Raw genomic sequence first — 55413 nt, forward strand, 5'->3', positions numbered from 1 at the left:
ACCGCGCGCCGGCACGGTCACGGGCGCGGTGAGGGTCGACGTCGAGGCGTCCCGGGCCCCGGACCACCAGGCGGTGTCGCCCTGGCTCGGGCGGACGCCCATCGCCAGGGCGAGGCCGCGCGCCCACTCGCGCCGGGCGGCGTTGTTGCTGCCCCAGCTGCGTGACGGGTGCACCCGGTTGGTCAGCAGGATCGCGAAGGAGTGCGAGGCGAAGTCGATGACCATCGAGGTGCCGGTGTAGCCGGTGTGGCCCGCCGTCCGCGGCCCGGAGAGGGCGTCCATGTACCAGCGCTGGTCGAGCTCGAAGCCGAGCCCGTGGCTGTCGCCCGGGAAGGCCTCGTTGAAGTTGGTGATGAGCAGCGAGACGCTCTTGCGGCTCAGGATGCGCTCACCGCGGTAGGTGCCGCCGTTGAGCAGCGCCTGGCAGAGCACCGCGAGGTCGTCCGCCGTGGAGAACACCCCGGCGTGCCCGGCGACGCCGCCGAGCGACCACGCGTTCTCGTCGTGCACCTCGCCCCAGACCATGCCGCGGGGCGGCGTGGACTGGTACTCCGTGGCGGCAGTCCGGGTGCGGTCGGCCGGGTTGTAGCCCGTGTCCTTCATGCCCAGCGGCGCGGTGATCCGCTCGCGCACGACCTCGTCGAGGCCCTTGCCGGTGAGCCGCTCCACGAGCACCCCCAGGGTGATGAGGTTGAGGTCGCTGTAGAGGTAGGTCGACCCCGGCGGGTTGGCCAGCGGGGCGTCCATGACCGCCTTGATGCGGGAGGCCTTGTCCGGGTACCGGCTGTAGAGCGGCAGCCAGGAGGTGAACCCGGAGGTGTGCGTCAGCAGCTGCCGCACCGTCACCTCCTCCTTGCCGTTGACGCCGAACTCGGGCAGGTATGCCGCCACCGGCGCCTCGAGGTCGACCTTCCCCTCCTCGATGAGCTGCACCGCCGCGATGGAGGTGAAGAGCTTCGAGACCGAGGCGAGGTCGAAGATGGTGTCGTCACGCATGGGCACCCACTGGTCGCGCGGGAGCTCGGTGGTGGCGTTCTCGTAGCGCAGCGCCCAGCCGCTCGCGTCCCGGGCCACGACGGCACCGTCGTGGCCCATGAGCGCCACGGCGCCGGCATACATGGGGTGGCCGCCCGCGGGCGCCTCCTCGTGCCCGCGCACCTGCGCCACCGCCTCCCCGATCGGCGCCGGGTCGAGGCCGACGGCCTCCGGGGTGGCGTCGCGCAGCACGGTGTTGGCGGGCGCGTAACCCTGGAACGGCTTGCTGAAGTCGTCGGCCGTCGCCGCGGTGGTGGTCGTCATGGTGGTCAGGACGCTACCGACCGCCACGGCGGCGGCCAGGGCTCGCACCCGCATCTGCCTCTCCCCTGCTCTCGTGCCGGTCAGGCGGCCGGGCCGCGGTAGATGAGGTACTGCTGGCGGCGCCGGTCGAACTCGGCGAGCTCGTCGCGCCACGCACCCACGACCTCGTCGGCCGAGGCCCCCGCCGAGATCTGGTCGCGCAGCCGCGTCGAGCCGGTCAGCTTGTCGATCCAGTAGGGGCGCTTGGGGTCGTAGCTGTCGTAGCGCCACGCGAAGTCGCTGTAGATCGCCTTCGCGGCGACGAGCATCTCGACACCGACGCGCATGGGGTCGAAGGTCCGGGGGTCGGTGATGTGCACCTGCACGCCGCCGCACACCTTGCCCTGGTGCTTGCTGAAGGTCGGGTTGAAGTAGGCCTCCCGGAAGCCCACGCCCGGCAGCTCGCGGCCGGCCAGCCGCTCGGCCCAGCGGTAGTCGACGTACGGGGCACCGACGAGCTCGAAGGGCCGGGTGGTGCCGCGCCCCTCCGAGAGGTTGGTGCCCTCGAACATGCCGGTGCCGGGGTAGACCAGGGCGGTGTCGGGCGTAGGCATGTTCGGGCTCGGCATGACCCACGGGAGCCCGGTGGCGGCATACGGCATGTCGCGGCGCCAGCCGCTCACCTCCACCACCTGCAGCTCGGTGAGCCGGGCGCCGACCTCGGCCTCGAGGAACTCGCCGTCGAAGAAGCGGGCCAGCTCGCCGACGGTCATCCCGTGCGCCTGCACGATCTCCTTGGCGCCGACGCCCGAGGTCCAGGGCGTGGTCATCATCGGGCCGCGGGCAGTTCCCCCGATCGGGTTGGGCCGGTCGAGCACGACGAAGCGGGCACCGGTCTGCACCGCGGCCTTCATGGCCGTGTACATCGTCCAGATGTAGGTGTAGAAGCGGGCGCCGGCGTCCTGGATGTCGAAGACGACGGTGTCGACTCCTGCGGCGCGGAACATCGAGGCCATCTTGTCGGTGCCGGCGCCGTAGGCGTCGTAGACCGTGATGCCGGTGCGCGGGTCGGTGTGCGTGCCCTCGGAGTCACCCGCCTGCGCGGTGCCGCGGAAGCCGTGCTCCGGACCGAACACCCCTCTGATGTCGACGGATCCCGCCTCGTGCATCTCGTCGACGATGGTGCGCAGGTTGGTGAGGATGCCGGTCGGGTTGGTGATGACGCCGACCTTGCGCCCCGCCAGCACCGCCCACCCCGACGCGGCGGCCCGGTCGGCGCCCGGGGTCACCGGGCGCGACGGGTAGGTGACGTTGCCGGTCGTCGCTGCCGACCGGGTGCCGGCCTGGGCCGTGGCCGCCGCCAAGGGCACGGCCGCAGCGCCGAGGGCCCCGGCGGTGAGCAGCTGGCGGCGGTTGAGGTTCGCCATGTCGATGAGCTCCTTCTGTTCGAGTGCGCGCCGGTTCGAGGGCTTCAGAAGCCGAGGCCGTGGCCGAAGGGGTAGAGGACCGTGTCAGGGTCGCCGGCCACCGGGATGTCGACCGGCAGCTTGCCGCTGGGGCTGACGTCCCCGGTGATGACGCGGGCAGCCGACTCGATGGCGACGGGGCTGTAGGAGTAGGTCGCCAGGTAGGTCGGGGCGCGGTCGACGTAGGCGATGTCGTACGGGTCGCGGGTGGCGACCACGACGACCGGCTTGCCGGTGTCGAGGAGGGCGTTGACGAGCTTCTGCTGGCCCGCGCGCTTGTCGGTGACCGTGGTGTCCCAGGCCTTCATCGTCGTGACGACGACCGCGTCGCTCGCCTTGGCCGCGGCGACCGCGGCGGCGACCTGTGCGTCGGTCGGCGAGGTGCCCGTCTGCTGCACCGTCGTCGTCGCGCCCTTGGCGGCCAGCACGTCGGCGAGGATCTGGGTGGTCGTGACGCCGTAGCCGGTGACCAGAACCTTCTTGCCGTCGACGGCCATGGGCAGCGTCTTGTCGTCGTTCTTGACGAGGGTCGTCGTGCGGTCGGTGACGGCGTCGGCGGTGGCGAGGTGCTCGGGGGTCCCCACGACCGACGAGACGGCTGCGGGGTCGGCGAACGGCTGGGCGACCATGCCGCGCTTGTACTTCAGCTCGAGGACCCGGCGCACCTTGGCGTCGAGGTCGGCCATCGGGATGCGGCCGCTCTGGACGGCGCCGATGACCGCGGCATAGGCCTGGTCCATCGCCGGCGTCATGAGCAGCTGGTCGGCGCCCGCCGAGAGGGCGCGCACAGCGACCTCGGCGTCGCCGTACCGCTGGCGCACGCCGTCCATGGCGAGCGAGTCGGTGACGATGACGCCCTTGTAGCCGAGCTCGTTCCGCAGCAGGCCGGTCAGGATCGGCTTGCTGACGGTGGCGGGGTCGCCGGAGTCGTCGAGGGCCGGGAAGTTCAGGTGGGCGGTCATGATCATGTCGATGCCCTGGGCGATGGCCGCCTTGAACGGCGGGGCGTCGATCTGCTCCCACTGCTCGCGGGTGTGGGTGATGATCGGGAAGGCGACGTGGCTGTCGGTGGCGGTGTCGCCGTGGCCGGGGAAGTGCTTGGCCGACGCCGAGACGCCGCCCTCGCGCTGGTAGCCGTCGACCTGGGCGGACACCATGTCGGCGACGAGGTCCGGGTGCGACGAGAAGGACCGGGTGCCGATGACCGGGTTCAGCGGGTTGACGTTGACGTCGGCGTCCGGGGCGAAGTTCGTGTTGACGCCCATGGCCTTGAGCTCCTGGCCCGTGATGGCCGCGGCCGTGCGGGCGTCGTCGGCGCTGCGGCCGGCGCCGAGGGCCATCGAGCCGGGGAACTGCGTGGCCGGCGGGCCGATGCGGGTCACGACCCCCTGCTCCTGGTCGGTGGCGATCTGCAGCGGCACCTGAACCTTTGAGTTCTGGGAGAGCGCCGCCTTCTGGAGACCGTTCGACAGGCCCGTGATCTGGTCGGGGTTCTTCACGCTGTCGGTCCAGGCGAAGTAGATGACGCCTCCGAGGTGGTACTTCTGCACGACCTCGGCCGGGGTGGCGACCCCGTAGAGCGGGACGTTCCGCTGGTCGGGGGTGTTGGCGTCGGAGCCGTAGACGTTCTGGATGAACAGCTGGCCGACCTTCTCCTGCAGCGTCATCCGCGCGAGCGTGGAGGTGACCCACCCGTTCACGGCGGCGGGCGGGTTCTCAGGGCCGGTGCCACCGGCCTCGGCTGATGCGGCGGGGACGGCGCAGGCGAGTGCGCCTGCCGCCGCCACACCCGCGATGAGGGCGCGACGGGTCGGTGCGAACCGGGACATGGAACCTCCACAACGCTGTGAACAATTCACGGATCTGTCGATCCGCTTGCAACTTAGACACAGCGCAGGGGCGCGGACAATGCCCTGCCGGTTCAGGGTTTGGTCAAGAAACGACCCGGCCCACCGGCCAGGAACGGGTCAGGAACGGTTCAGGCGGTCCAGCCGAGCCAGGCGTCGCCGGCGCTGAGGACGACCCACCACCAGCCGAAGGCGACGAACGGCAGGGCCGGCACCCAGTAGGGCCGGGTGCGCCGCCAGCGCCAGCCGACCCAGACGAACAGCGCCCAGCAGACCAGCAGCGCGACCACGGCCCAGCCGGGCGCCACCAGGCCTGAGGCGGCGTAGAACGGCAGGACCGCGACCATCGCCGCCAGGCCCACCCAGGGCAGCACCACGCGCCAGTCAGGTCCCATGCGGCAGATCGTGGCACACGGCCGCGCAACCGGAACGCTCCCGCACCGACCGCCCGGCGACCGACCGCCCGGCGACCGAGCGCCCGGCGACCGAGCGCTACGCGGACCGCTGCCCGACCGACCGCCCATCGACCGTTCGTCGACCGCTCGCGCGCACCGGTCGCATGGGACGTCCGACCCATGGCGCTGGCGCGGGCCTGCCGCGCAGGATGGGGCCATGACCCAGCCCAGGACCGAGGGTCCCTACGCCGCTGCCTACGCCGAGAGCCTCAACGACCCCGACGCCTTCTGGGCTCGAGCGGCCGAGGCCATCGACTGGATCACCCCGCCGACGCGGGTCCTCGACGACGACCGGCCGCCGTTCTACCGGTGGTTCACGGGCGCGACGCTCAACACCTGCCACAACGCGGTCGACCGCCACGTCGAGGCCGGCCAGGGTGACCGCGCCGCGGTCATCTACGACAGCCCGGTCACCGGGGCGAAGCGGACCCTGACCTACGCCGAGCTGCTCGACGAGGTCTCCCGGTTCGGCGGCGCGCTCGAGTCGCTCGGCGTCGAGAAGGGGGACCGGGTCCTCATCTACATGCCGATGGTGCCGGAGGCGGTCGTCGCGATGCTGGCCTGCGCGCGGATCGGTGCGGTGCACTCGGTGGTGTTCGGTGGCTTCGCCCCGGGCGAGCTGTCGGTGCGTATCGAGGACGCCGAGCCCAAGGTCGTGGTCAGCGCCTCCTGCGGCATCGAGCCCAAGCGGGTGGTGGAGTACAAGCCCATGCTCGACGCCGCCCTCGACCGCAGCAGCCACAAGCCCGAGTCGGTCATCGTGCTCCAGCGCGAACAGGCGCGCGCCGCCGTCGGCGAGCGCGACACCGACTGGGAGGAGATGGAGTGGGCCGAGCTCATGACCGATGCCGAGCCGACCAGCTGCGTGGAGGTCGCGGCCACCGACCCGCTCTACATCCTCTACACCTCCGGGACGACCGGGCGCCCCAAGGGCATCGTGCGCGACAACGGCGGACACGCGGTGGCGCTGCGCTGGTCGATGGCGAACGTCTATGACGTCGGACCCGGCGACGTGTGGTTCACCGCCAGCGACGTCGGCTGGGTCGTCGGGCACTCCTACATCGTCTACGCGCCACTGCTCACCGGTGCCACCACCGTTCTCTACGAGGGGAAGCCCGTCGGCACCCCCGACGCCAGCGCCTTCTGGCGGGTGATCGCCGACTACGGCGTGAAGGCCATGTTCACCGCCCCCACGGCATACCGGGCCATCCGGCGGGAGGACCCGGATGGTGAGCTCATGAGGGCCCACGACCTCTCCTCGCTGCGCACCGTCTTCCTGGCGGGCGAGCGCCTCGACCCCGACACCTACGAGTGGGCCACCAAGGTGCTCGGCGTGCCCGTCATCGACAACTGGTGGCAGACCGAGACCGGCTGGCCCATCGCCGCGAACCTCCGTGGGCTGGAACCGATGCCGGTCAAGGCCGGGTCACCGTCGGTGCCCGTGCCGGGGTATGCCGTGGAGGTCCTCGACGAGCACGGCTCGCCGGTGCCGGCGGGCACCGAGGGCGCCATCTGCATCAAGCTGCCGATGCCGCCGGGCACCCTGCCGACGCTGTGGCAGGACGACGAGCGCTACGTCGCCGGCTACCTCAGCGCCTTCGAGGGCTACTACCTCACCGGTGACGGCGGAATGGTCGACGAGGACGGTTACCTGTTCGTGATGGGCCGCACGGACGACGTGCTCAACGTCGCGGGCCACCGCCTGTCGACCGGCTCGATGGAGGCCGCGCTGGCCGGCCACGAGGCGGTTGCCGAGTGCGCGGTCATCGGCGTGCACGACGACTTCAAGGGCCAGCTGCCACGGGCGCTGGTGGTGCTCAAGGCCGGGGTCGACGCGGAGGGCGACGGCGACCGCATCCGCGCCGAGCTCGTCAAGCGGGTGCGCGACGAGGTCGGCCCGGTCGCGGCACTGCACCAGGTCGACATCGTGGCCGCGCTGCCGAAGACGCGGTCGGGGAAGATCCTGCGCAAGACGATGCGCGAGATCGCCGACGGCAAGCAGGCCACGGTGCCCGGCACCATCGAGGACGCCTCGGTGCTCGACACGCTGCGACCGGTGCTGCGCCCCCAGCCCTGACAACCGAGGCCTCAGCCATGGGCGGCCAGGTCTCAGGCCTGAGCCGGCCCGTCCATGTGCATGACCTCCCAGACGTGGCCGTCGAGGTCCTGGAAGCTGCCGCCGTACATCGGCCCGTCGGAGAACGTGTCCTTCCACGGCTTGCCGCCCGCCTCGACGGCCTTGCGCACGAGGTCGTCGACCTCCTGACGGCTGTCGGCGCTGAGGCAGTTCAGCACCTCGGTCGCCCGCGTCGCGTCGACCACGTCGCCGTTGAGGAACGTCTTGAAGAACGGCTCGCGGAGCAGCATCACGAAGATGTTGTCGGCGAGGGCGACGCAGGCCGCCTTGTCGTCGGAGAACTGGTCGTTGATGGCGAACCCGAGGGCCTGGAAGAAGCCGCGCGACGCGGCGAGGTCCTTCACGGGCAGGTTGACGAAGATCATGCGCGACACGGGGGCCTCCTGGGCTCGGGCGGCAGGTCGGCCGCCGCTGGTGGGTATGCCGTGTCGACCGGTGACCTGACCGGAACTCATCGGGCCGCCCGTCCTGCCTCGGCCGTTCGGATGGTTTGGCCCTTTGTGGTGATTCGGCTGCTCGCGATGATTCCCGGGTCGGCGAGCCGTCAGTACAGTCATGACCGTGACCCAGACGCAGGCGGACGAGGACTTCCTGGCCCAGGCCGAGGGCTTCAGGCGCGAGCTGTACGCGCACTGCTACCGGATGATGGGGTCGGCGCACGACGCCGAGGACCTGGTGCAGGAGACCTACCTCCGCGCCTGGCGGGCCTACCACGGGTTCGAGGGCCGCTCGTCGATGCGCACCTGGCTGCACCGCATCGCCACGAACGCGTGCCTGTCGGCGCTGGAGGGCCGCAGCCGTCGCCCGCTCCCCACCGGGCTCGGCGCCCCTTCCCTGGCGGGCGACGCGCCGCTGGTCGAGCAGGCCGAGGTGCCGTGGCTCGAGCCGGTGCCCACCTCGCTGGTCACGGACCCGCACGACCCGGCCAGCATCGTCGACGACCGAGCCGGTGTGCGGCTGGCCCTGATCGCCGCCCTGCAGCACCTGCCCCCCCGCCAACGGGCCGTGCTGATCCTGCGCGAGGTCCTGCGCTGGTCGGCCGCCGAGACCGCCGAGGCCCTCGAGACCACGACGGCGTCGGTCAACAGCGCCCTGCAGCGCGCCCGGGCGACCCTCGACGCCGCCGGGTTGACCGAGGCCGACGTCGTCGAGCCCACCGACCCGGCCCAGCGCGAACTCCTCGACCGCTACGCCCGCGCCATGGAGCTCAAGGACATCGCCGCCATCGTGAGCCTGTGCGCCCAGGAGGCGATCTGGGAGATGCCGCCGTTCGTCGGCTGGTACCAGGGCGCGGAAACCATCGGCCTGCTCGTCGACGTCAACTGCCCCGCCGGCCCGGGCGAGCTGCGCATGGTGCCGACCGACGCCAACGGGCAGCCGGCGTTCGGCATGTACTACCTCACCGACGACGGCACCTACCGGCCGTTCCAGCTGCACGTGCTCGAGCTGCGCGGTGGCGAGGTCGCCCACGTCTCGGCGTTCTTCGACCACTCGCTGTTCCCGCTCTTCGGCCTGCCGGACTTCCTCGACGCCGAGACCCCGCTGTACGCGGCCGCGTCATGACCCTGCAGCCGGGAGCCACGCCCGTGGTTGCCGGCACGGAGCTGCTGGAGCGGGCCCTCGGCTTCACGCGCGGCGCGCTCAGCCTGGTGCGCCCCGACCGGATGGACGCCCCGACGCCCTGCGCCGCGTGGCGGCTGCGAGACCTGCTCGAGCACATGGACGACTCGCTGGCGGCCCTGCACGACGCCGCCGCCGAGGGGTGGGTTGCCCTCGAGCCCTGCCCGCGGCGCGAGTCCGACGACGAGCCGGCAGTCGTCACGTCCCTGCGTCACCACGGCTGCATCCTGCTCGGCGCGTGGAGCCGTCTGCACCACGACCAGCCCGTCGTGGTGGGTGGTCGGCCGCTGCCGGCGAGCACCGTCGCGCTCGTGGGAGCCCTCGAGGTCGCGGTGCACGGCTGGGACGTCGCCCGCGCCTGCGGCGACCCCCGGCCCCTGCCCGACGAGTTGGCGCACGACCTGCTCGGCCATGCCCAGCTGCTCGTCACCGACGACGACCGAGGTGTGCGCTTCGGTCCCCCGCTTCCGGTGGAGTTCGACCGTCCACCCAGTGACCGGCTGCTCGCCCTCACCGGCCGGTCGCCAGACTGGGGTCCGTGACCGGGGTCTTCGAGGGGTTCGCGACCATCGGCGCCGTCATCGCGCTGGGCGCGCTGCTGGCCCACCTCAAGGTCGTCGACCTCACCGCGCAGGTGCTGCTGTCGCGGCTCGCGTTCTTCGTCGCCAGCCCGGCCCTGATGGTGGTGACGCTGGGCGCCGCCGACGTCTCGGCGGTGCTCTCGCGCAACCTCGTCGCGTCAGTCGCCGCCGTGCTCGTCGCCGGAGGGACGTATGCCGCGCTCGCCCGGTTCGTGTGGCGACGGCCCTTGGGGCACAGCACGATCGGCACCCTGTCGGCGAGCTACGTCAACGCCGGCAACCTGGGCATCCCGATCGCCGCCTACGTGCTGGGCAACGCGGCATACGTCGCCCCCACGCTGCTCCTGCAGCTCCTGGTCCTGCAGCCGGTGGCGCTGGCCGTGCTCGACGCCGACGCCCGCGGCGGACGGCCGCCGTTGCGCACCATGCTGGCCCGGCCGTTCACCAACCCGCTGACCGTCGGGTCGCTGGTGGGAGTCGGGCTGGCGCTCACGGGGTGGACGCTGCCCCGCGCGGTGCAGGACCCGCTCGAGCTGGTCGCGCACATGGCGGTGCCGGCCATGCTCATCGCCTACGGCATCGCGCTGCGGCTCGGTCCCGGCCTGGGTGCGGGCGGGTCAGCCGTGGAGGTCGGCACCACGTCGGCCCTGAAGCTCGTGGCCCAGCCGCTCGCCGCCTTCGTGGTCGCCCGCTACCTCCTCGGGGTGGAGGGGCACGCGCTGCTGGCGATCGTGGTCACCTCGGCCCTGCCGACCGCGCAGAACATCTTCGTGCACGCGACCCGCTACGACCGCGGCACCGTGCTGGCCCGCGACACGATCCTCATCACCACCATCGGGTCGGTGCCGGTGATCCTGCTGGTGGCCGCCCTCCTCGGCTGACGCCCGAAGCAAGGTTGGCCGAACCTTTCGGACACGGCCGAACCTTCGGCCAGAAAGGACAGGTTGGGCGAACCTCTGCGCGGCGGCGGGGTCAGCGGCGGGTGCGGCGGGCAGTGCCGAAGATCGAGCGGGTGATCTCACGGCCGATGACGGTGCCGGCCGAGCGCATCATCGAGCGGAAGGCGCTCGACTGCACCACCTGCTCCACCACGCCCGGCTCCTCCTTGGGCTGGCGGCGGGAGGGCGCGGGAGCCGGGGCAGGGGCGGGTGCCGGGGCAGGGGCGGGTGCCGGGGCAGGGGCCGTCGGCGCCGGCTCCTGGGCGGGGGTCGGAGCCGCCTGCAACCGGGCCTGCAGCTTCTCGTAGGCCGACTCGCGGTCGGCGACCTCGGCGTACTTCTGCGCGAGGGCCGACCCGGAGATGGCGGCGGATACGGTCGCCGGGTCCGAGGGCGCCATGAGCGACTGCGGCGCGATCATCCGGGTCCAGGCCACCGGGGTGGGGGCACCCTTCTCGGAGAGCACGGTCACGACCGCCTCGCCGGTGCCGAGCGACGTCAGCAGCGACGACAGGTCGTAGTCGGTGTGGGGGTAGGTCGACACCGCCGCCTTGAGCGCCTTGGCGTCATCGGGGGTGTAGGCCCGCAGCGCGTGCTGCACCCGGTTGCCGAGCTGGGCGAGCACGTCGCCGGGCACGTCCTTGGGGCTCTGCGTCACGAAGAAGACGCCGACGCCCTTGGACCGGATCAGCCGCACGGTCTGCTCGATCGCGCGCTGGAACGCCTTGCTCGCGTCGTTGAAGAGCAGGTGGGCCTCGTCGAAGAAGAACACCAGCTTGGGCTTGTCGAGGTCGCCCACCTCGGGCAGGTCGTGGAAGAGGTCGGCGAGCAGCCACATGAGGAACGTCGAGAACAGCTGTGGCCGGTCCTGCACCGCCGGCAGCTCCAGGCAGGTCACCACGCCGCGGCCGTCGGGGGCGGTCCGCAGCAGGTCGGCGGTGTCGAACTCCGGCTCGCCGAAGAACACGTCGGCGCCCTGGTCGGAGAAGGTGATGAGCTCGCGCAGGATCACGCCGGCCGTCGCCGACGAGAGGCCGCCGAGCTCCTTCAGCTCGGCCTTGCCCTCGTCGGAGACCAGGTGGCTGATGACGGCGCGCAGGTCCTTCAGGTCGAGCAGCGCCAGACCGTTCTTGTCGGCGTAGTGGAACACCAGGCCGAGGCTGGACTCCTGGGTCTCGTTGAGGCCCAACACCTTCGCGAGCAGGGTCGGCCCGAACGACGTGATCGTCGCCCGCACCGGGATGCCGGTGCCCTGGCCGCCGAGGGAGAGGAACTCGGTGGGGTATGCCGTGGGCTGCCAGTCCTGCCCGACGTCCTGGGCGCGCGCGGCGAGCTTCTCGTTCGCCTTGCCTGCGGTCGCCATGCCGGAGAGGTCGCCCTTGATGTCCGCGAGGAAGACCGGGACGCCCTGGCCGGACAGCTGCTCGGCCATCAGCTGCAGGGTCTTGGTCTTGCCGGTGCCGGTCGCGCCGGCCACCAGGCCGTGGCGGTTCAGCGACGACAGCGGCAGGCGCACCGGGGCATCGGGGTGGGCCTGCCCGTCGACGACCGCGGCGCCGAGGTTCAGCGCGCCGCCCTCGACGGCGTACCCGGCCCGGATCGTCTCCAGCAGCGCGTCGGCGCCGGCGGTCTCTGCGGAGTGGTCGTTCCCCTGGTCCGTCACGCTCGGCACTCTAGTGCCGGCCCCGGGCGCCCGCGCCCGGTCGCGCCGGTCGATGGGAGCCGCCTCGGCGGAGCCGCGAAGGCGAGGCCGCGGCATACCGCCTATCGTGTCGGCGTGATCTTCAAGGCTGTCGGCGACTCGCGCCCGTACCCCGACCACGGCAAGGACTCCGTGCGGGACTGGGCTGACGTGCCCCCGCGCATGGTCCGCCTCGAGGAGCTCATCACGACGAAGCGGACCCTCGACCTCGGCCAGCTGCTGGCGGAGGACTCGACCTTCTACGGCGACCTGTTCGCCCACGTCGTCGAGTGGCAGGGCAACCTCTACCTCGAGGACGGGCTGCACCGCGCGTTGCGAGCGGCGCTGCAGCAGCGACCTACGCTGCACGCGCGCGTTCTCGTGCTTGACTAGGCGCTGACCGCGCCGAGGGGTGCGCCACAAGGAGGTGGCGGGTGAGCTACATCGTCGAGTCGGGGGCCTCACGCTCCCGCCGCAGCCGACGTCGTCGTGCCCTCGTCACCCTCCTGGTCGTCGCGCTGATGCTGTTCTTCGCGTTCTGGTACGCCTACTCGTACTACCGCAGCTCGGGCCAGGCGGCGGCCGCGCCGGCACCGACCTGCACCACGGCGGCGCCCGCGAAGGCCACCAAGGCCACCCAGGCCACGGCTCCCAAGCCGGCTGACATCACGGTCAACGTCTACAACGCCACCGACCGCGACGGGCTGGCCGGCAAGACGGCGTCCGCCGTCCGGGAGCGCGGCTTCAAGGTCGCCACGGTGACCAACGACCCCCTCCAGCGCACGGTCACCGGGCCCGCCGAGGTCCGGTACGGCAAGTCCGGCGCCGCGAAGGCCACGGTGGTGCTCGCCCTGGTCAAGGGCGCCAAGCCGGTGCGCGACGCCCGCACCGACGCCTCGGTCGACCTCGTGCTCGGCAGGAAGTTCACCGCCCTGGCCGCCCCAGCGAACCAGGCGCCCGCGCAGGCCGGAGCCACGGCCTCCGCCTGCCGATGACGCTGCGGGCGGTGTTCTACGAGCGCGACGACGCCTCGGCAGCCGCCGAGGCGCTGCAGGCGCAGGGGTATGCCGCGTGGCTGCGCAAGGAGCGCTTCCAGGGCGAGGACGACGAGCTGGACCACCCCTGGGCCGTCGAGACCGACGCACCCGAGGATGTCGTGGCGGCGCTGGTGACGGAGGAGACCGGCTGGCTGGAGCGGGGCTGACCCCGCCCCAGCCGGCGACGGCTGCTGCGACCGCGGCTCAGTAGCCCCGCGACGTGTCCTCCCCCTCGGCACCACCCGACACCTGGGCGATGAACTCGCGGCCGGTCATCGGCTTGGAGAACATCGGGTAGTCGTACTGGATCGCGTTGGCGTGCTCCTCCTCGCTGGTGGCCGCCACGCAGTCGCTCAGGGTGACCACCTCGTAGCCGCGCTCGTAGGCCGAGCGCATCGTCGACTCGACACAGCAGTTGGTGAGGAACCCGCCGAGGGCCACCGTCTGGATGCCCTTGCTGCGCAGGATGAAGTCGAGGTTGGTGCTGGCGAAGGTGTCGAGCCCCCGCTTGCCCTCGACGACGATGTCCTCCGGCTCGGGCTTGAGGTCGTCGACGATCTCGGCGCCCCACTCACCCTTGACGAAGGCGTTGGAGTCGACGACGCCCTTGAGGATCCCGTAGGGACTGCCGGTGATCTCCTTGTAGCCGTTCGCGAACGAGATCGGGGCGTGGATGATGGTGGCGCCGGCCTCGCGCGCCGCGGCCACGACCTCCTTGGCGTTCTCCATCATGTTGGTGGCGGACATCGAGCCGGCGACGGCGCCGTGGAGTGCGCCGCCCTCGCTCGTGAAGTCGTTCTGGAACTCGATGAGGACTACGGCGGTGCTTCGCGGATCCATCGGACCTCCCTGACGTCGTGGGTGTCGCGCGTGCGACGGGTCGAACGCTAGTGACGGCGGATGCCGTTGAACACCCCTGCGGACCGTTCGTCATCCTGGCCTGAGACGGCTCTGGACTCCCGGCCACCGCCCACGCATGCTGGCGCAATGGACCCCATGTCGACGGTGCGAGCCCAGGTCGCCGACTCGTGGGTGCGCTCGGCCGCCGCGGGCGTCGAGGCCGACCGGGTGGAGGCGCCGATCACCCTGGCGCGCGACGACCTGCGCGACCACCGTGAGGCCCACCCGCTGGCGCAGGTCTTCCCGCTCCTCGACGACGTGCTCGGCCAGGCCGCCCGCGACTGTGACGCCGTCATGGCGGTCTCCGACGCGGCGGGCCAGCTGCTCTGGGTCTGCGGCACGCCGGCGGTGCTGCGCCGGGCCGAGTCGATCGGGTTCGTGGAGGGCAGCAACTGGGACGAGCGGCTGGCCGGCACCAACGCCCCGGGCATGGCCCTGGCCCTCGACCAGCCGGCCAACATCATCGGGGCCGAACACTTCCGCCGGTCGGTGCAGCGGTGGAGCTGTGCCGCGACACCCATCCACGACCCCACGACCCAGTCGCTGCTCGGGGTCCTCGACATCACCGGTGGCGACGACATCGTGGTGCCCCAGACGATGGCCATGGTGCGCGCAGCCGCCCGGATGGCCGAGGCCGAGCTGGCCCGGGAGCTGCTCGCCCGCGGCCAGCAGCGGACCCCGACCCCCGCGCGCGGCCTGTCCGTGGCGATCGAGGCTCTCGGGCGGGCCGACTCCCTGCTCACTGTCGACGACGGCCGGGGGCACCGGCAGACCCTGCGGCTCAGCCGGCGCCACAGCGAGATCCTGATGCTCCTCGCGTCAGCACCGCGGGGGCTGTCCGGCGACGAGCTGGCCATCCTGCTGTACGAGGACGACGTCACCGGCTCGACCCTGCGGGCCGAGATGAACCGGCTGCGAAGCCTGCTCGGCGACGAGCTGCTCGCCTCACGCCCCTACCGGCTGACCGCCGACGTCACCGCCGACTGGCTCGCCGTCGAGGCACAGGTCGCCGCCGGCGCGGTCGGCCCGGCCCTGCGGCTCTACCGCGGACCGCTGCTGCCCGCCTCCACCGCCCCCGGTGTCGCGCGCCTGCGGCAGAGCATCGAGGCCACCCTGCGCCAGGCAGTGCTCAGCAGCGGCGAGGCCGACCTGATGTCGACCTGGACCCGGTCGTCGTGGGGCGCCGACGACTACGAGATGTGGGCGGCCCAGCTCGCCGCGCTCGGCCCGAGGTCGCCGCTGCGGCCGCTCGTCACGGGCCAGATCGCCCGGCTCGACCGCGAGCTCGGCACGAGCTGACCCTCCCGGCCCCACTCCTGGCCACCGGCACGGCATACCGGCCCGTTCTCCCGCCCGTATGCCGCGTGTGCGGCCAGAAGTGCGGACCCCCGGCGCGCACGTGCAACGTCGTCGCAACGTTGCGCTGCCTAACGTCGGTGCAACCCCCTCGAGGGGTCACCACCAAGGACGTTGGGAGAAACACGATGACCGTCTACGCACCCCCCGGGTCGAGCGACTCGCTGGTCTCGGTCGAGAGCCGCTACGGCCACTTCATCGGCGGAAACTGGGTCGAGCCGAAGAAGGGCGAGTACTTCGAGAACATCTCGCCGGTCAACGGCAAGGCGTTCTGTGAGGTCGGCCGCGGCACCGCCGAGGACATCGAGGCCGCCCTCGACGCCGCGCACGCCGCCGCCCCCGCCTGGGGCCGGACCTCGCTCGCCGACCGGTCGCTCATCCTCAACCGGATCGCCGACCGCCTCGAGGAGAACCTCGAGATGCTCGCCGTGGCCGAGTCGTGGGAGAACGGCAAGGCCGTACGCGAGACGCTGGCCGCCGACCTGCCGCTCGCGGTAGACCACTTCCGCTACTTCGCCGGTGTGCTGCGCGGCCAGGAGGGCAGCAGCTCCGAGATCGACGAGAACACCGTCGCCTACCACTTCCACGAGCCGCTCGGCGTGGTCGGCCAGATCATCCCCTGGAACTTCCCGATCCTCATGGCGGTCTGGAAGCTCGCTCCCGCTCTCGCCGCCGGCAACGCCGTGGTGCTGAAGCCGGCCGAGCAGACCCCGTGGTCGATCCTCAAGGTCATGGAGCTCATCGCCGACCTGCTGCCCGCCGGCGTCATCAACGTGGTGAACGGGTTCGGCGTCGAGGCCGGCAAGCCGCTGGCGTCCTCGCCCCGCATCGCCAAGATCGCCTTCACCGGCGAGACCACCACCGGCCGGCTGATCATGCAGTACGCCAGCCAGAACATCATCCCGGTCACCCTCGAGCTCGGCGGCAAGAGCCCCAACGTCTTCTTCGACGACGTCGCGGCGGGCAAGGACGCCTTCTACGACAAGGCGCTCGAGGGCTTCACGATGTTCGCGCTCAACCAGGGTGAGGTCTGCACCTGTCCGTCGCGCGCGCTCGTGCAGGAGTCGATCTACAGCGACTTCGTCGGCGACGCGATCGCCCGGGTGGAGAAGATCAAGCAGGGCAACCCGCTCGACACCGAGACCACGATGGGCGCACAGGCCAGCAACGACCAGCTCGAGAAGATCCTGTCCTACCTCGACATCGGCCGGCAGGAGGGCGCCAAGGTGCTAACCGGCGGTGAGCGCAACGTGCTCGACGGCGACCTCGCCGAGGGCTACTACGTGGCGCCCACCGTCTTCGAGGGCAAGAACTCGATGCGGATCTTCCAGGAGGAGATCTTCGGCCCCGTCGTGTCGCTGACCAGCTTCACCGACGAGGCCAACGCCCTCGAGATCGCCAACGACACCCTCTACGGCCTCGGTGCCGGCCTGTGGACCCGCGACGGCGCCCGCGCCTACCGGATGGGTCGCGGCATCAAGGCCGGGCGAGTCTGGACCAACTGCTACCACCACTACCCCGCCCACGCCGCCTTCGGTGGCTACAAGCAGTCGGGCATCGGCCGCGAGAACCACAAGATGATGCTCGACCACTACCAGCAGACCAAGAACCTGCTGGTGTCCTACTCGCCCGACGCCCTCGGCTTCTTCTAGGCCGATGACGACACCCGAGGTACCCACCGCGGCACCCGCGCCGGCCCCGGAGCCGACAACGGGACCGGCGTCCACGCGGCATACCCGGGTCGACCTGACCGGTGAGGCGGCGGACCTGCTCCGCCGCCTCACCGACCGGCACGGGCGGCTGATGTTCCACCAGTCCGGCGGCTGCTGCGACGGCAGCTCGCCCATGTGCTTCCCGCTCGGCGACTTCCTCACCGGCGACTCCGACGTGCACCTCGGCGACCTCGTCGTCGACGGCATCCCGGACGTGCCGTTCTGGATGTCGGTCAGCCAGTACGAGTACTGGAAGCACACGCACCTGACCGTCGACGTCGTGAAGGGCCGGGGCAGCGGGTTCTCGGTCGAGGCGCCCGAGGGGGTGCGGTTCCTCATCCGCTCACGGCTGATGACCGACGAGGAGCTGCGTGCGTTCGGCCTCCTGTGAGCACCGCAGCGCACCGCGGCGCCGGCCGACGTAGCGTTGGCCCATGATCTCGGTGGACCTCGCGCGGCGGCTGTCGTCCGCGGGTGTGATGTGGCAGCCGCAGCCGGGCGACCGGTTCACCATCAACGAGCCCGAGCTGCTCGGTGACCTGTACTGGATCAGCGACCTGACGATCGAGCTGCACCACTACCAGGACCAGTCGGTGCTCGGGTTCAACGGGACCACGGAGTGGGCGCTCGACTCGGTGCCCCTCGACGTCGCCCTGTGGCTGCCCCGCGAGGACCAGCTGCGGACGCTGCTCGGCGAGCGGTTCGAGCACCTTCGGCAGGAGCGCTCCGACTGGGTCGTGCGGGTGCGCGACGGCGCCGGGGTGGCCGACTTCGCCCACCCCGACGCCGAGTGCGCCTACGCCCTGGCGCTGCTCAGCCTGGGCTGACCGCGCGGCCTGACCGCTAGGGCGTCGTCGTCACGTGCCGCTGGTGCGTCCTGGTGACCTGCAGGTCGAGTGCACCGACCACGAGCGTGACCGCGCCGACCACCCAGGCGGTCCACGCCATGGGCTTGGTGTCGGAGAAGCCCATGACCCACGGCGAGATGATGAACAGCAGGCCCATCAGGGCGGTGACGCCCTCCACGGACAGCATGTCGGGACGCACCAGCTCGATCACCGACAACACCACGGTCACGGCACCGAGGACGATCATGGTTGTCGTGGCCCGGCTCTCCGTCGTGGTCCAGATGGGCGACAGCAGCGCGTACGCGCCGGCGATGAGGACGATGAAGTCCTGCGGGTGGATCTTCTCCTTCACGGGAAAACCCCTTTCATGGAAACGGGGTCCGTCGATCCGAGGCGGGCCAACACCACAATTCTCCGGCGGCGTTCGCCGGCGGTCAATGCGCCTGACAACGGCGCCGTCGCCGCCTCCTCAGCCGGTCCTCAGCAGCGGCTCGGCGGCTGCTCAGTAGGGGTCCGGCAGCTGCTCAGGGGCGGCTCAGCGGCGGCTCAGCCGGTCGTCACTGAAGGCTCAGGCGGTCGTCACTGGGGGCTCAGGCGCTGCAGGGTGGCCAGGCGCTGCTCGTACTCGCGCTCGTCGATCTCCCCCGAGGCGTAGCGCTCGGCCAGCCGGGCCTCGCCGGCTCGGCGGCCGCTCTGGGCGCCCATCTGCCGCCACCGACGGCGGCCGAACCAGCCGAACAGCGCGATGGCCGAGAAGACGACCAGCAGCCACAACAGCGGGAAGATCGGCCACCACGGGCCCGGGCCGTGCCAGGTGCCGTCGTAGCCGGCGGAGGTGAGTGCCGCAGGGATGGTCGTGGCGATGCTGTTCACGGTTGGCTCCTCAGAGGTCGTCAGTTCGGATGCCTCCATCCTCGGAACCGTTGGGGCGCCGCGAATCCCCTCGTCGGAGGCTGTTCGGCTGCTCCCGCCGGAGTACTCCTCGTCAGGCGGTCGACCACCCGGGTCGCACGAGGCCGCTCTCGTAGGCCAGCACCACGAGCTGCGCGCGGTCGCGGGCGTGCAGTTTCACCATGGCGCGTGAGACGTGGGTCTTGGCCGTGGCTGGGCTCATCACCAGCCGCGTGGCGATCTCGTCGTTGCTCAGCCCCTCACCGACGAGCCCGACGACCTCGCGCTCGCGTTCGGTGAGCAGCGCCAACGCGGACGAGTCGGCGAACCCCCTCGAGCGGCTGGCGAACTCGCCGATGAGGCGGCGGGTGACCCCGGGCGAGAGCAGGGCGTCACCGGCGGCGACGGCCCGCACGCCACGCAGCAGCTCGGCCGGCTCGGTGTCCTTGACCAGGAAGCCGCTGGCGCCGGAACGCACTGCCTCGAAGACGTACTCGTCGAGGTCGAAGGTGGTGAGGACGACGACGCGCGTGCCCTCGAGGTCGGGGTCACTGACGACCTGGCGGGTCGCCTCGAGGCCATCGGTGCGCGGCATACGGATGTCCATGAGCACGACGTCGGGCCGGTGCCGGCGCACGAGCGCGAGCGCCTCCGTGCCGTCGGCGGCCTCACCGACGACCTCGATGTCGTCCTCGGCGTCGAGCAGGGCGCGGATACCTGCGCGCAGCAGCGCCTGGTCGTCGGCCAGCACCACGCGGATCACAGCCCACCGCCCAGCGGGATGAGCGCCTCGACCCGCAGGCCGCCCAGCGGTGAGCGGCCGAGCGCCAGCGTGCCGCCCAGGGCTGCGGCGCGCTCACGCATCCCGCGCAGCCCGTTGCCCGGCTGCGGGCCAGTGGGTCCGGCGCCGTTCCCGTCGTCGTCGACTCGCACGGTGAGCGCGTCGTCGCCGTAGTCGAGGAGCACGTCGGCACGGCGGGCGCCGGCGTGGCGCACGACGTTGGTCACGGACTCCTGCACCACGCGGTACGCCGCCAGGTCGACCGCGGCCGGAAGGGGACGAGCCTGTCCGGAGGTGGCCGTCCGCACCTCGAGCCCGGCCTGCGCGCTGCGGGCGACGAGCTCGTCGAGCGAGGCGAGCGTCGCGACCGGGGAGCGCGGTGCGGGTTCGCCCTCGGCCCGCAGCACCCCGACCAGGCCACGCATCTCGGTGAGGGCCTCGTGGCTGGCGCCCTTGATCGCGCGGAGGGCGGGTTCGACCTGCTCCGGGTGGCTGTCGAGGAGGTGCAGCGCCACGCTCGACTGCACGTTGATCAGCGACATGTGGTGCGCCACGACGTCGTGCAGCTCCTGCGCGATGCGCAGCCGCTCCTCGCCACGCCGTCGCCGGTCGGCCTCCCGGCGCGCCTCCCGCTGGGTGACGCCCCGCTCGCGCCGTCCGCGGGCGACCTCGGCCACCGCCAGCAGCACGGTGGTCCACGCGAGCAGGCCGAGCACCGCCGGCCACGACCACGACGCCGGCCGGAGCAGCAGCGTCGCCACCACCTCGACGGCCAGGACGGTGCCGGCCGCCGCCCACGCCAGCACCCGGCGGCCCCTGACCACGGAGAGCAGCATGACCACCGCGAGGCTGGCGAACACCGGGCCGTACGGGTACCCCAGCGCCAGGTAGGTCGCCGTCGCGGCGACCGTGCCGGCCACGAGGAGGGTCGGCCGCGACCGCAGCAGCAGCAGGCAGAGGGGGCCGAGGAGGAGGAGCCCGAACGCGAGCCCGTCGAGCGCACGCCGCCCCGGCTGGCCATGGGCCGCACCGACGCTGCCCCCCACCTGGAGGAGCGCCAGCACCACCGGACCGAGGACCCACGGCCCCCACGGTGGTGCAGCGTCTCGTCGGGCGCCGTCCCGTCCAGCGCCGTCTCGTCCCAGGCCCGGCATCCACACCTCCTCGACGCCAGCGTAGGGAGCAGTGCCGGTCCTGTCGTCCGCCCGCGGGAGCAGCGGTGGCTGCTCCACCGGAAGTAGGTCACACCGCCACGAAAGTGACGTCACCGGCCTGCCCGCGCTGGCAGGATCGAGGTATGCCGGACAGCCGACGCGGTCACCCCCGTTCACCTTCCAGCGCCATCGCCTCCCCTTCGACCGGGATCCCCGGCTCCCGCGCGACGGGGGCCCGCCGATGAGGGTCGTCGAGCTGGAGGAGGCGGTCCGGCTCGCCGAGGCCGTGCAGGCCGTCGGCTCCGAGCCCCGGGTCGTCACGAGCGGCAACTTCGCCACGCCGCTGCCGCTGCTGGAGGCCGTCGCGGCCGAGCTGCCGGCGTTCCGCCTGCACCTGCTCAACCCGCAGCGCGGCCTGCCCCTGCACGACGGGGTGGTGCCCGAGACGATGTTCGTCGGGCCCGGCTTCCGCGGGCACCCGAGGCTGGCCTACGTGCCGAGCCGGCTGTCCCTGGCACCGCGGCTCTTCGCCTCCACCCTGCCGCCCGATGTGGTGCTCATCCACACGACGCTGCCGCGCGACGGGATGGTGTCGTTGGGCACCGAGGTCAACGTGCTGCCGGCCGCCATCGAGGCCGTCCGGGCGCGCGGCGGCCTGGTGCTGGCCCAGCTCAACCCGTTGATGCCGTGGACGTTCGGCGACGCCCTCGTGCCGGTCGAGCACATCGACGCCGGTGTCGAGGTTGAGCAGAAGCTGGCCGTGCACGTGCCCTCGCCGCCCGACCACACGTCGGCCCACATCGGCGCGCAGGTCGCGGCCGCGATCGGTGACGGCGCCACCATCCAGGCGGGCATCGGCGCGGTGCCCGACGCGACGGTCACCGGGCTCATCGACCGCCGTGGGCTGCGGGTGTGGACGGAGATGTTCAGCGACGGCATCCTCGCCCTCGAGCAGGCGGGGGCCCTCGACCCGGACGCCCCGATCAACACCTCGTTCGTCTTCGGGTCGGAGGAGCTCTACGCCTGGCTCGACGGCAACGAGCGCGTGGTGCTGCGCCGCACCGAGGTCACCAACTCCCCGGCCCGCATCGCCGAGCAGCGGATGATGACCTCGGTCAACACCGCGCTCCAGATCGACCTGTTCGGGCAGGCCAACGCCTCGCGCATCCGTGCCCGGATCTACTCCGGCTTCGGAGGTCAGACCGACTTCACCGTCGGCGCGCTGCAGTCGCCGGGCGGACAGGCCTTCATGGCGCTGCGCTCGTGGCACCCGAAGGCGGACTGCTCGACGATCGTGCCGCTGGTCGACGAGCCGGTCACCTCGTTCCAGCACTCCGCCGTGGTGACCGAGCAGGGCGTGGCCCGCATCGCCGGACTCGACGAGCGGACCCAGGCCCGTAACCTCATCGAGCACGCGGCCCACCCCGACGTGCGCGACGAGCTGCGTGAGGAGGCGCGGGCGCTCGGGCTCATGTGACGGTGCTGTCAGGCCTCGGTGGAGTAGGCCTGGTCCGGTGCGTGCACCACGAGGACGGGGCTCTCCGCCAGGTGCACCAGGCCGCGGCTGACCGAGCCGAGCACGAGGCTGCGGAACCCGCCTCGGCCGCGGGAGCCGACGACCACGACGCCAGCGGTCCGCGAGCGGTCGGCCAGTGCGTCGGCGGGGCGCTCCCGCACCGCCGTGAACTCGACGTCGAGCGCGGGGTGGTTGCGCCGGACCCGGCCACGCGCCTGCGCCAGTACCGCCTTGGCGGTGCCCTCCGCGGCATCCGCGAGCTCCTCCTCGGGGTAGACGTCGAGCCACGGCGCCGTGCCGACCCAGCCGGTGACCGGCACCTGGTAGGCCGCGACGACCTGCAGCTGCGCGCCCGAGCGGTCGGCCAGCTCGCAGGCCTCGTCGACGGCGGCATCGGAGGCCGGTGAGCCGTCGACGCCGACGACGACCGGGGCGCCCGGTCCGGGCACCCGGGTGGAACCACCGCGGATGACCGCGACGGGGCACTGTGAGTGGGCGGTGACACCGAAGGCCACGGAGCCGAGCAGCGTCCCCACCAGGTCACCGTGACCGCGGTTGCCGACGACGACGAGCGCGGCACTGCGGGAGGCGGCGACGAGCGCGGCTGCAGCGGTGTCGATGACCAGGGTGGACACCACCAGCCCGGGGTCCGTCTTGCGGGCCCGGTCGACCGCGTCGTCCAGCACCTCGCGGGCGGCCGCCTCGATCCGCGCCATGGCCCACGGCGCACCGGAGTCCATGGGCATCGGAAGAGCGGCCCCGAGCTCGACGGCGAGCACGACCTTGAGCGCCAGACCCCGCCGCACCGCCTCCGCTGCGGCCCAGTCCAAGGCCGCCGTCGAGGGTGCCGAACCGTCGAACCCGACGACGACACCGGCGAAGTTGCTGCTCATCTCGTCCACCTCCACAGGCCGATGGGGTGGTCGGGCGAAAGCCCCGACCACCCCTCTCTCCTTGTTCCTGGCGCTACTTCAGCCAGCCGTTCCTCTGCACGAAGGACAGCCGCTCCCACTGGCGCCCCAGGCCCACGGTGCGGCCGGCGCCGGCCAGCGCGAGGGCCACGAGGACCATCGCGTAGACGAGGTGCTCGTCCATGAACGGGTTGTTCTGCAGCGGCAGCTCCGCGGACCACATGAGGACCAGCAGCAGCGAGCCGGCCGCGGCGGCGATCCGCATGCCGACACCGAGAACCAGCGCGAGGCCGATGCCCAGCAGGCCGGCCATGAACAGCCAGTCGGCCCAGCTCTGGCCCGACATCGAGTGGTACGTGCTCGCCAAGGGGCCGGTCGCGCCCTTCAGGAAGCCCGTCGTCGGGCTGCCGCCGTTGATCCAGGCCTTGGCGGTCGGGGTGGCGAAGCCGAAGCCCCACACCTTGTCGATGAACGCCCAAAGGAACACCCACCCGATGCTGATGCGAATGGCTGCGTTGACGTAGCGCAGCGCCTTGCCGGCTGTGGTCTCGGGTGCGATGACCTCAGGGTGGACGAAGTTCGGGTCCGGTAGTCGTGTCCCCGTCTGGCTCCGGTGCTTGGTGCTCATGGCCTTGTCCCTCCTAGGTGTTACTGCCACTTCAGCACTTTCAGGTTCCCCCTGGCTCCGGTCGCGATTCAGGGGACTAGGGCACCAGCGGGCGGGACCAACGACCCGCCGGAACGGCACCTCATGGAGGGCCGGCCGCCCTCCGGCGTGCCCGCGGCATACGGGCCCTTGGCCCCTGCCCCGTGCCGTGTGCCGCGACGACACTGGGCAGCACGGCGAACGGGTTGCCACGCCCCCGGGAGGTAGCCATGGACGAGACCCTTGCCCCGATGGAGCACCTGACCGTGTCGGAGTCGTGGTCGCTGGTGCGCTCGATGCCGGTCGGACGGCTCGCGGTGGTCTTCGAGGGCAAGCCGGAGATCTTCCCCCTCAACCACGTCGTCGACCAGGGCACCCTCGTCTTCCGCACCGCGGAGGGCACCAAGCTCGCTGCTGCGGTCGGGCACGACGTCGCCTACGAGGTCGACGGGGTCGGGAGCGAGGGTGCGGTCGCCTGGAGCGTGGTCATCAAGGGCAGGGCGCGTGAGGTGACCCGGCTGCACGAGTCGCTCGAGGCGCTCGACCTCCCCCTCCAACCGTGGCACCAGGGGCCGAAACCGCGCCTGGTGCGCATCGAGCCCGAAGAGGTGCACGGCCGCCGGTTCGCGGTGAGGCCGACGTCGGAGCACCCGGCGGCGCCGCACGCGGTCGACGAGTGACCGCCCTGCCCCAAGCGTGGGGCCGGGTGGTCATGGCGGCTGCGCCGCCCACCAGCGCCCCACCCGGCGCCCGGTCTCCTCGAGCAGCCGGGCTGCCTCGGCGACACAACGGCGGGGGTCGGGCTCGAGGTCGACCAGCGTGAACACCGCGTCGACGCCCACGGCCTTGGCGTCCTCGACCGCGACAGTGGATCGCCCTGCGACCGCCACCACCCGGGCGGAAGCTACCTTGGCGAGCCGAGCCGCCGCCACCGGACCCTTGCCACGCAGGCTCTGCTGGTCGAACGACCCCTCGCCCACGACGATGAGCGCATCCGGGCCGAGGTGGCGGTGGAACGCGGTCGCCTCCAGCAGCAGCGGCGCGCCTGGCTGCAGCCGAGCGCCGAGCAACGCTGCCAGGCCGAACCCCACGCCCCCCGCCGCACCTGCACCCGGAAGGTCGCGCAGGTCGGTGCCGGTGGCGTCGGCCACGACGTCGGCCCACCGCCGCAGACCCTGCTCGAGGAGCGCGACGTCTTCCGGGCCGGCGCCCTTCTGTGGTGCGTAGACCGCCGCCGCACCGTCAGGGCCGAGCAGCGGGTTGTCGACGTCGCAGGCCACCACGAGCCGCACGCCACGCAGCCGCGGGTCGAGTCGGCTGAGGTCGAGCCGGGCCGCCTCGAGCAGCCCGGCACCTCCCGGACCCGCCGCACGGCCGTCGGCGGTGAGCAGGCGGGCACCCAGCGCGGTGACGAGGCCGGCACCCCCATCGGTGGTGCAGCTCCCCCCGATGCCCAGCGTCACGGTCGTGGCACCGTTCTCGGCCGCGTGCAGGACCAGCTCGCCCACGCCCCGGGTGGTCGCGGTCCGAGCCGTCACCGGGCTGGGCCCGGACGGCGGAAGGCGCCCCAGTCCAGCGGCTTCGGCCAGCTCGACGACGGCCTCCCGGCCCGCGACCGCGTAGGCCCCTTGGACGGGTTGGCCCAGTGGCCCGGAGACCGTGGCCTCGACCCGACGAAGTCCCGCCCTCACGACCGCGTCCACCGTGCCCTCGCCGCCGTCGGCGATCGGGTGCTCGACCACCTCCACGTCGGGCAGCTCCGCTCGCACGCCTCGGGCGAGGGCCGCAGCGACCTCGGCCGCTGACACGGAGCCCTTGAAGGAGTCCGGCGCCAGCACGACCCGACCCGGACCCCGAGGCGGGCTCATGCCGCTCACACCTCGACTACGGCGCCGGTGAGCCGTGACCGTTCGGCCGCGAAGACGATGGAGTGGGTCATCAGGCTCGTCCTGCCGTCGGAGCTGAAGTGCGAGGCGTCGCCCTCGGCGAGCGCCTGCACGAACGCCTCGATCATGGCGGCGTCCCCGCCGGCGTGCCCCTCGCCGGCCGAGGCACCCGCCGCGGTCACGACATGCTCGGTCGTGCGCTGAGTCAGGAAGTCGTGCACCCACACGCTGTTGCCGTCGGTCGTGATCTGCCCGCGCGTGCCGAAGATCCGCGTGTGGCGGTTCTCGACCGGCGTGAAGGCCGACAGCGAGAAGCCCGCGGTCAGCCCGTCCTCGTAGTCGATCCCGACGATCTGGTGGTCGCAGACGTCGTTGTCGCCGGAGTAGACGCACCGGCCGTACGGCCCCTCGCGCAGGGCACGCTCGAGCGCCTCCGGAGTGAGCTCAGGTGCCACGACCGCGGTGAAGTAGCCCTCCCGCGCCGCAGGGTGGAGTCCCCGACGGTAGATCCGCACCGCGGAGTACGGACAGGTCGGCTCGACCGGGCAGTCGAGGCACCGGTCGGCCGCGCCCTCCGGCGCCTGGTCGGGACGGAAGTGGTGCAGCGAGCCGAACGAGACGACCCGGAGCGCGGGCCGGTCGATGATGTAGCTGAGCCAGTCGATGTCGTGGGAGGACTTCGTCAGCAGCACCGGTCCGGCGTCGCTCGAGCTGTGCCAGCTGCCGCGCACGTAGGAGTGGGCGAAGTGCCAGGAGCCCACTGGCTCAAGGTGCTGCACGTTGACGATGTCGCCGATCGCGCCCGACCTGATCTGCTCACGGATGAGCCGCGTGTAGGGGGTGTAACGAAGGACGTGGCAGACCCCGAGGAAGACGCCGGCGGACTCGCATGCCTCGACGATCTGCCAGCACTCCGCCTCCGTGGGCGCCATGGGCTTCTCGAGCAGGATGTCGTAGCCGGCTTGCGCGAACGCGGTGGCCGCCTTGAGGTGGTCGCGGTCCTGGACCGCGATGATGACGGCGTCGCAGGTGCGTGGCGCGGCGACGAGCTCCTCCCAGCAGCTGAACTGCTGCGACTGCCCGACGTCGTGCTCGGCCGCCACCGCCACCCGGGTCGACGGACGCGTCTCGGCGACCGCCCCGACGACTGCTCTGCCGCCACACTCCCGGAGGTGCCGCGCGTAGGCCGCCCCCCGAGCCCCGGCACCAGCAATCGCAACACGCAGGGGACGAGTCATGCTGGTGCCGGGGTGGTCTCGGAGGTTGACGGGAGCCTCCGGGGTCGTGCTGCCGGCCTCGGCCCTGTGGTGGGAACCCGGGTCGAGAGGTCGGGAGTCGGGGTCGGTCATGGTGAGGTGGCGATCCAGTCGAGGGCGATGGCCGCGGTCCAGGACTGCTCGTGGCTCCCGAGCGGCTCGCCCGTGAGGGGCTCGTAGTACTCGCCGAAGGCGAGGTCGCCCAGCTGGGCGAGGCCCTGGGCGCGCCACCGGTCTGCGAGCGCGTGGTCGCCGTGTCGCTCCAGCGCCCACCAGAACAGCCAGTTCATCACCGGCCACACCGGGCCGCGCCAGTAGGTGCGGGGCTGGAAGCCGGGGTCGTCGGGCGAGAGGGTGGGCGGCAGGGCGTACCGCAGCCCCGGGTGCCCGGCCCAGCGCGGTCCGGTCAGGACCGTCCGCTGCCGGGCGTAGGCGTCGGCGTCACCACCGCAGAGCAACACCGAGAACGACGCGAGCGACTCCGCGCCGGTCCAGGCGCCGACGCGCGCGTCCCAGTCGCGGCAGAGACCACTGTCGGGCGCGACACTGGCGAGGACCGCTGCCCGGGCGCGGGCAGCGATGTCCATCTGGTCGGCCACCTCCTTCTCCAGTCCGAGGTCGCGCCCGACAGCGGCGAGCTCCTCTGCGGCGACCGCCAGGATCGCCGTCATGAACACGTCCCCCACCCGGAAGTCGACGATCTCCGCCACCCGCCGGTCGTCGTACCCGACCGACCGCATCTGGGCCACGAGGTGGAGGTAGCGCTGGTACTCCGAGTCCGACGGCCGCTCGGAGACGTCGGAGACGAGAGCCGTGTCGTGGCGGCGCAGCTGCTGCTCCTGCCGGACCCTGATCGCCTCGTAGGCAGCGTCCCACCGCGGCGCGTTGTCCATCCCGGACTCCCAGCCGTGGTGGACCTGCACCAGCCCCTGCCCGTCCGGGTCACGGGCGGTGGAGAGCCAGCGGTGCCAGGCAGCCAGCCGCGGCACGGCGTCGGCGGCGAAGGCCCGCGCCTCGGCAAGGGCTTCCCCGCCCTCCTCGCCTTCCTCGCCTTGCTCGGCGGCGATGCGCAGGATGCGCGCCAGGGCGATGGCGTGCACCGGCGGCTGGCAGATTCCGCTGGTCTGGACTCCCGCCGGCTTCGCCCCCACCCCGTCCGTGCCCCACACGTCCGGGCCCGGGAAGTAGCTCGTGCCCGGGCTGAACACGATGTGGGGGATCATGCCGGTGCTCCACTGGGCGGCCAGCAGGCTGCGCAGCTCGGTGAGGGCGCGCGGCACGGACACCCGGGCGAGGCCCACAGAGATGAAGGCCGCGTCCCACGACCACTGGTGCGGGTAGAGCCGGGGGGCTGCCGCCACCATCGTGCCGAGGTCGTTCCGGGCCAGCACGCGGCGGGCCGCCCGGCCCAGGGCGTCGAGGTCCGGGTCGAGCGGGGCGGTTGTGGGGTCGCTCATCGCAGGTCCAGCCCCAGGCCCGTCTCGGCGTCATACAGGCGCATGGCCCGCGGGGTCAGCGACAGGTGCACCGTCTGCCCGTTCCGCACGTTCACGTCGGGGGGCACCTGCACCTTGACCTCCTGCTCGCCGACCCGGACGGTGAGCAGTGTGGCGGCGCCGAGCGGCTCGACCACGTCGACCATGGCCGGCACAGCGCCCTCGGTGTGCGCGTCCACCACCGAAATGGCCTCGGCGCGGATGCCGAGCCGCACCGGGCCGTCGGGGAGGCCGCCCGGAGCGGGCAGCTTCGCGTCGCCGACCGTGATGGTCCCGCCGTCGACGCCGCCGTCGACGCCGCCGTGCGCCATGGCGTCGAGGAAGTTCATGGGCGGGGAGCCGATGAACCCGCCGACAAAGGTGTCGGAGGGGTGGTCGTAGACCTCGATCGGTCGGCCGAGCTGCGCGACCTGGCCCGTGCGCATGACCGCGATCCGGTCGCCGAGCGACAGGGCCTCCACCTGGTCGTGCGTCACGTACAGCGTCGTGGTGCCGATCTGCTCGACGATCCGCTTCAGCTCGGCGCGGAAGCCCAGCCGCAGCAGGGCGTCGAGGTTGGAGAGCGGCTCGTCCATGAGGAGCACGTCGGCGTCCATGACGATCGCCCGGGCGACGGCGACGCGCTGCCGCTGGCCGCCGGAGAGCTGGGCCGGGTAGCGGTCGAGGTAGGGGCCGAGCTGCAGCAGGTCGGCCGCCCAGGCCACCTTCTTCTCGATCTCTGCCTTGGGCACCTTCGCCATCGCCAGCCCGAACCCGATGTTGTGCCGCACCCTGCGGTGCGGGAACACGGCATATGACTGGAACACCATCGAGAGGTTCCGCTTGTTGGGCGGCAGGTAGGTGACGTCGCGACCGCCGATGTGGACTGACCCCGCGTCGGGCAGCTCCAGCCCGGCCACCATGCGCAACAGCGTGGTCTTGCCGCAGCCGGAGGGGCCGAGCAGCACCATGAACTCCCCGTCGTCCACGTGCAGCGAAACGTCGTCCGTGGCCCGCTCGGTCTGACCGGGGTAGGTCTTGACCAGGTTCTGGATGGTGATCTCAGCCATGGCGGCGGCTCGCTTTCGTCCGGTCCCGATTCGGCGTGGTCATCGGATCGTCGTCCCCCACATGTTGAGGAGGTATCGGCGCATCACCGCGATGAAAACGATCGCGGGGATGATCAGGAAGAAGCCACCGGCGAACCGGAACGCCAGCGGGGAGTCGGAGAGCGACGACAACACCTGGGCGGGCAGGGTGCGCTGGTTCAGGGTCAGGATGGTGGCGCCCAGGACCTCGTTCCAGCTCATGACGAACGTGAAGATCGAGGCGGCAGCGATGCCGGGCAGAGCCAGCGGCAGCACGACCCGGGTGAACGCGCCGACCGGTGTGCACCCGAAGATGCGGGCCGCTTCCTCGGCGTCGACCGGCACGGCCAGGAAGACGGCCGACGTCAGCAGGATCGTCGTCGGCAGGGCCAGCGCGCTGTGCAGCAGCGTCACCGCCAAGGGAGTGTCGTAGACCCCCGTGCTGAGGAACAGCTGGGCCAGGGGCACCGACAGCACCACGATCGGCAGCGCCCGCGTGAACAGCAGGAAGAGCTGGTACTGGTCGTGGCCCCGGAAGGCGAATCGGGCGATCGCGTAGCCCGCCGGCACGCCGATGAGGAACGACACCACCAGGGTCAGCAGGCCAACCATGATCGAGTTGATGAGACCCGCCAGCACCCCGGTGGAGCTGAGGAACGTGCTCATCGTCTCGGTGGAGAACGACGTCGGCAGGAACCGGAGGGGGAACTCGTTGAGCGCCGAGCGGGAGGAGAACGCCGCCAGCGCGATGAGGTAGACGGGCACCACCATGAACGCCGTGACGACCCAGCAGGCCACCTGCAGGAGGGCACGGCGCCGGCGCAGCGCCCGCAGCGGCGCCGTGTCGACGGCCGGCTGCGGACGTGGAACAGCGGCGGGGCGCGCGGAGGTCTCGGCGGAGGTCTCGGCGGAGGTCATCACGAGGCTCCCTTCGTGCTGTCACGCAGGGTCTTGAGGTAGATGACGGCTGTGACCATGGAGACGGCCATGACGACCATGGCGATGGCCGACGCGACATGGGGGTTCTGCAGGGCGGTGTACCAGCGGTAGGTCTCCCCCACGAGCACGGGGAAGTCCTGGCCGGTCAGCGCCTGCGCGACGGCGAAGGTCTGGAACGCGAGGATGGTCCGCAGGATCAGCGCAACCTGCAGGCTCGGCTTGAGCAGGGGCAGCCAGACGTGCCGCAGCCGCTGCAGGTACGACGCGCCGAAGACGTTGGCCGCCTCGTCGTAGTCCTTGGGGATCCCCTGCATGCCGGAGATCACGATGACCAGCACCAGCGAGGTGGCGCGCCACAGCTCGGCGATGAGGATGGCGACGAACATCGAGCCGTAGTTCTCGTAGGAGAGCCAGGACACCGAGCCGAGGCCCAGGGTCTCCAGCACCGAGTTCAGGTAGCCCCGGTCGGTGAAGATCGACAGCCACACCAGGCCGGCCGCGAGGTCCGACACCGCGAGCGGGATCGCCCACAGGTAGAAGTAGAGCGCGTGCCCCTTTGGCCTCGCCTGCAGGAGGAACGCCATCACCAGGGCGAACAGGAACTGCAGCGGCAGCAGCACCACGATCAGCAGCAGGGTGTTGCGCACGGCGGACCAGAAGGCCGGGTCGCTGTTCATGCGCTGCAGGTAAGCGCCGGTCACACCGTCCGGCCCGACGAAGGCCTGCAGGATGCCGCTCACCATGGGCCACCCGAGGAGCAGCGCCATGAAGACGACCGAGGGGGCGATCAGCAGGTATGCCGGGGGGACGGCTCTCGTGCGGCGTGCCCGGGCCATGGGGGCCGACACCTCAGCCCACCGTGCAGGTCTCGCCCGCCGTCACCGGATCCGGTGCCCAGCAGGGCACCTTCACCTCGTCGAGGATCCTCTGCAGGTTCTTGGCCTGGGCGCCGAGCACCTTCGTCGGGGCCGCGCCCTCCTTGCAGATCTGGGTGAAGCAGTCCTTGAAGACCTGCGAGACCTCGCCGTCCTTGGCGCCCAGACCGACCGGCGGCAGGGAGATGAGTGCCTTGGACGCGCCCTGCGTCGCCTTCACGGCGGTGGACTCCAGCTTGACCGCGGGCGGCAGGTCGTCCGGCACGGTGGCCTCGACCACGGGGAAGAACGCGTTCTGGCGCAGCACCTCGAGCTGCGTGTCGGGCTTGCTCAGCGCCTTGATGACGGTGGCGGCCTTCTTCTTGTCCGCGCCCTTGGGGACGCCGTAACCGGCCACGACGAGCATGTAGCCCAAGCCCTTCGGGCCGATCGGCGCAGGCACCATGACCCAGTCGTCGGGCTTGTCCTTGGGCGCATCGACGAGCCGGGCCACGTGGTCCCACCCGACGAGCACCTCACCCCGCGCCATCGGCTCCTGGAGGTTGTCGTAGTTGGTGGAGGCGGGGTTCATGTTCTTCCAGAGCTCGGCCATGTAGGTCCATGCCTCGACCGCCTCCGACGAGGTGAAGGTGGTGATGAGGCCGCCGGTGAAGCTCGGGAGCAGGAAGCCCTGGAACCAGCGGTGGTACAGGCCCTTTGCGCCTGCGGGGAAGCCGAGGATCGGCTTGCCGGTCGCCTTGCGGCCGGCAATCGCCCAGTCGAGGTACTGGTCGTAGGTGAGGTTGTTGACGTCGGCACCGGAGGGGAGGTGCTCGAGGGCGGCCTTGTTGACGCCGACGACGTAGGTCGCCTGCATCCAGGGGATGTAGGCGTTCTTGGTCCCGCCGAGCTTCGTCAGGTCCCACAGCTCCTTCGGGATGCCGGCGCCCGACAGCTCCCCGGCGAGGTCGCTGACGTCCTCCAGGTTCTCGGCGAGCGGGGCCAGGTCGCCGTGGAGGCCGCCGACCATGCCGATGCCGACCTTGCCTGCGGAGACCTGAGTCTTCACCTGCGTGGTGAAGTCACCGACGGCCATGGAGTTGTAGGAGACCCTCACGTCCTTGACGTGGTCGGCGAGGATCTTCTCGAAGCGCTGCTTCTCCTCGACGGGGGTGAACTGCGTCGAGAGGAAGGTGAAGTCGCCTCCGCCGGAGGTGCTGGCCCCCGAGCAGGAGGCGAGGATGGGAGCCGCGGCGGCACCGAGCCCGATCTTCAGGGCAGTGCGGCGCGAAAAAGGTTGCGAGAAAAAGGAATCCGACATAACGGCGTCTCCTCCGACGGCTGCCTGGGGGAAGTGCATCCTGAGTGGAAGACTTTTGTACGGGTGATGAACATAATGGAGGCGATCCCTATAGTGTCAAGACCTGAGGCATAAGGGAGGTTCATGTGCATGCGTCAGTCGCACCGTCAGCCGGCACGTCGCCCGGGCACCTCTTGCGCCTCATCCGCGACGTGGACGGCGCGACCCGGGCACAGCTCCTCGAGCTCACGGGCATGTCGCGCACCACGCTGGTCGAGCGTCTCGACCAGCTAACCCGCTCCGGGCTGGTCTACGAAGCCGGCCAGCTGTCGTCGACCGGAGGGCGCCCGGCCCAGGTGCTGCGTTTCGACGACCGGACGCGGGTCCTACTCGTGCTGGACGTCGGCCAGACGCACTGCCGCCTGTCGGTCTGCTCACTGCGGGCGGAGAGCCTGGCGACGGAGGTGTTCCCCGTCGACGTGACCGAGCGTCCCGAGGTCCTGGTCCCAGCGCTCCTCGACCGCGGCGCCGCGCTCCTCGAGCGGTTCCCCGGACGTGATGTCGTCGGGGTCGGGCTCGGCGTGCCCGCACCCGTCCAGACCGGCACCGGCACCCGCTGGCCGACCACCACGATGCCGGGCTGGGAGTCGTACTCGCTCGAGGACCAGTTCCTCCAGCGCTGGACCGCCCCCCTGCTCATCGAGAACGACGCCCGCGCCATCACCCTCGGCGAGTACGTCCCGGGTGCGAACTCGGCGGGATCCGACATCCTGCTGGGTGTGAAGTACGCCTCCGGCCTCGGCGCCGGTGTGGTCGTCGACGGACATGCGCTGCGCGGCTCCTCCGGTGCCGCGGGCGACATCGGCCACATCCGGCTGACCAGCAACGGCCCGCGCTGTCGGTGCGGAAGGCGGGGGTGCCTCGCCGCCCACGTCTCCGGGCGGGCACTCCTGCGCAACCTCAGGAGCACGGGCGTGCGCAGCCTGGACGACATCGCCGAGCGGCTCGACGCCCGAGACCGCGAGGTCACGACCGCGGTCCGGGAGGCCGCCGCGGTCCTCGGCCGCACCCTCAGCGACATCGTCCAGTTCGTGAACCCCAGCCGGGTCGTGCTCGGCGGGATCCTCGGACGGCAACAGCTGGTGGCCGACCAGATCTCCCAGCAGATCCAGCGTCACGTCATCCCGCGCATCGCCAACGAGGTGACCGTCAGCGTCGGCAGCCTCGGCGAGGAAGCCGCCACGGTCGGCCTCTGCCGGCTCGTCATGTCCCACGTCTACGCACCGGAGCAGATCAATGCCGCCCTCGCCTGATGACCGTGGAACCGCCGACCAGCCCTGGCTCGCCGAGCCCGAGAGCCCGCAGCACCAGGCATGGCTGGCCTCCGAGCGCGACCGGCTCTGGCGCTTCGGCGTGGCCGCCGTGCTGCCCGAGGGCGGGTTCGGCTGGCTCGACGACGACGGCCGGGTCGACCCGAGCCGACCCGTGGAAGCCTGGGTCTCCTGCCGGATGACGCACGTCGCGGCGCTCGAGCTGCTTGCCGGGCGCGAGGACGCCGCAGCGGTGCTCGACCACGGGGTGCGCGCGCTCGAGGCCACGCTCCTCGACCGCGAGCGCGACGGCTGGTATGCCGCGGTCGGCGGGGGCGGGCCCGTCACCGACAAGCGCGCCTACGAGCACGCGTTCGTGCTGCTCGCGGCAGCCGGTGCGGTGGCGGCGGGCCACCCCAGCGGCGAGCGGCTGCTCCGGCACGCACAGGAGGTCTTCGACGCCCACTTCTGGTCCGACGGCGAGGCGATGGTGGTCGACGTCTGGGACCGCGACTGGGAGCAGCTCGAGCAGTACCGCGGCGCCAACGCCAACATGCACTCCGTGGAGGCCCTGCTCGCCGTGCACGACGTCACGGGTGACCGCCGGTGGCTCGACCGCGCCCTCTCCGTCACCGACCGGCTGGTCAACCAGCAGGCCCGGTCCCACGGCTGGCTGCTGCCCGAGCACTACACGCCGGCGTGGGAACCGATGCTGGACTACAACCGCGAGGAGCCCGCTCACCCGTTCCGTCCCTACGGCGCGACCGTCGGCCACCTCATGGAGTGGGCCCGCCTGACCCTGCACGTCCGCACGGCGCTGGGGTCAGAGGCGCCCGACTGGATGCTCGACGCCGCGCGCAACCTCTTCATGGTGGCTGTCCGCGCGGGCTGGGAGGCCGACGGTGCCGAGGGCTTCGTCTACACGACCGACTTCTCCGGTGTCCCCGTGGTCCGCGCGCGGCTGCACTGGGTGGTCGCCGAGGCGATCGCCGCGGCATACGCGCTCTGGGACGTGACCGCTGACGAGGGGTACCGCACCTGGTACACGGCTTGGTGGGACTACGCGAACCGGTTCCTCCTCGACCGCGACCGCGGGTCCTGGCGGCACGAGCTCGACGAGCAGAACCGGCCGGCGGCCACGGTGTGGCAGGGCAAGCCGGACGTCTACCACGCCTACCAGGCCGCGCTGCTGCCCTCGCTCGACACCATCACCTCGTTCGCCGGTGCCCTTGCGCCACACCGCGGCTGACGGCGCGACCCACGGCACGACCGACCGCGAGGTGACCGACTGAGGCGTCAGGTGGCCTTGCGGATCGTGCTGGTCGTCGACCACGGTGACAGGCCGACCGGGTTGACCGCCCGCACCCTCACCTGGCAGTACCGGTACCCGGTCAGCGACCGGAAGTTCGTGTAGTACGTCGACGCACCGACCCGGACCTCGCGCCAGGAGCCGTACGTGCCACCGGGCTTCGCGCACCGGACCTGCGCGCGGTACTGCGTCACCGCCGCGCCGTTCCCGTCGGCCTTCCACCACCCGTAGTGGACGTAGTCGCGGGTCGGCGCGGTCAGGAACCGCGGCGACTGTGGGGCCCGGGGCAGGCCCGCCGGGATGGCGGTCCTCGTCGCCGACCACGCCGATGCTCCCGGAGCGTTCTTGGTCGCGACCTTGAACCGGTACGTGCGGCCGTTCGACAGACCCGTCCACGTGTATGCCGCGGTCGTCCCGGCGAGGTACCGGTAGACCGGCTTGCCGTACCGGCCCAGGCTCGGCGACCACACCTCCTCGGTGAGGACCACCTGCGTCGCGCCGGTCGGCGGCTTCGTCCACGACAGGGCCACGGCGCGGTCCTTGCGCCTCGTCGACAGGACGGGCTGGGCCGGGGTGACCGTCCACGGGGTGCCGACGCACGCGGTGGTGGACACGGGCACCGACCGGGCACCCTTGACGAGGCTGTCGAAGGAGGACACCCCGAAGAGCGCGGGCATGGTCGCCCTGCCCGCCGGGAGACAGGCGGCGAGGGTCTTCGGCTCGATGCGGGTGCCGTTCACGCCTCCCTGCCGGATCTCGAAGTGGAGGTAGTTGGTGGTACACGGGTACATGTCCCCGGAGTGCCCCATCCGCCCGATCACCGTGGCCGGCGTGACGCGCTGGCCTTCCGTGGCGACGAACGAGTCCAGGTGGTGGTAACGGGTGACCCGGCCACCGCCGTGGTCGACCCAGGCCCACGTGCCGCGCTCGATGGCGTCCGCGGTGGTCACGCACCCGGGCCGGTACTCGCCGACGTGGAAGACGCCGGCGCCGGCGGCGTACACCGGGTCGCCCCGCTTTCCGGTGAAGTCGATGGCCCAGTTGCCGTGGTAGGCGTTCCCGCTGGCGGTCCTGCAGTTGGTCCGCACGCACGAGATCGCTGCGGAGGTGTGCAGGGGTGACCAGACCGGGTCGCTGTAGGGGTGCGCCGACGTCGGCGCCGAGACCGTGTCAGCCGCGGCGGCAGGCGTGGAGGTGACCGAGAGGGCCGCGACCGGTGGGCAGAGCAGGGCCGCGGTGGCGGCGGCGACCAGGTGTCGCGTCCAGCGCATGGGAACCCCCAGAAGCTCAGGAAGGACCGGCCACGGATTTCGACGGATCGCCAGCATCCCCAGGCACTGCGAACCGTCCAGCCGCAAGGCTAGGCGACCGGCGGCAGTGCTCCGGCCCTTGCCGAGGTCTCCGGAGGAACCACGCGCCAAACGGCTGACCGGGAGATCCCCCGATCAGGGTCTGGGTGACGCACTCGGGGGCGGCGCCGTCGCGGCACCACCCCCGAGCGATGAGCCGGTCAGACGGCTCGTGCGTCAGCCGGCCTGGGCGCTCGCCCGGCGACGGGCGACCAGCAGCCCAGCGCCCGCAGCGGCAGCAGCAGCACCGGTGAGGGCCAACAGCTCGAGCCCGGCCGCGCCGGTGAAGGCGAGGCTGGCCGGCAAGGCGCTGGCCTGCTGCGCCTGCGGGATGGCGGAGTGCGCCGACCCCTGCGTGACAGGGGCCACCGGCGCCTCGCGGTACGCCGCCTCGGCTCGAAGGGCCCGCGGGGCCGTCACGGCGGTGCCCTGCGGGAGCTCAGAGGTGGCAGCCACCTCGCTCGTCTCCGAGCCCGCGGGAGCTTCGGAACCGGCAGGCGTCTCGGGCTGCGAGCCCGGGACCACGCTGGGCGGCGTCTCGGTGCCCTGCTCGAGACCGCCGACCTCGGGCTGGGTGACGGGCGACTCGGTGCCACAGGGCTCGAGCCAGAGCACCTTCTGCTTCGCGCCCCCGGGGGCCTCGAGCGTGTCGACCGCCACCTTGAGGTGGTAGCCCTGCTGGGGGTGCGGCGTGACGACGTCAAGGCCGAGGTCGTCAGCGGTGTAGACGCGGGTGGCGCCGTCGAAGTCGTGGGCGGCCCCGCCGGCCGGGTCACCGCTGGTGGGGACCGCGGTCTCGTGCAGCAGCACGCCGCCACCGGTGGGCGCGACGCCGGTCACGGTGATGTCGGCGGTCTGTCCCTCGTCGAAGCCGAAGAAGGTCACCCGGAAGGCGCACGAGGTGTGCGGCTCGTTGTCGACGCGGGCGTCCCAGGCCGGGCCGTCGATCTTGATGGTGCCGTTGTTGCCGCGCGGGTCGTGGTCGCGCTGCGGAGTCGACGTGCGCGAACCGGACGACTTCTGCTGGTGGGCGCGGGCGGCCCGCTGCGACCCGGTGTTCGTCGCCTCGGCAGGCTGCCGTGACCCGGAGTCCTTCGTCGCCGCGGCCGGCCCGTGGTTCTCGGATGTCCGCGGGGTGACCGAGGACTTCTGAGACGAGGACTTCTGGGACGCGGACTTCTGGGCCGAGGACTGCTGAGCCGACGACTTCTGTGCCGAGGACTGCTGGCCGGCGGCACGGCCCTGGCCCCCACCAGCCTGTGCCGCGCTGTCGTGCCCGCCGGCGAGCGCCGCCCCGGCGGCACCCAGCGACAGGGCGCCGGCCAGGCCGCAACTGAGGGCGGCGCGCCCGAGCGGCCGGGTCGCGGCTCGGAACGAGGCGCCGGGTCGGGCGGAGAAGGAGTGGTGCGAGGCGTTGGTGCGGGTCATGGTCTGGTCTCCCCTTGGTCAGGAACTGGTCAAGTTCAGTGACCTCTTCAACGGGAGACTTGCGCAGAAGTTACGCAACGAGTTCTGGAGACGAGCAAGTTCGGGACAAACCGGACATTTGGCGGCGCGAACGCAGATCCGGGTGCCCGAGCGCAGATCGGGGGACCTTGGTCCCTGCGGTGGGCAGAGAGGCGGGCCTAGCGTGCAGAAGTGACCCGGGATCGGTGGGTGTTCCCGTTCTCGCGCGGCCAGTCGCCGCACGTGCAGAGTTGGCACGGCACCCACGTCGTCGTCACCGGCGGCTCCAGTGGCATCGGCCGCGCCTTCGTGCGGCAGGTCGTCCGCCGCGGCGCCACGGTCTCGGTGCTGGCCCTCGACGACCAGGACCTCGCCGCCACGGCTGCCGAGCTCGCCATCGCCGAGATGCCGCACCAAGTGGTGGCGACGGATGTGACCGACCCGGGCTCCGTGACCAGTGCGCTGGCTCGGGCGACCGAGGCACTCGGGCCGTGCGACGTGCTGCTCACCTCGGCGGGCATCGCCCGCCCGGGCTACTTCGAACGCCTCGACGACGAGGTCTTCCGGCGGACCATGGAGGTCGACTACTTCGGAACCCTGTATGCCGTGCGGGCAGTCGTGCCCTCGATGCTCGAGCGCGGCCGCGGGAGCGTCGTCGGGATCTCCTCGACGGCCGGGCTCATCGGAGTGTTCGGCTACACCGCCTACTCACCACCCAAGTTCGCGGTGCGCGGCCTGTTGGAGGTGCTGCGCGTCGAGCTGGCACCGCGTGGAATCCATGTCGGTTGCGTCTACCCCCCTGACACCGACACACCGCAGCTGGCGTACGAGAACCAGTACAAGCCGCGGGAGACCTTCGCCATCTCGGGGGCCATCAGACCGTTCACCCCCGATCGGGTGGCTGCGAGCATCGTCACGGGCATGGAGCACGGGCGGTTCCTCATCACCCCTGACTGGCAGGGGCAGGTCGTGGCCCGCACCGCCGGTCTGGCTCGAGAGGCCTGGTTCGCCTACTTCGACGCACGGGTCCGGGCGTCGCATCGCTCCTCACACAGCGGTCACACCACGCGGGTGCCGAAGTAGAACGCCAGGAACACGCCGAACGCCAGGCACCAGGCGATGATGACGACTTCGACCCACATCTGGCCCGAGCCTGGCAACAGCCGGAACAAGCCGTTCTGGAGGTTGAAGGTGAGGTCCATCAGACCCAGGAAGATCAGCGCGCCGGCGGCAAGCAGCGCGAAGACAGTGCCGTAGGCCGATTCGGTGAACAGGCCGAGCGCGGCGACGAGCGAGCACAGCGCCATCCACCCGTCCGCCGCGGGAAAGGCTCGCTCGAAGCGCAGGTACCAGTCCGCCGAGACCGCCTGCACCGAACCCCTGATGAAGAAGTCGAGCCAGTAGGCCACCGTGACCACGCCGGTGACGACGAGCAGGACCCCCACAACGACGTCCACCTCAACCTCGCTTCCCGGGTGCGTTCACCAGAAGTGCGTGAGCGGCGGCCATGATGCGTTCGACGTTGGGCAGCACCGCGTCCTCCAGTGCCCGCGCGTAGGGGATGGTCTCCTCCGTGGTGACCCTGGCGTAGGCGGACCGCACGCCGTGCTCGGCGAGGACTGCAGCAACTTCCCCCGACAGACCGCCGCGCGTGTAGTCCTCGTCGACGACGAGGACCCTCCCGGTGCGTCGGCCCAGCTCCACGATGGCCTGCACGTCGAGGGGCGCGACGCTGCGCAGGTCCAGCACGGCCGCCCAGACTCCCTCGTCCTCGAGCAGCTCTGCAGCTTCCAGGCAGCGGTGCACGCCCACACCGAGCGACACCAGCGCGAGATCGCCTCCCTGGCGGCGAAGAGCCGCGACCCCGAGCGGCACCGGCACCGGCGGCTCGCCCACCTCGCCACGCGCTCCTGCCGCCGGCACGTCGAACTGCACGCCCTCGCGACTGGCGCCGCCGAGATAGTCGAGCCACTGCTGGGAGAGGAGCTTGTGCTCGAGGAACACGACCGGCCCGGGACCGTCGATGGCCGCGAGGAGCAGGCCGGCGGCGTCGGCAGGTGTGGAGGGGACCACCACCGACAGTCCGGGGACACCAGCCAGCAGACCCCACAACGACTGCTGGTGCTGCCCGGCGTCCCCGTAGCCGCCGCCGCAGGCGGCACGGACCACCAGGGGCGCCTGCCACCGACCGCCGGTGAAGGCCTCGAGCTTGGCCGCGTGGTTGAGGAGCTGGTCGAGGGCCACCCCTATGAAGTCCACGAAGTAGATCTCGACCACCGGCCTCAGTCCTGCCATCGCGGCCCCCAGCGCCGTCCCCAGCAGGGCGGACTCGCTGATCGGCGCGTCCAGCACCCGGCTCGCGCCGAAGCGCACGAAGGCGCCCCGGCGTTGCAGGCGCACGTCCTCACCCAGCACCACCACGCGCGGGTCCCGGGTCATGGCCAGCGCCAGCGCCCTGTCGACCGCCTCGGAGAACGACGTTTCAGGCACGGGAAACCGCCTCCCCCAGCACGCGACCCAAGGCTGTCTCGACCTCGCGCCGCGCCACCACCGCCAGCTCGCGCGACGTGGCCTCGGGCAGCCGGCGAGCGGCCCGGCGCAGCGGGTCGCTCGTACGAGCCGGCGCGTGGACTGCCACCGCCGCGGCCTTGCCACCGATTCCCTTGACGGCCGAGAGACGTTGCGCCAGCGGGGCGCCCGGGCGAACCACCAGTTCTGCGACCAGCGGGCGGACCTCGGCGGCGAGCTCGCCGACCGCCGACGTCAGCCGAACCAAGGGGTCGCCGAGGAAGTGCCCCTCCGGCCGGGGGCAGCTGGCGAGGAGCACGGTGGGGCCCCTGCCTGCCCGGCCCCTGGCCACGGCACGCGCCGCAGCAGCCGCAACAGACTCGACGTCGCGCCCGTCGACCCGGTCCAGCGGCATACCGAAGGCCCCGAGCCGCCGGCGGAGACCGCCACCGGTGAGCTCGCTCGACCTCGTGGTGACGGCCCACCGGTTGTCCTTGCAGACGAAGACCACGGGCAGGCGCCATGCGGCAGCCAGGTTCAGGGCCTCCATCAGCATCCCCTCGTTGACTGCCCCGTCACCGAAGAAGGCCACGGCGACACCGCCCTTCCCCTTGGTGCGGGCCGCGAGCCCGAAGCCGCACGCCAGGGGACCCGGCGCACCGACGACACCCGAGGCCGCGACGAGGTGCTCCCGAGACATCAGGTGCATGTGGCCGCCACGTCCACCACAGAGGCCGCTCGGCGAACCCACCACCTCGAGCAGGATGGACGTGAGGTCGACACCCCGGGCGACCAACGCTGGAGTGGACCGGTAGTCCAGCGCCATGGCGTCCCGGTCATCGAGGTTCCCGACGACGCCGGCCACGACGGCCTCCTCACCGATGCCGAGGTGCATCTCTCCCGACGCCAGGCCCCTTCTCCACAACAGTGCCAGCGCCTGCTCGGTCCACCGGATCCGGCACATCTGGAGGTAGAGCGCCTGGAGCTGCTCAGTACCTGTGCTCGACATGGCCAGCGCCTCCCTCCCGGCGATGTCACCGTCGCGGCGAGATGGTGTGCCGCGGAAGGGCCCTTGGTCACGTGGGCGTCTCGCCCGAGCGGACGGGTTGGCGTCGGTTGTGGTTGGAGGACCGACGAGGCCGCCGGGCCTCGTCTCGCATCCCGCAGGCCTGCCACTGAGCGACAGACGCATGCTTGCGGCGGTGATCGGCGTGTCGGCGAACGGGGCCACGTGGCCGTTCATGGATTACTTGACGTCGTTGCACCACCTCATGGGTGCACGCGGTGGCTGAGTCGCTGCCTGGCACGTCGATGAGGGCAACGTCCCTGAGAGCAGAGGAGACCCGTGGCCACCCACCACCTCGACCCCACGCCGGAGACCGTCGTCCAGGTCTTCGACCGAGCGCTGCCGGCCGCCTTGACCGTCTCGCCCGGGGACACGGTCATCGCGCGGTCGCTGGACTCGAGCGGGTACCTCGAGCGCCAGACCGAGCCCGGTGAGCCGCAGCCGCGCATGTTCGAGCCCTCCCGGGGGCACTGCCTCACGGGCCCTATCGAGGTCCGCGGCGCCGTGCCCGGCGACGTCCTCGCCGTGCACTTCCGCGGTCTGCACCCCGAGCCGTGGGGGTGGACCGCCTCCGGGGGGACTGACACCTGGCTCAACCATCGGCTCGGCGTCGACGAGGACCGCTCGTGGCTGCTGTGGGACATCGACTGGGACTGCACCGCGGGCACCGGCCGCGCCCGCAACCAGCTCGGGCTGGGGGTGGCGGCGGCGCCGTTCCTGGGCGTGGTCGGCCTGCCGCGCGCCGTTGACGGCGAGGTCTCCACGGTCCCCCCGCGCCACGACGGGGGAGGCAACATCGACTGCCGGCACCTGGTCGCCGGCGCGACGCTCTACCTGCCGGTGACCGTCCCCGGGGCCATGCTGTGCGTCGGCGACGGCCACGCCGCCCAGGGTGACGGGGAGGTCGGAGGCACCGCCATCGAGTGCGGCATGACCAGTGAGCTGGTGCTCGACCTCGTGCCCGATCCCGTGCTGACGTCCGTCCACGCGCTCACACCCGCGGGACGCCTCACCCTCGGCTTCCACGAGGAGCTCAACGAGGCGACGGCCAGCGCGCTCGGTGAGATGCTCACCTGGCTCCAGCACGACCTCGGTGTCTCCCGGTCGCAGGCTCTGGCCGTCGCGAGCGCCGCGGTCGACCTCCACGTCACCCAGGTGGCCAACCGCACGTGGGGCGTCCACGCCCTGCTGCCCGACGGGGTCCTGGGCACGGAATGAGGGATTGAACGGCTGAGGAGTCGAGGCGGTTCGAGCCGGTTCGAGCCGGCGGTCGCTCGCACCTTCCTCACGCACGCCCCGTGCTCGGCGAAACGAAGAACGACCCGACGAGAAGCAGGTCGGGTCGTTCTTCGTTTGGCTGGCGGTGGCGGTGGGATTTGAACCCACGGAGGAGTTGCCCCCTCACACGCTTTCGAGGCGTGCTCCTTAGGCCGCTCGGACACGCCACCGCCGAGCAGGGTACTAGAGCACCGGACGCGCGATGAAATCGGCCCGACCGGGGCTCCGGCGGACTGCCCACCGTGGCGAGGGGAGCCGGCAGGGAGCGGGTGGTGAGCACGCGGCATACCGGATCTGGTCTTGGTCTGTCGTCCGGCGGCGACCACGAGCCCGGCCGGCGAGACGCCGGGGAATGGATCGCGGACGTCACGCCTTGTTCCCTCTTGTGACCCCAGCCCCTGCAGACGCCGTCGGACTGCGGTCTGAACGCGGCCCCATCCTCCTCGCCCTGATGGTCTCGACCGGCCTGATCGCCATCGACGCCACCATCCTGGCGACCGCCGTGCCCTCGATCGTGCGCGACCTCGGCGGCTTCTCCCAGTTCCCGTGGCTGTTCTCCGTCTACCTGCTCGCCCAGGCGGTGTCGGTGCCGGTCTACGCCAAGCTCGCCGACACCGTCGGTCGCAAGCCGCTCATCCTGCTCGGCATCGGGCTGTTCCTGCTCGGCTCCGTGCTGTGTGGCTTCGCGTGGAGCATGCCGGCGCTGATCGCCTTCCGTGCGGTGCAGGGCCTCGGCGCGGGCGCGGTGCAGCCGATGGCCATCACCATCGCCGGCGACATCTACACGGTGGCCGAGCGGGCCAAGGCCCAGGGCTACATCGCCAGCGTGTGGGCGATCTCGTCAGTGGTCGGCCCGACCCTCGGCGGGATCTTCTCCCAGCTCGGCATCTGGCGCTGGATCTTCTTCGTCAACGTGCCGCTCTGCCTGCTGGCCGGCGCCCTCATCGTGCGCAACTTCCGTGAGAGCGTGCAGCGCCGCGAGCACCAGGTCGACTACCTCGGCGCAGGGCTGCTCACCGTGGGCATGACGCTGCTGATCCTCGGCGTGCTCGAGGGCGGCCAGGCATGGGCCTGGAGCTCCCCGACCAGCCTCGCGGTCTTCGGCGTCGGCGGCCTGCTCCTGCTCCTCTTCGTGCTGGTGGAGCGGCGCGCCGCCGAGCCGGTGCTGCCGCTGTGGGTGCTGACCCGCCGGCTGCTGGCGACGACCACGTTCCTCGCGATGGGCATCGGCGTCATCCTCATCGGCCTGACCTCGTACGTCCCCACCTACCTCGAGAACTCGCTCGGCGTCAGCCCGCTCGTCGGCGGCCTCGCCCTGGCCGCCCTGACCCTGGGCTGGCCCATCGCCGCGACGCTGTCCGGCCGGCTCTTCTACCTCCGCTACGGCTTCAAGCCGACCGTGCTGATCGGGATGACGCTGGTGCTGCTCGGCTCCGGCGGCCTCGCGCTGCTCGCGCACACCCCCTCGGTCGCGGTCGTGGCCGTCACCTGCTTCGTCACCGGCCTGGGCATGGGCCTGGTCGCCACCCCCTCGCTCATCGCCGCCCAGGCCAGCGTGGCGTGGCACGAGCGTGGCGTGGCCACCGGCACCAACATGTTCGCGCGCTCCATCGGCAGTGCGGTCGGTGCGGCGGTCCTCGGAGCGGTGGCCAACGCGGTGATCGCGTCGTCCGGACGTCCCGAGACCGACCCGACCACCGCCGCGGACTCCGGTGCGGCGGTCTTCCTCGCCGTGTTCGTCGCTGCCGTGCTCACCGTGGTGGCCGGCCTGCTCATGCCCCGGGTCAGCGCCCAGGAGGTGCAGCAGAAGGGCGAGGGCCAGGAGCGGCCGGCCGAGGACGGCGTTGAGGCCGAGGTGGCGTAGGGCGCTGACCGGCGAGACCGGTTCAGCACGACCCGACCGGCAAGGCCGGTCCAGCACCGCCCGCCTGGGTCAGGCGCGGCTCTCCACGTCCTGTCCCTGTTCCTGCCGCTGCTCCTGCTCACGGGTATGCCGCTCGTGCCGGCGCTTGCGCACCTGCCACACGATGAGGCCCACGACGACGACCGCCGCCACGACCCCGGCCGCGCCGGCGCCGAGCCACTTCTCCACGCGCTGGTAGGAGACCCCGGCGACATACCCCGCCATCACGGCAGCGCCTCCCCAGGCGATCCCGCCGATCGCGTTCCACGGCAGGAAGGTGCGGTACCGCATGCCCGACAGGCCGGCGAGCGCCGGGGTGACTGCCCGGAAGAACGCGGTCCACCGGCCGAGGAAGATCGCCGGCCCGCCGCGGCGCCGCACCACGTCCTGGGCGCTCAGCAGCCGAGCCTCGTGACGGCGCAGCAGCGGGAGGGTCAGCAGGCGCGGCCCCCCGATCCGGCCGATCTCGTAGCCCACGCTGTCGCCCACGATGGCCGCCACCACGACCACGGCCAGCACCACCGACAGGTGCGTGTGCCCGATGCTGGCGGTCGCCCCACCGAGGATGGCAAGGGTCTCGCCGGGCAGCACGAAGCCGACGAACAGGGCGTCCTCGGCGAAGACGACCAGCCCGACGACCACGTAGACCAACCAGGCGGGTGAGCCCAGCAGGTGCTCGATGACCGTGTTCACACCCCCACCCTCCGCCGGTTTCCTGTGCGTTTCCTCAGGCCGTGCTGTGCCGACCTGTCTTTTGCTGCCCTGTGCTGTGGTGCTCGGTGCTGGGCTGCCCTGCGCTGTTCCGCCCTGCGCTCTGATGGCGGGGCCGACCCGGCCGGCGCCGTCACCGGTGCGCCGCGAAGAAGTCGAGCAGCACCTGCGAGCACTCCGCCTCGCGCACCCCGCCGATGACCTCCACCCGATGGGTGGCCCGCCGGTCACGCACGATGTCCCACACCGAGCCGCACGCGCCCATCTTGGGGTCCCACGCGCCGAGCACGAGGGTCGAGATCCGCGAGAGCAGCAGCGCCCCGGCGCACATCGGACACGGCTCCAAGGTGACCACCAGCGTGCAGTCCTCCAGGCGCCACTCACCCGTGTGCCGCGCGGCGGCCCGCAGGGCCACCACCTCCGCGTGGGCGGTCGGGTCGCCCTCGACCTCACGGAGGTTGGCCCCCTCCCCGATCACCTCGCCCGCAGGGGAGACGACGACCGCACCCACGGGGACGTCACCGGACCCGGCCGCGCCGGTGGCGAGCTCGAGCGCCCGCCCCATCCACGCGGCACACCTCGGGTCGACCGCGGGACGGTGCACTGGTTTCACGCGCTAAGTTTCGCCTATGCGCGTCCACGTTGCCGACCACCCGCTGATCGCCCACAAGCTGACCTACCTGCGCGACAAGCGGACCGACTCCCCGACCTTCCGCCGCCTGGCCGAGGAGCTGGTGACCCTGCTGGCCTACGAGGCCACCCGTGAGGTGCGCACGGAGCCGTTCGAGATCGAGACCCCGGTGGCCCCCACCACCGGCATCAAGCTGAGCACCCCGAAGCCGCTGGTCGTGCCGATCCTGCGCGCCGGGCTGGGCATGCTCGAGGGCATGGTGCGGCTCCTGCCGAGCGCCGAGGTCGGCTTCCTCGGCATGCAGCGCAACGAGGAGACCCTCGAGGCGATCACCTACGCCAACCGGCTGCCCGACGACCTCAAGGGCCGGCAGTGCTACGTGCTCGACCCGATGCTCGCCACCGGCGGCACCCTGGCGATGACGATCCGCTACCTCGTCGAGCGCGGCGCCGACGACATCACCGCGGTCACGCTGCTGGCGGCCCCCGAGGGCATCAAGCACCTTGAGGAGGAGATCTCCGACCTCAACGTGCCCGTGCAGCTGGTCACCGGTGCCGTCGACGAGCGCCTCAACGAGCACGGCTACATCGTCCCGGGCCTCGGCGACGCGGGCGACCGCCTCTACGGCCTCGTCTGACGGACCGACGGGTATGCCGCGGGGACAGCTCGCGGCGCGCCGGCGCCGCTCAGCGGCGGTACGGCTCCACCCAGGCCAGCACGTCGCGCAGCGGGTCGGCCGCGAGCCGGTAGACCCGGCGCCGGCCGTCCACGCTCGCGGTCACCGCACCGGACTCGCGCAGCGCCCGCAGGTGCTTCGACACCAGGGGCTGGGGCAGGTCGAGCGCCTCGACCAGGCCGCTCACGTCGACTCCTTCACCAGCGCCCTCGCCGGCCCTCTCGTCAGCGGCCTCGCCAGCGCCCTCGTCAGCGGCCCGGAGCAGGTCGAGGATGCGACGCCGGGTCGGATCGGCCAGCAGCGCGAACCCGTCCATGGCGACTCATGGTGACGACGCCTCATATGAATGTCAAGGCATATGGCTTGACGACCGGCCCCTGACCCGGCGCGCCTCTGGCCACGAGCGGGCCCCGGACGGCAGGATGGTCGCTCGTGCCCGCGGCTGCCCCCACCGCGGGCGAGCGAACGCAAGGAGCTGACATGCAGCGCGCCAAGAAGATCCTGCTCTGGGTGATCCTCGCCTTCGGCGTCTACGCGATCTTCACCTCCCCCGACCGCGCCGCGGACATGGTCCGGACCGCCGGGGCGATCGGCGTCGACGGCGCCAGGAGCATCGGCACCTTCTTCAACGCCCTGCTCAGCTAGGCGACCACGCCTGTGGCCCGCACCCCGACCAGCCCCAACCGCGAGCTCGACCGCTACCTGCTCGACGGTGAGCGGCTGGTCACCGCCGTGCACCAGCACTGGGGCAAGGTCGCCGAGCCGGTGGGCAGCGCCCTGGCCTCCGGCGCCCTGGTGTTGTGGGTCGACGCGAACATCCCGGCCCGCTTCGGCCTGGTCAGCACCATCCTGTGGTGGGCCTGGTTCGCGGTCGTGGGCCGCGCGGCATACAAGGTCGCGGAGTGGCGCCACGACTGGTTCGTGGCCACCGACAAGCGGCTGCTGCTGTTCTACGGGTTCGTCACCCGCAAGGTGTCGATGATGCCGCTGTCCAAGGTCACGGACATGTCCTACACGCGCTCCATCCCCGGCCGGCTCCTCGGCTACGGCCGGTTCGTCATGGAGAGCGCGGGTCACGACCAGGCGCTGCGCGAGGTGCACTGGGTCCCCGACCCCGACACCAGCTACCGGGCGATCTGCACCGAGATCTTCCGGCTCAGCAACCGGCGCATGCCCGGCATGGACCCGGCCGAGCTCCACGACCTGGCGGCCCACGAGGCGGCCGCGCACCTGCCCAGCCCGTATGCCGGGTGGCAGGACGAGCGCCACGCGACCGCCATCCCGGTCGACCCGAGCCGAGGGGCGCGCGAGGAGTCGATCTACCGCAGCCCGGAGGACGACCTCCGGGACGCCGACACCGGCCCCATCCGCTACCTCCCGCCCCGCGACCGCTGATCCGCCGCTGACAGAGGTTGGTCGAGCGCTGGTCGAGCGCTCGTCAACCGCTGGTCGGAGGGTGGTCGGGGGGTGGGCGGCTCGCCCACTTCCCCGCTAGCGTGTCCCTCCATCCGGGTCGCCCCGGGGGGCGGCCGAACCCAAGTGCCCGGGAGGTGGCCCGCCGTGAGCCTGATGCGCACCAAGCCCGTCGAGCAGTCGATCCGGGAGACCGACGAGCCCGAGTACCAGCTCAAGAAGCGGCTCTCCGCCCTCGACCTCACCGTCTTCGGGGTGGGCGTCGTCATCGGCGCCGGCATCTTCACGGTCACCGGCATGGCCGCGCAGAAGTACGCCGGGCCGTCGATCATCATCTCGTTCGTCGTGGGCGCGATCTGCTGCGGCCTCGCGGCACTGTGCTACGCCGAGTTCGCCTCGACGGTGCCGGTCTCCGGCTCCGCCTACACGTTCTCGTACGCCTCGCTCGGTGAGCTCGTGGCCTGGGTCATCGGGTGGGACCTGCTGCTCGAGCTCCTGCTCGGCGCGAGCGTCGTCGCACAGGGCTGGTCACAGTACGCAGACCTGTTCCTCGGCAAGCTCGGGTTCAACTGGCCCGACAACCTGGCGTCGGGGTCGCACTTCGACCTTCTCGCGTTCCTCCTCGTCGCCGCGGTCACCGCGGTGGTGTCGCTCGGCATCAAGGAGTCGATGCGGGTCAACCTGGTGCTCGTCGGCATCAAGGTCTTCATCGTGCTGTTCGTCATCATCGCCGGCCTCGGTTACGTCAAGGCCGCCAACTACAGCCCCTTCATCCCGCCGGCGAAGTCGACCGAGGCGTCCACCGGCCTCACCGCCCCCCTCATCCAGGTGCTGTTCGGCATCCAGCCGGTCACGTTCGGCATCCTCGGCATCGTCACCGGCGCGTCGATCGTCTTCTTCGCCTACATCGGCTTCGACGTGGTGGCGACCACGGCCGAGGAGGCCAAGAACCCCCAGCGCGACCTGCCCATCGGCATCATCGCCTCGCTCGTGATCTGCACGCTGCTCTACATGGGCGTCGCCGCCGTCATCACCGGCATGGTCCCCTACGACCAGATCGACCCGAAGGCGGCGCTGGCGTCGGCGTTCGAGTCGGTGGGCAAGGGCGGCTACGCCACGCTCATCGCAGCCGGTGCCGTCGCGGGTCTGACCACGGTGATCATGACGCTGCTCATCGGCGCCACCCGCGTGGTCTTCGCGATGAGCCGCGACTGGCTGCTACCCCCGGGCATCGGCCGCACCCACCCCAAGACGGGCACGCCGCTGCGCATCACCATCACCCTCGGCCTGGTCATCGCCCTGGTGGCCTCGCTGACGCCGATCGGCAAGCTCGAGGAGATGGTCAACATCGGCACCCTGGCCGCCTTCACCCTGGTCTCGATCGCCGTCATCGTGCTCCGCCGCAACCGTCCCGACCTCAAGCGGGCCTTCCGGGTGCCGTTCGTGCCGGTGCTGCCCATCATCTCGGCGCTGGTCTGCCTCTACCTGATGCTCAACCTCAGCGTGGAGACGTGGCTGCGCTTCGTGGTCTGGATGGCGCTCGGCTTCGTCATCTACTTCGCCTACTCCTACCGCAACAGCCGCCTCAGCGGCCGGGCGAAGGAGGGCGAGGTGCCGAGCATGACCAGCACCTGAGAAGTCACCGGGGTGGGCCCTTCTCCTCTGTCCCACCCGGGCCGTGAGACCTACGGTGACAGTGGTGCGAGGCGGGCCGGGTCGGCCGCCATGGCCGCTCGGCGACGTCGAGTGCGCAAGGAGATGAGCACCATGACAACCATGACCATGCACATCGATGCTCCGGTCGAGAAGGTCTTCCCCTTCTTCAAGGACCCCAAGGCCCTGGCCGACATCACCGTGATGGAGACCGAGTACTTCGACGTGAAGGAGACCAGGCAGGGCACCGGCACGTTCTTCAGCTGGCGGTCCAAGATCGCCGGCATCCCGTTCGAGGGCTTCGAGGTCTACACGGACGTCGTGCCCAACAAGCACATCACCGAGAAGTCCTCGCGGGCCATGATGGGCACGTGGGACTACGACTTCGAGCCCGAGGGCAAGGGCACCAAGGTGACCATGCGGCACCACCCACGGTCGTTCTGGCGGCTTCCGCCGGTGAACTACCTGATGGCTCTGGCGCAGTCCCGGATGATGGCCTCCTTCGCGCCCCAGGTGAAGGAACGCATCGAGACCGCCGGCACGAAGCCCGCCAAGAGCGCCTGATACGGGAGAGAGGCGGGGTATGCCGGGTGGTGACCACCCGGCATACCGCGCCTCTTGGCTTGGGTCGCGCGTGCCGACCGATCACCTGCGGCCGACCACGCCGCTCTGCCACCGTGGGGGCATGAGAGTCTCCGTCGTGCTCGACTGCCTGGACCCGAAAGCACTCGTGCCGTTCTGGTGCGCGGCGCTCGGCTACGAGCCGGCCGGGTCGATCGAGGACTTCGAGGTGCTGGTGCCCCGCGAGGGTGAGCCGCCCGGGCCGGTGTTCATCCTGCAGCAGGTGGCCGAGCCGAAGGTCGGGAAGAACCGCAGCCACCTCGACATCCACCCGCCGCTCGAGCGGGGCGTCGAGTCACTGGTCGACGAGCTCGAGTCGCGCGGCGGCCGGCGGGTCGGCCACCCGGTGCTCGACCTCTACGAGGAGCTCGGCATCTGGTGGCAGGTGATGGCCGACCCCGAGGGCAACGAGTTCGACGTCGTCGCCGACGCCGGCCACCCCCTCCCCTGACCCCGCCGAACTCCGACGGTTCAGAGGGCCTTGATGATGTCCTCGACGCGGTCCTTGGCGTCGCCGAACAGCATCGCGGCGTTCTCCTTGAAGAACAGCGGGTTCTGCACGCCGGCGTACCCGGTGGCCATGGAGCGCTTGAAGACGACGACGTTCCTGGCCTTCCACACCTCGAGCACCGGCATCCCCGCGATGGGGCTGGTCGGGTCCTCCTCGGCGGCGGGGTTGACGGTGTCGTTGGCCCCGATGACGAGCACCACGTCGGTGTCGGACAGGTCGTCGTTGATCTCGTCCATCTCGAGCACGATGTCGTAGGGCACCTTGGCCTCGGCCAGCAGCACGTTCATGTGGCCGGGCAGCCGGCCGGCAACGGGGTGTATCCCGAAGCGGACGTTGACGCCCTTCTTCCGCAGCTGGCTGGTCAGCTCGGCCACGGGGTACTGCGCCTGGGCCACGGCCATCCCGTAGCCGGGGGTGATGACCACCGAACGCGCGTCACGGAGCATCTCGGCCACCTCGTCGGCCTGCATCTCGCGGTGCTCGCCGTAGTCCTTGTCCGCGCCGATCGAGACCTCCTGGCCGAAGCCGCCGGCGATCACGGAGACGAACGACCGGTTCATCGCCCGGCACATGATGTAGCTGAGGATCGCACCGGAGGAGCCGACGAGGGCGCCGGTGACGATGAGCAGGTCGTTGCCGAGCATGAAGCCGGCGGCGGCCGCCGCCCATCCCGAGTAGCTGTTGAGCATCGACACGACGACGGGCATGTCGCCGCCGCCGATGGAGGCCACCAGGTGCCACCCGAACGCCAGCGCGATCACCGTCATCACGGCCAGGGGCACCAGCAACTGGGAGGCGACGAACCACACGAGCAGCCCGGCCGAGACGACAACGGCGGCGAGGTTGAGCCAGTGCCGGGCCGGCAGCATCAGCGGCGAGGACTTGATCCGCGCGCTCAGCTTGAGGAAGGCGACGATCGAGCCGGTGAAGGTGACCGCGCCGATGAAGACGCCGAGGTAGACCTCGACGTTGTGGATCGTGGCGAGCGAGCCCTCGAGGCCCTCCTCGCTGAGGTAGGAGTTGTAGCCCACCAGCACCGCAGCGGCACCGACGAAGCTGTGCAGCATCGCGACCAGCTCGGGCATCTGCGTCATCTCGACGACCCGTGCCCGCCACAGGCCGATCGCGGCACCGATAGCCATCGCGATCGCGATGAGCATCAGCGTCAGCGGCCCGTTCGCGGCGCGGTCGACCGCCAGCCAGATGGTCGCCACCAGGGCGATCACCATGCCGGCGACGCCGAACGCGTTGCCCTCCTTGGCCTTCTCGTGCTTGCTGAGCCCGGCGAGCGAGAGCACGAAGAGGACGGCGGCGACGATGTAGGCCGCCTGCACCAGATTGGTGGTCACGCTGCTGGTCACGGTCCCGGTCACCCCTGCCTCAGTCCTTCCGGAACATCTGGAGCATGCGGTTGGTCACCGCGAACCCACCGAAGATGTTGACGCTGGCGATCACCGTCGCCACGAAGGCGAGCGTCCGCACCACCGGGTCCTCGCTCCCGATCTGCAGCAGCGCGCCGACCAGGATGATGCCGCTGATCGCGTTGGTCTCCGACATCAGCGGCGTGTGCAGCGCGTGCGCGACGTTGCTGATGACGTAGAAGCCGACGATCACCGCGAGCGCGAAGACGGTGAAGTGGCCGAGGAAGGTGGCGGGCGAGTATGCCGCGACCAGGCCGAACAGCACTGCGGCCAGTCCCATGAGCGCGTACCTGCGTCGCGGGTCGCGCACCTTCGGCGGTGGGGGCGCCGGCTTCTCGGCGGCAGGCGCCGCGGCCACCGGCGCGGCGCTGACCGCCACCGGCGGCGGGGGCCACGTCGACTGGCCGTCGCGGCATACCGTCATGCCGCGCTGGACCACGTCGTCGAAGTCGATGACGGCCTTGCCGTCCTTGCCGGGGGTGAGCAGCTTCAGCAGGTTGACGACGTTGGTGCCGTAGAGCTGCGAGGCCTGGGTGGGCAGCCGGCCGGGCAGGTCGGTGTAGCCGATGATCCGCACCTGGTTGTCGGTGAGGACCAGCTGGTCGGCGACGGTGCCCTCGACGTTGCCGCCGTTGGACGCCGCCATGTCGACGATGACCGAGCCCGGCTTCATCGAGGCGACCATGTCGGCCGTGATCAGCCGGGGCGCCGGACGACCCGGGATGAGCGCGGTGGTGATGATGATGTCGACGTCCTTGGCCTGCTCGGCGTAGAGCTCGGCGGCCCGGCGGTTGAAGTCCTCGCCCATCTCCTTGGCGTAGCCGGTGGCGCTCGGGCCCTCCTGCTCCAGCCCCTCGACCCGCAGGAACTCGGCGCCCATCGACTCGACCTGCTCGGCCACCTCGGGGCGGGCGTCGAAGGCGCGGACGATCGCGCCCAGGCTGTTGGCCGTGCCGATCGCGGCGAGGCCGGCCACGCCGGCACCGACGACCAGCACCTTGGCGGGCGGCACCTTGCCGGCGGCGGTGACCTGGCCGGTGAAGAGGCTGCCGAACTCGTGGGCGGCCTCGACGACCGCCCGGTAGCCGCCGATGTTGGCCATCGAGCTGAGCACGTCGAGGGCCTGGGCCCGGGAGATGCGCGGTACGGCGTCCATCGCCAGCGCGGTGACGCCCTGCCCGGCGAGACGCTCGACGAGCTCGGGGTTGAGGGCCGGCGCCAGCAGGCTCGCCAGGATCGCCCCCGGCCGCAGCCGCCCGACCTCCTCGTCGGTGGGGGCGTTGACCTTGATGACGAGGTCGCTGTCCCAGACGTCGGCCGAGGTGCCGACGGACGCGCCGGCCTCCTGGAAGGCCGCGTCGCTGAAGCTCGCGCGTCGGCCCGCGCCCGCCTCGACCACCACCTCGTAGCCCAGCCCGATGAGCTGGCCCACCGTCTTGGGCGTGGCGGCGACCCGGGTCTCGCCCGGCTTGGACTCCTGTGGCACACCTATCCGCACGGTTGCTCCCGTCACGAGACGCCTGAAGCAGCAAAGCCCTTGCGAACAGCAACCTAGGGGGTCGGCGCCGCCCGAGGGCCCGAATTGTGACGACGGTCGCCCCGCGCGTCGCTAGGTTCGGGCCCATGGTCCCGGATCCTGGAACGTCTTTCGACCCCCGTCCCGCCGTCGTGCTCCTGCACGCCGGCATCGCCGACAGCCGCATGTGGGAGGTCCAGCGCCGGGCGCTGGAGGGCCGGTGTGCCGTGCTGGCACCCGACCTGCGCGGGTTCGGCGGGCGACCGCACGAGCCCGGGCCGTTCAGCCACGCGGACGACGTGCTCGCCCTGCTCGACACGCACGGCATCGAGCGCGCCGCCCTGGTCGGCGCCTCCTTCGGCGGCAGGGTGGCGCTGGAGACGGCGTCGGTCGCGCCCGGCCGGGTGAGCGCGCTGGTGCTCCTGTGCGCCGCCGCGCCCGGCGTGCCGCCCACCCCTGACGCCGAGGCCTTCGACGAGGAGGAGGAGCGGCTGCTGGGAGCCGGCGACCTCGACGGCGCGGTGGAGCTGAACCTGCGCACGTGGCTCGGACCGTCGGCCGACGAGTCGGCCCGGGCGCTGGTGCGCGAGATGCAGGCCAGGGCGTTCGAGCTCGACTCGGCGGCCGAGGCGCTCTCACCGGCGGTGGAGCTGCGACGCCCCGAGCTCGACCTGGCCGCGCTGACCTTGCCGGCGCTGGTCGTCAGCGGCGACCACGACCTGCTCTTCTTCCGGGAGACGGCCCGACACCTGGCCGAGCGGCTGCCCGCGGCGGAGCTGGTCGGCCTCGACTGGGCCGGCCACCTGCCGTCACTCGAGCGGCCCGACGAGACGGCGGCGCTGGTGACGGCCTACCTCGACCGGGTGCTCGGACTCGGCGAAGGATCCTGACGACAACGGCTGGCACCGGGGCAACCGTTGCGCGCGCGGACCGTGAGACGCAGCAACCCGTGGCGTCGTGCCACGGGTTGCTGCGCCTGGCGGGCGGATCTGACGACCGCCGCGGATGGCGTCAGGCGTCGAGCGTGCCGCCCTGGGTGCCGTGCGGGATGGCGTGGCCGGGCTGGCCGAGCCGGCCCGCCTGGTAGTCCTCGAACGCCTTCATGACCTCGGCCTTGGTGTTCATCACGAACGGCCCCGCCCAGGCGACGGGCTCCCGGATCGGGCGTCCGCCGAGGATGACCACGTCGAGCCCGGCGGCATACCGGGCCTGCTGGCTCTGCGCCGCGGAGAGGCGAAGGGCGTCGCCCGGGCCGAGCACCGCGAGCTGGCCGGTGCCGAACGGCGACTGGTCGGGACCCACGAAGCCGTCGCCGCTCATGGCGTAGACGAGGGCGTTGAAGTCGGAGCGCCACGGGAGCTCGAGCGAGCCACCGGGTGCGATGGTCGCGTGCACCATCGCCATCGGGGTGTGCGTCGAGCCCGGCCCGGTCACGCCGCCGACCTCGCCGGCGATGACGCGCAGCAGCGAGCCGCCGTCGGCGGAGGTGAGCAGGCCGACCTCGCTGGAGCGCAGGTCCTGGTAGGCCGGGGGCTTGA

At 71.6% G+C, this 55413-nt stretch carries 56 protein-coding genes and 1 tRNA gene (2 of these 57 cut by a window edge); 25 read left to right on the plus strand and 32 right to left on the minus strand.

The annotated features are described in order from the left end of the window. From BMW78_RS11600 to BMW78_RS11615, 4 genes are all read right to left on the minus strand, one after another. A protein-coding gene (locus BMW78_RS11600) for a serine hydrolase domain-containing protein (RefSeq protein ID WP_245735806.1) crosses the window boundary here: on the minus strand, positions 1–1299 show its 5' portion. The gene continues 375 nt to the left of window position 1, outside the view; 1299 of the gene's 1674 nt are visible here — the first part of the coding sequence; it begins with the start codon at positions 1297–1299; its stop codon lies beyond the left edge, outside the window. Between the two features lie 80 nt (positions 1300–1379). Further along, positions 1380–2705, minus strand: coding sequence for an exo-beta-N-acetylmuramidase NamZ family protein (locus tag BMW78_RS11605; RefSeq protein WP_091759607.1), 1326 nt, complete (start codon positions 2703–2705; stop codon positions 1380–1382). Between the two features lie 44 nt (positions 2706–2749). Next, entirely contained in the window at positions 2750–4573 is a 1824-nt protein-coding gene (locus tag BMW78_RS11610; RefSeq protein ID WP_091759610.1) for a glycoside hydrolase family 3 protein, read from the minus strand. A 149-nt stretch (positions 4574–4722) separates the two neighbouring features. After that, positions 4723–4986 carry a hypothetical protein gene (locus BMW78_RS11615; protein ID WP_091759613.1) on the minus strand — a complete coding sequence of 88 codons (264 nt, stop codon included), beginning with the start codon at positions 4984–4986 and terminating at the stop codon, positions 4723–4725. A gap of 217 nt (positions 4987–5203) precedes the next feature. Here BMW78_RS11615 and BMW78_RS11620 point away from each other — a divergent pair, with 217 nt between their 5' ends. Next, positions 5204–7123 (plus strand): propionyl-CoA synthetase, encoded by a 1920-nt coding sequence (locus tag BMW78_RS11620; protein ID WP_091759616.1) that lies wholly within the window; start codon positions 5204–5206, stop codon positions 7121–7123. A 32-nt stretch (positions 7124–7155) separates the two neighbouring features. On the opposite strand, the gene BMW78_RS11625 is transcribed toward BMW78_RS11620, so the two are convergent. Further along, the gene (locus BMW78_RS11625) at positions 7156–7638 is read right to left on the minus strand and encodes a VOC family protein (protein ID WP_245735807.1); all 483 of its coding nucleotides are present in this window, start codon (positions 7636–7638) and stop codon (positions 7156–7158) included. 106 nt (positions 7639–7744) lie between these two features. On the opposite strand from BMW78_RS11625, the gene BMW78_RS11630 reads away from it, so the two are divergent. From BMW78_RS11630 to BMW78_RS11640, 3 genes are read left to right on the plus strand one after another with little or no spacing between them, the layout of a single operon-like run. Further along, positions 7745–8746, plus strand: a complete 1002-nt coding sequence (locus BMW78_RS11630; RefSeq protein ID WP_425439054.1) for a sigma-70 family RNA polymerase sigma factor — start codon at positions 7745–7747, stop codon at positions 8744–8746. Further along, on the plus strand, positions 8743–9345 hold the full coding sequence (locus BMW78_RS11635) for a TIGR03086 family metal-binding protein (protein ID WP_091759623.1): 603 nt from the start codon (positions 8743–8745) through the stop codon (positions 9343–9345). Before BMW78_RS11630 ends, BMW78_RS11635 begins: the two co-directional genes overlap by 4 nt. Continuing rightward, a complete protein-coding gene (locus BMW78_RS11640; RefSeq protein ID WP_091759625.1) occupies positions 9342–10265 on the plus strand; it encodes an AEC family transporter in 924 nt (307 codons plus the stop codon). The genes BMW78_RS11635 and BMW78_RS11640 overlap by 4 nt, the downstream gene beginning before the upstream one ends. Before the next feature lie 91 nt (positions 10266–10356). On the opposite strand, the gene BMW78_RS11645 is transcribed toward BMW78_RS11640, so the two are convergent. Then, the gene (locus BMW78_RS11645) at positions 10357–12081 is read right to left on the minus strand and encodes a helicase HerA-like domain-containing protein (protein ID WP_091759628.1); all 1725 of its coding nucleotides are present in this window, start codon (positions 12079–12081) and stop codon (positions 10357–10359) included. 18 nt (positions 12082–12099) lie between these two features. On the opposite strand from BMW78_RS11645, the gene BMW78_RS11650 reads away from it, so the two are divergent. The 3 genes from BMW78_RS11650 to BMW78_RS11660 are packed head-to-tail and all read left to right on the plus strand — an operon-like array spanning position 12100 to position 13207. After that, the gene (locus tag BMW78_RS11650; protein WP_091759631.1) at positions 12100–12396 is read left to right on the plus strand and encodes a type II toxin-antitoxin system VapB family antitoxin; all 297 of its coding nucleotides are present in this window, start codon (positions 12100–12102) and stop codon (positions 12394–12396) included. Positions 12397–12437: 41 nt separating this feature from the next. Continuing rightward, on the plus strand, positions 12438–12998 hold the full coding sequence (locus BMW78_RS11655) for a LytR C-terminal domain-containing protein (RefSeq protein WP_091759634.1): 561 nt from the start codon (positions 12438–12440) through the stop codon (positions 12996–12998). Next, positions 12995–13207: a hypothetical protein gene (locus BMW78_RS11660; protein ID WP_091759637.1), complete on the plus strand. Its 213-nt coding sequence runs from the start codon at positions 12995–12997 to the stop codon at positions 13205–13207. The genes BMW78_RS11655 and BMW78_RS11660 overlap by 4 nt, the downstream gene beginning before the upstream one ends. Before the next feature lie 37 nt (positions 13208–13244). Here BMW78_RS11660 and BMW78_RS11665 read toward each other — a convergent pair whose 3' ends face one another. Next, positions 13245–13880 (minus strand): cysteine hydrolase family protein, encoded by a 636-nt coding sequence (locus BMW78_RS11665; protein ID WP_091759640.1) that lies wholly within the window; start codon positions 13878–13880, stop codon positions 13245–13247. A gap of 147 nt (positions 13881–14027) precedes the next feature. Between BMW78_RS11665 and BMW78_RS11670 the strand changes: the two genes are divergently transcribed. The 4 genes from BMW78_RS11670 to BMW78_RS11685 all read left to right on the plus strand — a co-directional run bounded on the left by BMW78_RS11670 (position 14028) and on the right by BMW78_RS11685 (position 17835). After that, positions 14028–15239, plus strand: coding sequence for a GAF domain-containing protein (locus BMW78_RS11670; protein WP_091759643.1), 1212 nt, complete (start codon positions 14028–14030; stop codon positions 15237–15239). A 185-nt stretch (positions 15240–15424) separates the two neighbouring features. Then, the gene (exaC, locus tag BMW78_RS11675; RefSeq protein WP_091759648.1) at positions 15425–16948 is read left to right on the plus strand and encodes an acetaldehyde dehydrogenase ExaC; all 1524 of its coding nucleotides are present in this window, start codon (positions 15425–15427) and stop codon (positions 16946–16948) included. A 4-nt stretch (positions 16949–16952) separates the two neighbouring features. Beyond that, entirely contained in the window at positions 16953–17399 is a 447-nt protein-coding gene (locus tag BMW78_RS11680; RefSeq protein WP_091759650.1) for a DUF779 domain-containing protein, read from the plus strand. Between the two features lie 43 nt (positions 17400–17442). Further along, positions 17443–17835: a hypothetical protein gene (locus tag BMW78_RS11685; protein WP_091759653.1), complete on the plus strand. Its 393-nt coding sequence runs from the start codon at positions 17443–17445 to the stop codon at positions 17833–17835. A 16-nt stretch (positions 17836–17851) separates the two neighbouring features. Here BMW78_RS11685 and BMW78_RS11690 read toward each other — a convergent pair whose 3' ends face one another. From BMW78_RS11690 to BMW78_RS11705, 4 genes are all read right to left on the minus strand, one after another. Then, entirely contained in the window at positions 17852–18208 is a 357-nt protein-coding gene (locus BMW78_RS11690) for an SPW repeat protein (RefSeq protein WP_091759655.1), read from the minus strand. Positions 18209–18435: 227 nt separating this feature from the next. After that, positions 18436–18729 (minus strand): SHOCT domain-containing protein, encoded by a 294-nt coding sequence (locus BMW78_RS11695; protein WP_218144328.1) that lies wholly within the window; start codon positions 18727–18729, stop codon positions 18436–18438. Between the two features lie 112 nt (positions 18730–18841). Then, entirely contained in the window at positions 18842–19510 is a 669-nt protein-coding gene (locus BMW78_RS11700) for a response regulator (RefSeq protein WP_091759659.1), read from the minus strand. Further along, positions 19507–20682 carry a sensor histidine kinase gene (locus BMW78_RS11705; protein ID WP_143056232.1) on the minus strand — a complete coding sequence of 392 codons (1176 nt, stop codon included), beginning with the start codon at positions 20680–20682 and terminating at the stop codon, positions 19507–19509. The genes BMW78_RS11700 and BMW78_RS11705 overlap by 4 nt, the downstream gene beginning before the upstream one ends. A gap of 241 nt (positions 20683–20923) precedes the next feature. Between BMW78_RS11705 and BMW78_RS11710 the strand changes: the two genes are divergently transcribed. Further along, complete coding sequence (locus BMW78_RS11710; protein ID WP_091759664.1) at positions 20924–22159, plus strand: acetyl-CoA hydrolase/transferase family protein; 1236 nt, start codon at positions 20924–20926, stop codon at positions 22157–22159. An 8-nt stretch (positions 22160–22167) separates the two neighbouring features. Here the strand turns inward: BMW78_RS11710 and BMW78_RS11715 are convergent, their stop codons facing one another. Beyond that, complete coding sequence (locus BMW78_RS11715; protein ID WP_143056233.1) at positions 22168–23091, minus strand: universal stress protein; 924 nt, start codon at positions 23089–23091, stop codon at positions 22168–22170. 73 nt (positions 23092–23164) lie between these two features. Next, on the minus strand, positions 23165–23737 hold the full coding sequence (locus BMW78_RS11720) for a DoxX family protein (RefSeq protein WP_143056234.1): 573 nt from the start codon (positions 23735–23737) through the stop codon (positions 23165–23167). 248 nt (positions 23738–23985) lie between these two features. On the opposite strand from BMW78_RS11720, the gene BMW78_RS11725 reads away from it, so the two are divergent. Beyond that, positions 23986–24435, plus strand: a complete 450-nt coding sequence (locus tag BMW78_RS11725) for a pyridoxamine 5'-phosphate oxidase family protein (protein WP_245735808.1) — start codon at positions 23986–23988, stop codon at positions 24433–24435. Between the two features lie 30 nt (positions 24436–24465). Here BMW78_RS11725 and BMW78_RS11730 read toward each other — a convergent pair whose 3' ends face one another. The 7 genes from BMW78_RS11730 to BMW78_RS11760 form a co-directional block, all read right to left on the minus strand. Beyond that, complete coding sequence (locus tag BMW78_RS11730) at positions 24466–25623, minus strand: glycerate kinase (protein WP_091759668.1); 1158 nt, start codon at positions 25621–25623, stop codon at positions 24466–24468. 5 nt (positions 25624–25628) lie between these two features. Further along, a complete protein-coding gene (locus tag BMW78_RS11735) occupies positions 25629–26879 on the minus strand; it encodes a Gfo/Idh/MocA family protein (RefSeq protein WP_091760084.1) in 1251 nt (416 codons plus the stop codon). A 107-nt stretch (positions 26880–26986) separates the two neighbouring features. Then, positions 26987–28354: a glucosylglycerate hydrolase gene (gene ggh / locus BMW78_RS11740; protein WP_091759671.1), complete on the minus strand. Its 1368-nt coding sequence runs from the start codon at positions 28352–28354 to the stop codon at positions 26987–26989. Then, positions 28351–29442, minus strand: coding sequence for an ABC transporter ATP-binding protein (locus tag BMW78_RS11745; protein WP_091759673.1), 1092 nt, complete (start codon positions 29440–29442; stop codon positions 28351–28353). Before BMW78_RS11745 ends, ggh begins: the two co-directional genes overlap by 4 nt. Before the next feature lie 39 nt (positions 29443–29481). Beyond that, complete coding sequence (locus tag BMW78_RS11750; protein ID WP_091759675.1) at positions 29482–30378, minus strand: carbohydrate ABC transporter permease; 897 nt, start codon at positions 30376–30378, stop codon at positions 29482–29484. Next, a complete protein-coding gene (locus BMW78_RS11755; protein WP_091760087.1) occupies positions 30378–31235 on the minus strand; it encodes a carbohydrate ABC transporter permease in 858 nt (285 codons plus the stop codon). Before BMW78_RS11755 ends, BMW78_RS11750 begins: the two co-directional genes overlap by 1 nt. A gap of 13 nt (positions 31236–31248) precedes the next feature. Next, positions 31249–32574, minus strand: a complete 1326-nt coding sequence (locus BMW78_RS11760) for an ABC transporter substrate-binding protein (RefSeq protein ID WP_091759678.1) — start codon at positions 32572–32574, stop codon at positions 31249–31251. A 125-nt stretch (positions 32575–32699) separates the two neighbouring features. Between BMW78_RS11760 and BMW78_RS11765 the strand changes: the two genes are divergently transcribed. Further along, positions 32700–33866, plus strand: coding sequence for an ROK family transcriptional regulator (locus BMW78_RS11765; RefSeq protein ID WP_091759680.1), 1167 nt, complete (start codon positions 32700–32702; stop codon positions 33864–33866). Further along, positions 33850–35112, plus strand: a complete 1263-nt coding sequence (locus tag BMW78_RS11770; RefSeq protein WP_091759683.1) for an AGE family epimerase/isomerase — start codon at positions 33850–33852, stop codon at positions 35110–35112. The genes BMW78_RS11765 and BMW78_RS11770 overlap by 17 nt, the downstream gene beginning before the upstream one ends. A 47-nt stretch (positions 35113–35159) precedes the next feature. Here the strand turns inward: BMW78_RS11770 and BMW78_RS11775 are convergent, their stop codons facing one another. Next, on the minus strand, positions 35160–36443 hold the full coding sequence (locus tag BMW78_RS11775; protein ID WP_177180362.1) for a peptidoglycan DD-metalloendopeptidase family protein: 1284 nt from the start codon (positions 36441–36443) through the stop codon (positions 35160–35162). A 255-nt stretch (positions 36444–36698) separates the two neighbouring features. Further along, positions 36699–37949 (minus strand): hypothetical protein, encoded by a 1251-nt coding sequence (locus tag BMW78_RS20805; RefSeq protein ID WP_091759688.1) that lies wholly within the window; start codon positions 37947–37949, stop codon positions 36699–36701. A gap of 210 nt (positions 37950–38159) precedes the next feature. On the opposite strand from BMW78_RS20805, the gene BMW78_RS11785 reads away from it, so the two are divergent. Next, on the plus strand, positions 38160–39050 hold the full coding sequence (locus BMW78_RS11785; RefSeq protein WP_091759690.1) for an SDR family oxidoreductase: 891 nt from the start codon (positions 38160–38162) through the stop codon (positions 39048–39050). On the opposite strand, the gene BMW78_RS11790 is transcribed toward BMW78_RS11785, so the two are convergent. Genes BMW78_RS11790 through BMW78_RS11800 form a run of 3 tightly spaced genes read right to left on the minus strand, consistent with a single transcriptional unit; the run spans position 39026 to position 41484 of the window. After that, on the minus strand, positions 39026–39412 hold the full coding sequence (locus BMW78_RS11790) for a hypothetical protein (RefSeq protein ID WP_143056235.1): 387 nt from the start codon (positions 39410–39412) through the stop codon (positions 39026–39028). The two genes, BMW78_RS11785 and BMW78_RS11790, sit on opposite strands and share 25 nt — an antisense overlap. Before the next feature lie 13 nt (positions 39413–39425). Then, complete coding sequence (locus BMW78_RS11795; protein ID WP_091759695.1) at positions 39426–40457, minus strand: alpha-ketoacid dehydrogenase subunit beta; 1032 nt, start codon at positions 40455–40457, stop codon at positions 39426–39428. After that, positions 40450–41484: a thiamine pyrophosphate-dependent dehydrogenase E1 component subunit alpha gene (locus BMW78_RS11800; RefSeq protein WP_177180363.1), complete on the minus strand. Its 1035-nt coding sequence runs from the start codon at positions 41482–41484 to the stop codon at positions 40450–40452. Before BMW78_RS11800 ends, BMW78_RS11795 begins: the two co-directional genes overlap by 8 nt. 336 nt (positions 41485–41820) lie before the next feature. Between BMW78_RS11800 and BMW78_RS11805 the strand changes: the two genes are divergently transcribed. Next, the gene (locus BMW78_RS11805; RefSeq protein ID WP_091759699.1) at positions 41821–42759 is read left to right on the plus strand and encodes an acetamidase/formamidase family protein; all 939 of its coding nucleotides are present in this window, start codon (positions 41821–41823) and stop codon (positions 42757–42759) included. A gap of 140 nt (positions 42760–42899) precedes the next feature. Here the strand turns inward: BMW78_RS11805 and BMW78_RS11810 are convergent. After that, a tRNA-Ser gene (locus tag BMW78_RS11810) sits at positions 42900–42989 on the minus strand. 182 nt (positions 42990–43171) lie between these two features. Between BMW78_RS11810 and BMW78_RS11815 the strand changes: the two genes are divergently transcribed. Next, positions 43172–44683 (plus strand): MFS transporter, encoded by a 1512-nt coding sequence (locus tag BMW78_RS11815; RefSeq protein WP_091759701.1) that lies wholly within the window; start codon positions 43172–43174, stop codon positions 44681–44683. 69 nt (positions 44684–44752) lie between these two features. Here BMW78_RS11815 and BMW78_RS11820 read toward each other — a convergent pair whose 3' ends face one another. Continuing rightward, the gene (locus BMW78_RS11820) at positions 44753–45415 is read right to left on the minus strand and encodes a DedA family protein (protein WP_091759704.1); all 663 of its coding nucleotides are present in this window, start codon (positions 45413–45415) and stop codon (positions 44753–44755) included. Positions 45416–45566: 151 nt separating this feature from the next. Further along, positions 45567–45998: a nucleoside deaminase gene (locus BMW78_RS11825; protein ID WP_091759706.1), complete on the minus strand. Its 432-nt coding sequence runs from the start codon at positions 45996–45998 to the stop codon at positions 45567–45569. 64 nt (positions 45999–46062) lie between these two features. Here BMW78_RS11825 and upp point away from each other — a divergent pair, with 64 nt between their 5' ends. Next, positions 46063–46701 carry a uracil phosphoribosyltransferase gene (upp, locus tag BMW78_RS11830; protein ID WP_091759708.1) on the plus strand — a complete coding sequence of 213 codons (639 nt, stop codon included), beginning with the start codon at positions 46063–46065 and terminating at the stop codon, positions 46699–46701. Between the two features lie 49 nt (positions 46702–46750). Here upp and BMW78_RS11835 read toward each other — a convergent pair whose 3' ends face one another. Then, positions 46751–47056, minus strand: coding sequence for an ArsR/SmtB family transcription factor (locus BMW78_RS11835; RefSeq protein ID WP_091759711.1), 306 nt, complete (start codon positions 47054–47056; stop codon positions 46751–46753). Positions 47057–47220: 164 nt separating this feature from the next. On the opposite strand from BMW78_RS11835, the gene BMW78_RS20810 reads away from it, so the two are divergent. The 5 genes from BMW78_RS20810 to BMW78_RS11855 all read left to right on the plus strand — a co-directional run bounded on the left by BMW78_RS20810 (position 47221) and on the right by BMW78_RS11855 (position 50878). After that, a complete protein-coding gene (locus tag BMW78_RS20810) occupies positions 47221–47385 on the plus strand; it encodes a hypothetical protein (protein ID WP_174238361.1) in 165 nt (54 codons plus the stop codon). A gap of 12 nt (positions 47386–47397) precedes the next feature. After that, a complete protein-coding gene (locus tag BMW78_RS21030; protein ID WP_218144329.1) occupies positions 47398–48135 on the plus strand; it encodes a PH domain-containing protein in 738 nt (245 codons plus the stop codon). Positions 48136–48300: 165 nt separating this feature from the next. Beyond that, positions 48301–49788 (plus strand): amino acid permease, encoded by a 1488-nt coding sequence (locus BMW78_RS11845; RefSeq protein WP_091759713.1) that lies wholly within the window; start codon positions 48301–48303, stop codon positions 49786–49788. Between the two features lie 141 nt (positions 49789–49929). Continuing rightward, a complete protein-coding gene (locus BMW78_RS11850) occupies positions 49930–50370 on the plus strand; it encodes an SRPBCC family protein (protein WP_177180364.1) in 441 nt (146 codons plus the stop codon). Between the two features lie 121 nt (positions 50371–50491). After that, entirely contained in the window at positions 50492–50878 is a 387-nt protein-coding gene (locus BMW78_RS11855) for a VOC family protein (protein WP_143056236.1), read from the plus strand. Positions 50879–50898: 20 nt separating this feature from the next. On the opposite strand, the gene pntB is transcribed toward BMW78_RS11855, so the two are convergent. After that, positions 50899–52287, minus strand: coding sequence for a Re/Si-specific NAD(P)(+) transhydrogenase subunit beta (gene pntB, locus BMW78_RS11860; RefSeq protein ID WP_091760090.1), 1389 nt, complete (start codon positions 52285–52287; stop codon positions 50899–50901). Between the two features lie 31 nt (positions 52288–52318). After that, positions 52319–53857, minus strand: coding sequence for a Re/Si-specific NAD(P)(+) transhydrogenase subunit alpha (locus tag BMW78_RS11865; RefSeq protein WP_091759721.1), 1539 nt, complete (start codon positions 53855–53857; stop codon positions 52319–52321). Positions 53858–53982: 125 nt separating this feature from the next. Here BMW78_RS11865 and BMW78_RS11870 point away from each other — a divergent pair, with 125 nt between their 5' ends. Then, positions 53983–54765 (plus strand): alpha/beta fold hydrolase, encoded by a 783-nt coding sequence (locus BMW78_RS11870; RefSeq protein WP_091759724.1) that lies wholly within the window; start codon positions 53983–53985, stop codon positions 54763–54765. Positions 54766–54886: 121 nt separating this feature from the next. On the opposite strand, the gene BMW78_RS11875 is transcribed toward BMW78_RS11870, so the two are convergent. Continuing rightward, positions 54887–55413: the 3' portion of a pirin family protein gene (locus BMW78_RS11875; protein ID WP_091759727.1), read on the minus strand. It continues 463 nt past the right edge of the window; 527 of the gene's 990 nt are visible here — the last part of the coding sequence; the start codon falls outside the window, past its right edge — the gene reads right to left on this strand; it ends in the stop codon at positions 54887–54889.

The organism is Pedococcus cremeus, assembly GCF_900111375.1.
GTDB lineage: Bacteria > Actinomycetota > Actinomycetes > Actinomycetales > Dermatophilaceae > Pedococcus_A > Pedococcus_A cremeus.

Coding starts and splice junctions, on each gene's coding strand:
- BMW78_RS11825 (WP_091759706.1), bottom strand. CDS start 45,998: ATGGGGCGGGCGCTCGAGCTCGCCACCGGCGCGGCCGGGTCCGGTGAC.
- BMW78_RS11605 (WP_091759607.1), bottom strand. CDS start 2,705: ATGGCGAACCTCAACCGCCGCCAGCTGCTCACCGCCGGGGCCCTCGGC.
- BMW78_RS11635 (WP_091759623.1), top strand. CDS start 8,743: ATGACCCTGCAGCCGGGAGCCACGCCCGTGGTTGCCGGCACGGAGCTG.
- exaC (WP_091759648.1), top strand. CDS start 15,425: ATGACCGTCTACGCACCCCCCGGGTCGAGCGACTCGCTGGTCTCGGTC.
- BMW78_RS11750 (WP_091759675.1), bottom strand. CDS start 30,378: ATGACCTCCGCCGAGACCTCCGCCGAGACCTCCGCGCGCCCCGCCGCT.
- BMW78_RS11670 (WP_091759643.1), top strand. CDS start 14,028: ATGGACCCCATGTCGACGGTGCGAGCCCAGGTCGCCGACTCGTGGGTG.
- BMW78_RS11720 (WP_143056234.1), bottom strand. CDS start 23,737: ATGAGCACCAAGCACCGGAGCCAGACGGGGACACGACTACCGGACCCG.
- BMW78_RS11735 (WP_091760084.1), bottom strand. CDS start 26,879: ATGACTCGTCCCCTGCGTGTTGCGATTGCTGGTGCCGGGGCTCGGGGG.
- BMW78_RS11620 (WP_091759616.1), top strand. CDS start 5,204: ATGACCCAGCCCAGGACCGAGGGTCCCTACGCCGCTGCCTACGCCGAG.
- BMW78_RS11645 (WP_091759628.1), bottom strand. CDS start 12,081: ATGCCGCGGCCTCGCCTTCGCGGCTCCGCCGAGGCGGCTCCCATCGAC.
- BMW78_RS11870 (WP_091759724.1), top strand. CDS start 53,983: ATGGTCCCGGATCCTGGAACGTCTTTCGACCCCCGTCCCGCCGTCGTG.
- ggh (WP_091759671.1), bottom strand. CDS start 28,354: ATGAGCGACCCCACAACCGCCCCGCTCGACCCGGACCTCGACGCCCTG.
- BMW78_RS11725 (WP_245735808.1), top strand. CDS start 23,986: ATGGACGAGACCCTTGCCCCGATGGAGCACCTGACCGTGTCGGAGTCG.
- BMW78_RS11685 (WP_091759653.1), top strand. CDS start 17,443: ATGATCTCGGTGGACCTCGCGCGGCGGCTGTCGTCCGCGGGTGTGATG.
- BMW78_RS11680 (WP_091759650.1), top strand. CDS start 16,953: ATGACGACACCCGAGGTACCCACCGCGGCACCCGCGCCGGCCCCGGAG.
- BMW78_RS11730 (WP_091759668.1), bottom strand. CDS start 25,623: ATGAGCCCGCCTCGGGGTCCGGGTCGGGTCGTGCTGGCGCCGGACTCC.
- BMW78_RS11770 (WP_091759683.1), top strand. CDS start 33,850: ATGCCGCCCTCGCCTGATGACCGTGGAACCGCCGACCAGCCCTGGCTC.
- BMW78_RS11625 (WP_245735807.1), bottom strand. CDS start 7,638: ATGAGTTCCGGTCAGGTCACCGGTCGACACGGCATACCCACCAGCGGC.
- BMW78_RS11855 (WP_143056236.1), top strand. CDS start 50,492: ATGAGAGTCTCCGTCGTGCTCGACTGCCTGGACCCGAAAGCACTCGTG.
- BMW78_RS11715 (WP_143056233.1), bottom strand. CDS start 23,091: ATGAGCAGCAACTTCGCCGGTGTCGTCGTCGGGTTCGACGGTTCGGCA.
- BMW78_RS11705 (WP_143056232.1), bottom strand. CDS start 20,682: ATGCCGGGCCTGGGACGAGACGGCGCTGGACGGGACGGCGCCCGACGA.
- BMW78_RS11660 (WP_091759637.1), top strand. CDS start 12,995: ATGACGCTGCGGGCGGTGTTCTACGAGCGCGACGACGCCTCGGCAGCC.
- BMW78_RS11775 (WP_177180362.1), bottom strand. CDS start 36,443: ATGCGCTGGACGCGACACCTGGTCGCCGCCGCCACCGCGGCCCTGCTC.
- BMW78_RS11850 (WP_177180364.1), top strand. CDS start 49,930: ATGACCATGCACATCGATGCTCCGGTCGAGAAGGTCTTCCCCTTCTTC.
- BMW78_RS11815 (WP_091759701.1), top strand. CDS start 43,172: ATGGATCGCGGACGTCACGCCTTGTTCCCTCTTGTGACCCCAGCCCCT.
- BMW78_RS11760 (WP_091759678.1), bottom strand. CDS start 32,574: ATGTCGGATTCCTTTTTCTCGCAACCTTTTTCGCGCCGCACTGCCCTG.
- BMW78_RS11615 (WP_091759613.1), bottom strand. CDS start 4,986: ATGGGACCTGACTGGCGCGTGGTGCTGCCCTGGGTGGGCCTGGCGGCG.
- BMW78_RS11835 (WP_091759711.1), bottom strand. CDS start 47,056: ATGGACGGGTTCGCGCTGCTGGCCGATCCGACCCGGCGTCGCATCCTC.
- BMW78_RS11745 (WP_091759673.1), bottom strand. CDS start 29,442: ATGGCTGAGATCACCATCCAGAACCTGGTCAAGACCTACCCCGGTCAG.
- upp (WP_091759708.1), top strand. CDS start 46,063: ATGCGCGTCCACGTTGCCGACCACCCGCTGATCGCCCACAAGCTGACC.
- BMW78_RS11800 (WP_177180363.1), bottom strand. CDS start 41,484: ATGTCGAGCACAGGTACTGAGCAGCTCCAGGCGCTCTACCTCCAGATG.
- BMW78_RS11755 (WP_091760087.1), bottom strand. CDS start 31,235: ATGGCCCGGGCACGCCGCACGAGAGCCGTCCCCCCGGCATACCTGCTG.
- BMW78_RS11665 (WP_091759640.1), bottom strand. CDS start 13,880: ATGGATCCGCGAAGCACCGCCGTAGTCCTCATCGAGTTCCAGAACGAC.
- BMW78_RS11710 (WP_091759664.1), top strand. CDS start 20,924: ATGAGGGTCGTCGAGCTGGAGGAGGCGGTCCGGCTCGCCGAGGCCGTG.
- BMW78_RS20810 (WP_174238361.1), top strand. CDS start 47,221: ATGCAGCGCGCCAAGAAGATCCTGCTCTGGGTGATCCTCGCCTTCGGC.
- BMW78_RS11610 (WP_091759610.1), bottom strand. CDS start 4,573: ATGTCCCGGTTCGCACCGACCCGTCGCGCCCTCATCGCGGGTGTGGCG.
- BMW78_RS20805 (WP_091759688.1), bottom strand. CDS start 37,949: ATGACCCGCACCAACGCCTCGCACCACTCCTTCTCCGCCCGACCCGGC.